Source organism: Streptomyces sp. NPDC051322, assembly GCF_040689485.1.
Lineage (GTDB): Bacteria > Actinomycetota > Actinomycetes > Streptomycetales > Streptomycetaceae > Streptomyces.
On sequence record NZ_JBFBAK010000007.1, the window covers coordinates 285,823 to 342,304 of the forward strand.

General features: G+C 69.7%; 55 protein-coding genes and 1 pseudogene (2 of these 56 running past the window's edge). 21 read left to right on the forward strand and 35 right to left on the reverse strand.

Annotated elements, in window-relative coordinates; translation table 11 throughout:
* Both AB0436_RS18670 and AB0436_RS18675 read right to left on the reverse strand, forming a co-directional pair.
* Positions 1–1,455, reverse strand: the 5' portion of a protein-coding gene (locus AB0436_RS18670; RefSeq protein ID WP_366468981.1) for a bifunctional salicylyl-CoA 5-hydroxylase/oxidoreductase. 846 nt of this gene lie to the left of the window's left edge; only the first 1,455 of its 2,301 coding nucleotides appear in the window; the start codon lies at positions 1,453–1,455; its stop codon lies beyond the left edge, outside the window.
* Positions 1,440–2,267: an enoyl-CoA hydratase family protein gene (locus AB0436_RS18675; RefSeq protein ID WP_366468982.1), complete on the reverse strand. Its 828-nt coding sequence runs from the start codon at positions 2,265–2,267 to the stop codon at positions 1,440–1,442. The genes AB0436_RS18670 and AB0436_RS18675 overlap by 16 nt, the downstream gene beginning before the upstream one ends.
* A 328-nt stretch (positions 2,268–2,595) precedes the next feature.
* Here AB0436_RS18675 and AB0436_RS18680 point away from each other — a divergent pair, with 328 nt between their 5' ends.
* Positions 2,596–3,030, forward strand: a complete 435-nt coding sequence (locus tag AB0436_RS18680) for an ATP-binding protein (protein ID WP_366468983.1) — start codon at positions 2,596–2,598, stop codon at positions 3,028–3,030.
* Here the strand turns inward: AB0436_RS18680 and AB0436_RS18685 are convergent.
* The 12 genes from AB0436_RS18685 to AB0436_RS18740 all read right to left on the reverse strand — a co-directional run bounded on the left by AB0436_RS18685 (position 3,002) and on the right by AB0436_RS18740 (position 16,622).
* A complete protein-coding gene (locus AB0436_RS18685) occupies positions 3,002–4,429 on the reverse strand; it encodes an amino acid permease (protein WP_366468984.1) in 1,428 nt (475 codons plus the stop codon). The genes AB0436_RS18680 and AB0436_RS18685 overlap by 29 nt on opposite strands.
* Before the next feature lie 154 nt (positions 4,430–4,583).
* The gene (gene argF / locus AB0436_RS18690) at positions 4,584–5,591 is read right to left on the reverse strand and encodes an ornithine carbamoyltransferase (RefSeq protein ID WP_366468985.1); all 1,008 of its coding nucleotides are present in this window, start codon (positions 5,589–5,591) and stop codon (positions 4,584–4,586) included.
* Positions 5,592–5,711: 120 nt separating this feature from the next.
* On the reverse strand, positions 5,712–6,938 hold the full coding sequence (locus tag AB0436_RS18695) for an arginine deiminase (protein ID WP_366468986.1): 1,227 nt from the start codon (positions 6,936–6,938) through the stop codon (positions 5,712–5,714).
* Positions 6,939–6,987: 49 nt separating this feature from the next.
* Entirely contained in the window at positions 6,988–9,585 is a 2,598-nt protein-coding gene (locus tag AB0436_RS18700; protein WP_366469116.1) for a polynucleotide kinase-phosphatase, read from the reverse strand.
* Between the two features lie 11 nt (positions 9,586–9,596).
* Entirely contained in the window at positions 9,597–11,099 is a 1,503-nt protein-coding gene (locus tag AB0436_RS18705; RefSeq protein ID WP_366468987.1) for a 3' terminal RNA ribose 2'-O-methyltransferase Hen1, read from the reverse strand.
* A gap of 88 nt (positions 11,100–11,187) precedes the next feature.
* On the reverse strand, positions 11,188–12,090 hold the full coding sequence (mmuM, locus tag AB0436_RS18710) for a homocysteine S-methyltransferase (RefSeq protein ID WP_366468988.1): 903 nt from the start codon (positions 12,088–12,090) through the stop codon (positions 11,188–11,190).
* Between the two features lie 28 nt (positions 12,091–12,118).
* On the reverse strand, positions 12,119–13,039 hold the full coding sequence (locus AB0436_RS18715) for an LLM class F420-dependent oxidoreductase (protein ID WP_366468989.1): 921 nt from the start codon (positions 13,037–13,039) through the stop codon (positions 12,119–12,121).
* 80 nt (positions 13,040–13,119) lie between these two features.
* A complete protein-coding gene (locus tag AB0436_RS18720; RefSeq protein WP_366468990.1) occupies positions 13,120–13,581 on the reverse strand; it encodes a DUF6099 family protein in 462 nt (153 codons plus the stop codon).
* Positions 13,582–13,703: 122 nt separating this feature from the next.
* Positions 13,704–14,054, reverse strand: a complete 351-nt coding sequence (locus tag AB0436_RS18725; protein ID WP_366468991.1) for a nucleotide pyrophosphohydrolase — start codon at positions 14,052–14,054, stop codon at positions 13,704–13,706.
* On the reverse strand, positions 14,051–15,175 hold the full coding sequence (locus AB0436_RS18730; protein WP_366468992.1) for an ATP-binding protein: 1,125 nt from the start codon (positions 15,173–15,175) through the stop codon (positions 14,051–14,053). Before AB0436_RS18730 ends, AB0436_RS18725 begins: the two co-directional genes overlap by 4 nt.
* Positions 15,176–15,230: 55 nt before the next feature.
* Positions 15,231–15,629 carry a cell division protein SepF gene (locus AB0436_RS18735; RefSeq protein ID WP_365851281.1) on the reverse strand — a complete coding sequence of 133 codons (399 nt, stop codon included), beginning with the start codon at positions 15,627–15,629 and terminating at the stop codon, positions 15,231–15,233.
* A gap of 111 nt (positions 15,630–15,740) precedes the next feature.
* Positions 15,741–16,622, reverse strand: a complete 882-nt coding sequence (locus tag AB0436_RS18740) for an ABC transporter substrate-binding protein (RefSeq protein WP_366468993.1) — start codon at positions 16,620–16,622, stop codon at positions 15,741–15,743.
* Positions 16,623–16,876: 254 nt separating this feature from the next.
* Between AB0436_RS18740 and AB0436_RS18745 the strand changes: the two genes are divergently transcribed.
* A complete protein-coding gene (locus tag AB0436_RS18745; RefSeq protein WP_366468994.1) occupies positions 16,877–17,212 on the forward strand; it encodes a hypothetical protein in 336 nt (111 codons plus the stop codon).
* Positions 17,213–17,269: 57 nt separating this feature from the next.
* Positions 17,270–17,602 carry a cupin domain-containing protein gene (locus tag AB0436_RS18750; protein WP_365851283.1) on the forward strand — a complete coding sequence of 111 codons (333 nt, stop codon included), beginning with the start codon at positions 17,270–17,272 and terminating at the stop codon, positions 17,600–17,602.
* A 26-nt stretch (positions 17,603–17,628) separates the two neighbouring features.
* Here the strand turns inward: AB0436_RS18750 and AB0436_RS18755 are convergent, their stop codons facing one another.
* Together AB0436_RS18755 and AB0436_RS18760 are read right to left on the reverse strand one after the other, a co-directional pair.
* Positions 17,629–18,471, reverse strand: coding sequence for a DUF1206 domain-containing protein (locus AB0436_RS18755; RefSeq protein WP_366468995.1), 843 nt, complete (start codon positions 18,469–18,471; stop codon positions 17,629–17,631).
* An 85-nt stretch (positions 18,472–18,556) separates the two neighbouring features.
* On the reverse strand, positions 18,557–19,888 hold the full coding sequence (locus AB0436_RS18760) for an ROK family transcriptional regulator (protein WP_366468996.1): 1,332 nt from the start codon (positions 19,886–19,888) through the stop codon (positions 18,557–18,559).
* Positions 19,889–20,030: 142 nt separating this feature from the next.
* Here AB0436_RS18760 and AB0436_RS18765 point away from each other — a divergent pair, with 142 nt between their 5' ends.
* The 4 genes from AB0436_RS18765 to AB0436_RS18780 all read left to right on the forward strand — a co-directional run bounded on the left by AB0436_RS18765 (position 20,031) and on the right by AB0436_RS18780 (position 24,655).
* Positions 20,031–21,350 carry a sugar ABC transporter substrate-binding protein gene (locus tag AB0436_RS18765; protein WP_366468997.1) on the forward strand — a complete coding sequence of 440 codons (1,320 nt, stop codon included), beginning with the start codon at positions 20,031–20,033 and terminating at the stop codon, positions 21,348–21,350.
* An 11-nt stretch (positions 21,351–21,361) separates the two neighbouring features.
* Entirely contained in the window at positions 21,362–22,369 is a 1,008-nt protein-coding gene (locus tag AB0436_RS18770; protein ID WP_366468998.1) for a sugar ABC transporter permease, read from the forward strand.
* Positions 22,362–23,234: a carbohydrate ABC transporter permease gene (locus AB0436_RS18775; RefSeq protein ID WP_366468999.1), complete on the forward strand. Its 873-nt coding sequence runs from the start codon at positions 22,362–22,364 to the stop codon at positions 23,232–23,234. The genes AB0436_RS18770 and AB0436_RS18775 overlap by 8 nt, the downstream gene beginning before the upstream one ends.
* A 65-nt stretch (positions 23,235–23,299) precedes the next feature.
* Positions 23,300–24,655, forward strand: coding sequence for a GH1 family beta-glucosidase (locus AB0436_RS18780; protein WP_366469000.1), 1,356 nt, complete (start codon positions 23,300–23,302; stop codon positions 24,653–24,655).
* Between the two features lie 120 nt (positions 24,656–24,775).
* Here the strand turns inward: AB0436_RS18780 and AB0436_RS18785 are convergent, their stop codons facing one another.
* Positions 24,776–25,696, reverse strand: coding sequence for an NADP-dependent oxidoreductase (locus AB0436_RS18785; RefSeq protein WP_366469002.1), 921 nt, complete (start codon positions 25,694–25,696; stop codon positions 24,776–24,778).
* A gap of 127 nt (positions 25,697–25,823) precedes the next feature.
* On the opposite strand from AB0436_RS18785, the gene AB0436_RS18790 reads away from it, so the two are divergent.
* Positions 25,824–26,384: a DUF488 domain-containing protein gene (locus AB0436_RS18790; protein ID WP_366469003.1), complete on the forward strand. Its 561-nt coding sequence runs from the start codon at positions 25,824–25,826 to the stop codon at positions 26,382–26,384.
* A 21-nt stretch (positions 26,385–26,405) separates the two neighbouring features.
* Here AB0436_RS18790 and AB0436_RS18795 read toward each other — a convergent pair whose 3' ends face one another.
* Positions 26,406–26,615, reverse strand: a complete 210-nt coding sequence (locus AB0436_RS18795; protein WP_366469004.1) for a hypothetical protein — start codon at positions 26,613–26,615, stop codon at positions 26,406–26,408.
* A gap of 58 nt (positions 26,616–26,673) precedes the next feature.
* Positions 26,674–27,633, reverse strand: coding sequence for a 2-hydroxyacid dehydrogenase (locus AB0436_RS18800; RefSeq protein WP_366469005.1), 960 nt, complete (start codon positions 27,631–27,633; stop codon positions 26,674–26,676).
* Between the two features lie 179 nt (positions 27,634–27,812).
* On the opposite strand from AB0436_RS18800, the gene AB0436_RS18805 reads away from it, so the two are divergent.
* Together AB0436_RS18805 and AB0436_RS18810 are read left to right on the forward strand one after the other, a co-directional pair.
* Entirely contained in the window at positions 27,813–29,198 is a 1,386-nt protein-coding gene (locus tag AB0436_RS18805; protein WP_366469006.1) for an MFS transporter, read from the forward strand.
* A 72-nt stretch (positions 29,199–29,270) separates the two neighbouring features.
* Positions 29,271–30,032 (forward strand): IclR family transcriptional regulator, encoded by a 762-nt coding sequence (locus AB0436_RS18810; protein WP_366469007.1) that lies wholly within the window; start codon positions 29,271–29,273, stop codon positions 30,030–30,032.
* Between the two features lie 39 nt (positions 30,033–30,071).
* Here AB0436_RS18810 and AB0436_RS18815 read toward each other — a convergent pair whose 3' ends face one another.
* From AB0436_RS18815 to AB0436_RS18850, 8 genes are all read right to left on the reverse strand, one after another.
* The gene (locus AB0436_RS18815) at positions 30,072–30,440 is read right to left on the reverse strand and encodes a nuclear transport factor 2 family protein (RefSeq protein WP_366469008.1); all 369 of its coding nucleotides are present in this window, start codon (positions 30,438–30,440) and stop codon (positions 30,072–30,074) included.
* Between the two features lie 48 nt (positions 30,441–30,488).
* Positions 30,489–31,271, reverse strand: a complete 783-nt coding sequence (locus tag AB0436_RS18820) for an enoyl-CoA hydratase/isomerase family protein (RefSeq protein ID WP_366469009.1) — start codon at positions 31,269–31,271, stop codon at positions 30,489–30,491.
* The gene (locus tag AB0436_RS18825; RefSeq protein WP_366469117.1) at positions 31,268–32,398 is read right to left on the reverse strand and encodes a cytochrome P450; all 1,131 of its coding nucleotides are present in this window, start codon (positions 32,396–32,398) and stop codon (positions 31,268–31,270) included. Before AB0436_RS18825 ends, AB0436_RS18820 begins: the two co-directional genes overlap by 4 nt.
* 302 nt (positions 32,399–32,700) lie before the next feature.
* Entirely contained in the window at positions 32,701–34,092 is a 1,392-nt protein-coding gene (locus AB0436_RS18830; RefSeq protein WP_366469010.1) for a cytochrome P450, read from the reverse strand.
* Between the two features lie 67 nt (positions 34,093–34,159).
* The gene (locus tag AB0436_RS18835) at positions 34,160–34,765 is read right to left on the reverse strand and encodes an ATP/GTP-binding protein (protein ID WP_366469011.1); all 606 of its coding nucleotides are present in this window, start codon (positions 34,763–34,765) and stop codon (positions 34,160–34,162) included.
* Positions 34,740–35,114, reverse strand: a complete 375-nt coding sequence (locus AB0436_RS18840) for a DUF742 domain-containing protein (protein ID WP_366469012.1) — start codon at positions 35,112–35,114, stop codon at positions 34,740–34,742. The genes AB0436_RS18835 and AB0436_RS18840 overlap by 26 nt, the downstream gene beginning before the upstream one ends.
* Positions 35,111–35,515, reverse strand: coding sequence for a roadblock/LC7 domain-containing protein (locus AB0436_RS18845; protein ID WP_365851303.1), 405 nt, complete (start codon positions 35,513–35,515; stop codon positions 35,111–35,113). The genes AB0436_RS18840 and AB0436_RS18845 overlap by 4 nt, the downstream gene beginning before the upstream one ends.
* The gene (locus AB0436_RS18850) at positions 35,512–36,738 is read right to left on the reverse strand and encodes an ATP-binding protein (RefSeq protein ID WP_366469014.1); all 1,227 of its coding nucleotides are present in this window, start codon (positions 36,736–36,738) and stop codon (positions 35,512–35,514) included. Before AB0436_RS18850 ends, AB0436_RS18845 begins: the two co-directional genes overlap by 4 nt.
* A 454-nt stretch (positions 36,739–37,192) precedes the next feature.
* On the opposite strand from AB0436_RS18850, the gene AB0436_RS18855 reads away from it, so the two are divergent.
* The 3 genes from AB0436_RS18855 (at position 37,193) to AB0436_RS18865 (ending at position 39,917) form a co-directional block, all read left to right on the forward strand.
* Complete coding sequence (locus AB0436_RS18855) at positions 37,193–37,525, forward strand: hypothetical protein (RefSeq protein ID WP_366469016.1); 333 nt, start codon at positions 37,193–37,195, stop codon at positions 37,523–37,525.
* Between the two features lie 223 nt (positions 37,526–37,748).
* Positions 37,749–39,212, forward strand: a complete 1,464-nt coding sequence (locus AB0436_RS18860; RefSeq protein ID WP_366469118.1) for an MFS transporter — start codon at positions 37,749–37,751, stop codon at positions 39,210–39,212.
* A 177-nt stretch (positions 39,213–39,389) separates the two neighbouring features.
* Positions 39,390–39,917: a DoxX family membrane protein gene (locus tag AB0436_RS18865; RefSeq protein ID WP_366469119.1), complete on the forward strand. Its 528-nt coding sequence runs from the start codon at positions 39,390–39,392 to the stop codon at positions 39,915–39,917.
* Between the two features lie 158 nt (positions 39,918–40,075).
* Here AB0436_RS18865 and AB0436_RS18870 read toward each other — a convergent pair whose 3' ends face one another.
* Positions 40,076–41,266, reverse strand: a complete 1,191-nt coding sequence (locus AB0436_RS18870) for an MFS transporter (protein WP_366469017.1) — start codon at positions 41,264–41,266, stop codon at positions 40,076–40,078.
* A gap of 336 nt (positions 41,267–41,602) precedes the next feature.
* Between AB0436_RS18870 and AB0436_RS18875 the strand changes: the two genes are divergently transcribed.
* Entirely contained in the window at positions 41,603–42,262 is a 660-nt protein-coding gene (locus AB0436_RS18875; protein WP_366469018.1) for a YceI family protein, read from the forward strand.
* Positions 42,263–42,283: 21 nt separating this feature from the next.
* On the opposite strand, the gene AB0436_RS18880 is transcribed toward AB0436_RS18875, so the two are convergent.
* The gene (locus AB0436_RS18880) at positions 42,284–42,493 is read right to left on the reverse strand and encodes a DUF397 domain-containing protein (protein WP_366469020.1); all 210 of its coding nucleotides are present in this window, start codon (positions 42,491–42,493) and stop codon (positions 42,284–42,286) included.
* Positions 42,494–42,801: 308 nt separating this feature from the next.
* Here AB0436_RS18880 and AB0436_RS18885 point away from each other — a divergent pair, with 308 nt between their 5' ends.
* The 3 genes from AB0436_RS18885 (at position 42,802) to AB0436_RS18895 (ending at position 48,794) form a co-directional block, all read left to right on the forward strand.
* Positions 42,802–43,356 carry a MarR family winged helix-turn-helix transcriptional regulator gene (locus AB0436_RS18885; protein ID WP_366469021.1) on the forward strand — a complete coding sequence of 185 codons (555 nt, stop codon included), beginning with the start codon at positions 42,802–42,804 and terminating at the stop codon, positions 43,354–43,356.
* A complete protein-coding gene (locus AB0436_RS18890; RefSeq protein WP_366469022.1) occupies positions 43,349–45,913 on the forward strand; it encodes an MFS transporter in 2,565 nt (854 codons plus the stop codon). Before AB0436_RS18885 ends, AB0436_RS18890 begins: the two co-directional genes overlap by 8 nt.
* A gap of 181 nt (positions 45,914–46,094) precedes the next feature.
* On the forward strand, positions 46,095–48,794 hold the full coding sequence (locus AB0436_RS18895; RefSeq protein ID WP_366469023.1) for a SpoIIE family protein phosphatase: 2,700 nt from the start codon (positions 46,095–46,097) through the stop codon (positions 48,792–48,794).
* Positions 48,795–49,068: 274 nt separating this feature from the next.
* Here the strand turns inward: AB0436_RS18895 and AB0436_RS18900 are convergent, their stop codons facing one another.
* The 3 genes and pseudogenes from AB0436_RS18900 to AB0436_RS18910 form a co-directional block, all read right to left on the reverse strand.
* Positions 49,069–50,526, reverse strand: a complete 1,458-nt coding sequence (locus AB0436_RS18900) for a glyceraldehyde-3-phosphate dehydrogenase (protein ID WP_366469024.1) — start codon at positions 50,524–50,526, stop codon at positions 49,069–49,071.
* 276 nt (positions 50,527–50,802) lie between these two features.
* Positions 50,803–51,009: pseudogene (locus tag AB0436_RS18905) on the reverse strand (hypothetical protein); the annotation flags it as partial.
* 10 nt (positions 51,010–51,019) lie between these two features.
* The gene (locus AB0436_RS18910) at positions 51,020–51,703 is read right to left on the reverse strand and encodes a DUF6215 domain-containing protein (RefSeq protein WP_366469025.1); all 684 of its coding nucleotides are present in this window, start codon (positions 51,701–51,703) and stop codon (positions 51,020–51,022) included.
* Positions 51,704–51,962: 259 nt separating this feature from the next.
* Between AB0436_RS18910 and AB0436_RS18915 the strand changes: the two genes are divergently transcribed.
* The 3 genes from AB0436_RS18915 (at position 51,963) to AB0436_RS18925 (ending at position 54,476) form a co-directional block, all read left to right on the forward strand.
* Positions 51,963–52,772, forward strand: a complete 810-nt coding sequence (locus AB0436_RS18915) for an SAM-dependent methyltransferase (protein WP_366469026.1) — start codon at positions 51,963–51,965, stop codon at positions 52,770–52,772.
* A gap of 116 nt (positions 52,773–52,888) precedes the next feature.
* Positions 52,889–53,857, forward strand: coding sequence for a GlxA family transcriptional regulator (locus AB0436_RS18920; RefSeq protein ID WP_366469027.1), 969 nt, complete (start codon positions 52,889–52,891; stop codon positions 53,855–53,857).
* A gap of 16 nt (positions 53,858–53,873) precedes the next feature.
* Complete coding sequence (locus tag AB0436_RS18925; protein WP_366469028.1) at positions 53,874–54,476, forward strand: DJ-1/PfpI family protein; 603 nt, start codon at positions 53,874–53,876, stop codon at positions 54,474–54,476.
* Positions 54,477–54,799: 323 nt separating this feature from the next.
* On the opposite strand, the gene AB0436_RS18930 is transcribed toward AB0436_RS18925, so the two are convergent.
* Positions 54,800–55,024, reverse strand: coding sequence for a hypothetical protein (locus AB0436_RS18930; RefSeq protein WP_366469029.1), 225 nt, complete (start codon positions 55,022–55,024; stop codon positions 54,800–54,802).
* 36 nt (positions 55,025–55,060) lie between these two features.
* On the opposite strand from AB0436_RS18930, the gene AB0436_RS18935 reads away from it, so the two are divergent.
* Positions 55,061–55,702, forward strand: a complete 642-nt coding sequence (locus tag AB0436_RS18935; protein WP_366469030.1) for a LysR family substrate-binding domain-containing protein — start codon at positions 55,061–55,063, stop codon at positions 55,700–55,702.
* A gap of 261 nt (positions 55,703–55,963) precedes the next feature.
* On the opposite strand, the gene AB0436_RS18940 is transcribed toward AB0436_RS18935, so the two are convergent.
* Both AB0436_RS18940 and AB0436_RS18945 read right to left on the reverse strand, forming a co-directional pair.
* Positions 55,964–56,275: an SCO5918 family protein gene (locus tag AB0436_RS18940; RefSeq protein ID WP_366469031.1), complete on the reverse strand. Its 312-nt coding sequence runs from the start codon at positions 56,273–56,275 to the stop codon at positions 55,964–55,966.
* A gap of 56 nt (positions 56,276–56,331) precedes the next feature.
* Positions 56,332–56,482, reverse strand: partial view of a CBS domain-containing protein gene (locus tag AB0436_RS18945; protein WP_366469032.1) — the 3' portion only. The gene runs 254 nt beyond the window's last position; the window shows 151 of its 405 coding nt (coding positions 255–405); its start codon lies beyond the right edge, outside the window; the stop codon is at positions 56,332–56,334.

A 56,482-nucleotide genomic window follows, 5' to 3' on the forward strand; every position in this document is an offset into this window, starting at 1 on the left:
CGCGCCGGGTGACTGCTGGTGGACGAATCCGGTGATCCGCTGCCAGGCGGTGGCCTGTTCGGCGGTGTAGAGACCGGTACACCCGGGGGTGATGCGGCCCTTCGCGCTGACACAGACCATCTCGGTCATCACCAGTCCGGCCCCACCGAGTGCCCGGGCGCCCAGGTGGACGAGGTGGAAGTCGCCGGGGACCCCGTCCTCCGCCGAGTACATGTCCATCGGTGAGACCACGATGCGGTTGCGCAGTTCGAGGCCGCGCAGCCTGAAGGGGGTGAACATCGGAGGCCGGTCCGGCAGGCAGCCGAAGTCGCGTTCCACCGCGTCGGTGAAGGCGGCGTCACGCAGCCGCAGATTGTCGTGGGTGACGCGGCGGCTACGGGTGAGCAGATTGAAGGCGAACTGGCGCGGCGGCTGGTCGAGATACGTCTCCAGCTGCTCGAACCACTCCAGACTGGCGCCGGCCGCCCGTTGGGTCGAGGCGACGACGGGCCGGCGCTCGGCCTCATAGGCGGCGAGGGCAGCCGGCAGATCGGGCTGCTCCTCGATGTTCGCGGCCAGCGCCAGAGCATCCTCGACGGCGAGCTTGGTGCCGGAGCCGATGGAGAAATGGGCGGTGTGCGCGGCGTCGCCGATCAGCACCGTGTTGCCGTGCGACCAGCGGTCGTTGACGACGGTACGGAAGGCGGTCCACGCCGAGTTGTTGCCGACCAGGGGCCTGCCGCCGAGCGCGTCGGCGAAGATCTTGGCACATCGCTCGGTGGATTCCCGCTCGTCGCAGCGGTCGAGTCCGGCGGCCCGCCAGACCTCCTCGCGCATCTCGACGATGACGGTGGAGGCATCGTCCCGGTAGGGATAGCCGTGCAGTTGCATCACGCCGTGTTCGGTTTCGGCGATCTCGAAGCGGAAGGCGGCGAAGGCGAAGGGTGCGGAGAGCCAGATGTAGCGGCACCGGTGGGTGGTGATCCGCGGTGCGAAGACGTCCGCGTATGCCTCGCGGGTGGCGCTGTGCACCCCGTCGGCGGCTATCACCAGGTCGTGTGTGACTGCCAGTTCCCCGGCGGGCGGCGCCGTCTCGCGGAAGCGCAGCCGCACGCCCAGCGAGGTGCAGCGCTCGTGCAGGATCTCCAGCAGGCGGCGCCTGCCGAGCGCCGCGAAACCGTGGCCGCCCGAGGTGAGCACGGTGCCGCGGTGCACGATGTCGATGTCGTCCCACCGTACGAATTCGGCCTGCAGCGCACGGTGCACGACCGGATCGGCGTGCTCGATACCGCCGAGCGTCTCGTCCGAGAGGACCACGCCGAATCCGAAGGTGTCGTCCGGGCCATTGCGCTCCCAGACGGTGACGGAGCGCGCCGGGTCGAGGCGTTTGAGCAGCGCGGCCGCGTAGAGACCGCCCGGGCCGCCGCCGACGACTGCGACCCGTAGGGCCGGTGGCACGGCTACCTGCCCTGCCACTTGGCCGGCCGCTTCTCCGTGAAGGAGGCGTGGAACTCCGCGTAGTCCGCACCGTTCATCAGGAGGGCCTGCGTCGCGGCGTCCAGCTCGACGGCGGCGCCGAGCGGCATGTCGAGCTCCGCGGTGAGCAGCGCCTTGGTCTGTGCGTACGCGAGGGCGGGACCTTCCGCGAGGTGGCGGGCCAGGGCGGCGGCCCGCTCGTCGGTCCGGCCCTCATCCACCAGCTCGCTGATCAGACCGATGCGCTCGGCCTCCGGGGCGCGGACGGGCTCGCCCAGCATCAGCAGCCGGGTGGCGTGGCCGAGCCCGACGACCCGGGGCAGCAGGTAGGCGGCTCCCATGTCGCCTCCGGACAGCCCCACCTTGGTGAAGAGGAAGGCGAACCGGGCGGACGGGTCGGCGATCCGGAAATCGGCGGCCAGCGCCAGCACAGCTCCGGCGCCCGCGGCTACCCCGTGCACGGCCGCGATCACCGGGAAGGGGCACTCCCGCAGCGCCCTCACCACCTGCCCGGTCATCCGGTTGAAGTCCAGCAGCTGGGCGGTGTCCATGGCGAGCGTGGCACCGATGATCTCGTCGACATCGCCGCCCGAGCAGAAACCGCGGCCCTCCCCGGCGAGAACCAACGCCCGCACCGATCGCTCACGAGAGAGCTCGGCGAGCAGGTCACGGAGATCCGCGTAGCCTCCGAAGGTGAGCGCGTTGAGCTTCTCGGCGCGCGCCAGGGTGACCGTGGCCACTCCGTCCTGCCTGGTCAGACGGAGGTGGCGCCACTGCTCCGTGCGGCTGGACGAACCGGAAAAGGGGCTCATGAAAATGCGGCCTCCTACGATCGGAGAACCCAAAATATCACTTCTTCGTGACTACCGTCACGGGTACGCAATAAAGAAGTAGTAGGTCGGCTCATGTCGGAAGCCCCGGCCGGATGTGTCGCATATCCCTTTTCCTGTTGGCCGCCGTCCCTTCTCGCACGGGCCCCCCGTTCGTAAGGTTGAAAGCAGGACATTCCCCTTCACCGAACGCCCCACGACTCGTGCGCCTCCTACGAACCATGCGCCGCGTACGGTCCATGCACCTGGCACGACCCGTGCGCCTTGTACGCCCGAAGGACACCGAACGAGACCGATCGGAACTCCAGCTGTGCCCGACCTCCATCACCCCGCCGCCTGGCGTCTGGCGCTGCCGCACAGCGCGGCTGCCGTCCCCATCGCGCGTGCGCTGATCCGGACGGTACTTGCCGACATCGAGGGCGAGGCCACCTCGGCAGACCGTGACACGGCCGAGTTGCTCACCGCCGAACTGGTGGGCAACGCCGTGGAGCACACCGTCGGTGACGGGCCCATCGAGCTGGTCATCGAGTTGCTGCCCGCGGGCTGCCAGGTCGAAGTGCACGACCGCGATCCGGTGCCGCCGGGCGATCTCGTCCGCCCGCCGCCCGCCGGAGTGCCCGACCCCTGGCAGGAACACGGCCGCGGTCTGCTGCTCATCCGTACGCTCAGCTCGGACTACGGCCACCGCCCCACCGAACACGGCAAGGCGATCTGGTTCACACTGCCGCCGGCTCCGTCCGGCTGAGCCGGGAGTTACGGCGGCCGTACCCGGCGTAGACGAGCAGGCCGACGACGAGGAACGCCGCGAACTGCGCCCAGGCCTGCCGGCCCGTCCCGTACATCAGGTACACGCAGAAGCCCACACCGGCGATCGGACTCAGCGGGAAGAGCGGTGCCCGGAAGGAGCGCGGCAGCGCGGGGTGGCTGCGACGCAGCACGATCACGGCGACATTCACCGCGACCATGGTCGCCAGCGCACCGATGGTCGTCAGATTCACCACCACGTCGAGCGAGGCGAAGGCGGCCGGCGCCGCGAAGACGGCCGCCACGATCCAGGTGTTGGCCACGGGCGTCGAGGTCCTCGTCGAGACCTTCTCGAACACGCGGGGAACCAGCCCGTCGCGGGACATCGACATCAGAATGCGGGTCTGTCCGTACATCACGGCCAGCACCACCGAGGCGATGGCCACGACCGCGCCGAAGGCGATGATGCCGCCGCCGATCGTCGAATCGGTGACCTGGTCGACGATCAAGGAGAGCGCGGCGGGCTTGCCCCCGACGGCATCCGCACCGAAGGCGCCGATGGCTGCCACCGCGACCGCGCAGTAGAGCACCGTCACGACCCCGATGCAGACCATGATCGCGACAGGGATGTTGCGCCGGGGGTTCTTGACCTCTTCGCCTGCCGTGGTGATCGCGTCGAAGCCGATGTAGGAGAAGAAGGCGACCGACGCGCCGGAGGTGATGCCGCCGACACCGGCCGTCGCGAACGGCACGAGATGACCGGCCCGGAACGCGGTGAAGGCGATGGCGCAGAAGAAGAGCAGGATTCCGATCTTGAGTACCGCCATCGCCGTGGTGGCCCGTGCGCTCTCCCGGACTCCGCGAACCAGGAGCACGGCGGCCAGCGCGATCACGATGACGGCAGGCAGATTGATGACGCCCCCGTCACCGGGTCCGCTGGAGAGCACGGCGGGCAACTGCACTCCGAGGATGCTGTTCAGCAACTCGTTCAGGTACTGGCTCCAGCCGACGGCGACGGCGCTGACCGAGACGCCGTACTCCAGCAGCAGGCACCAGCCGACCAGAAAAGCGGCGCGCTCACCGAGTGTGGCGTAGGCGAAGGAGTAGGAACTCCCGGACACCGGGATGGCACCGCCCAGCTCGGCGAAGGAGAAGGCGGTGAAGACGCAGGTGATGGCCGCCAGCACGAACGAGACGATGACGGCGGGGCCGGCCTCGGCGACGGTGTCGGAGAGGCCGACGAAAATGCCGGTCCCGACGATGGCGCCGACACCGAAGCACACCAGCTGGAAGAGCCCCATGGTGCGCTGCAGACCGTGCCCCTCCAGGTCCGCGCCGGATTCGGCGATCAGGGTTTCCGGGGGCTTGATACGCAGTCCGGACGGACGCAGCGGACTCATCAGGTGGTTCTCTCTCTGGACGTACAGCTCACCGCGTGGTCGGCCGGGCCGGCAGCGAACGCAGCGAAGTGGGGTTCGAGCGTGCGAGCCCGAACCCCACCGATCGGCGACACACTAACCGCCGCTTCCCATATTCACCCACTTGGCGGAATGTCTATGCTTTGCCCGCCAGCGTGGCGACCATGATCGCCTTGATGGTGTGCATCCGGTTCTCGGCCTGGTCGAAGACGATCGAGTGCTCCGACTCGAAGACCTCGTCGGTGACCTCCAGCTCACTCAGCCCGTACTGCTCATGGATCTCCCGCCCGACCGCGGTGCCCAGGTCGTGGAAGGCGGGCAGACAGTGCAGGAACTTCACCTTCGGGTTGCCGGTGGCCCTGAGCACATCCATCGTCACCGCGTACGGCGCGAGGTCGGCGATGCGTTCCGCCCAGATGTCCTTGGGCTCCCCCATCGAGACCCAGACGTCGGTGATGACGAAGTCGCAGCCACGGACGCCCGTCGCGGTGTCCGCGGTGAGGGTGACGGTCGCACCACTGGCCGCGGCGAGCTTGTTGGCCCGGGCGATCACGTCCTCGGCGGGCCAGTAGGCCTCAGGCGCGACGATCCGTACGTCCAGACCCAGCAGCGCACCGGTGATCAGGTACGAATTGCCCATATTGAAGCGCGCGTCACCGAGATAGGCGAACGAGATCTCTTCCAGCGGCTTGTCGCTGTGCTCGGTCATGGTCAGGACGTCGGCCAGCATCTGGGTGGGGTGCCAGTCGTCGGTGAGGCCGTTGTAGACGGGCACCCCGGCGTACGCGGCGAGCACCTCGACATCGGGCTGGCTGTCGCCGCGGTATTCGATGGCGTCGAACATCCGGCCCAGCACCCGGGCGGTGTCCTTGAAGGACTCCTTGTGCCCGATCTGGGAGCCGGAGGGATCCAGATACGTCGTCGACGCACCCTGGTCGGCGGCCGCCACCTCGAAGGCGCAGCGGGTGCGGGTGGAGGTCTTCTCGAAGATCAGGGCGACGTTCCTGCCGCGCAGCCGCTGCACTTCGGTGCCGGATTTCTTGGCCGCTTTGAGTTCGGCGGCCAACTCGATCAGGCTGCCGAACTCCTCCGCGGTGAAGTCCAGCTCCTTGAGGAAGTGGCGGCCTGCGAGGTCTATCGCCATGATGACTGCTCCTGGGTCGCGAACGCACGAATAACGGAAGTATATGCGATGGAGCGCATCACTATACGACACCCTCGTCACGCCGACTCTTCCCGCCGCCCCGGCCGCTCCGCGCGGCGGCTACGCGGCACCCCGTTCGACGGGGCAGCTCATGCAGCGGGGACCGCCCCTGCCCCGGCCCAGCTCGCTGCCGGGGATCTCTATGACCTCGATCCCCTCCTTGCGCAGATGCGTGTTGGTGGTGACATTGCGCTCGTAGGCGACGACCACCCCCGGCTCGACGGCCAGCACATTGCAGCCGTCGTCCCACTGCTCGCGCTCCGCGGAGTGCACGTCCTGCGTCGCGGTCAGTACCCGGATGTCCTTCATACCCAGCGCTGCCGCGATGGCGCGGTGCATCTCTTCGGGAGCGTGGTCGGTGACCGTCAGCTCGCTCTCGCCGTCGCCCGGCTCGATCGTGTAGGAGCGGAGCATGCCGAGCCCGGCGTACTGGGTGAAGGTGTCGGCGTCGACCATGGTCATCACCGTGTCGAGATGCATGAATGCCCGGCGCTTCGGCATGTCGAGCGCCACGATGGTGTGCGCGGAACCAGCAGCGAAGAGTCCCCTGGCCAGCATCTCCACCGCCTGCGGGGTGGTGCGCTCGCTCATGCCGATCAGCACCGCGCCGTTGCCGATGACCAGGACATCGCCGCCCTCGATGGTCGACGGATAGTCGACCTGCCCCTGCGACCAGTGGTGGAAGGCGCCCGAGCCGGTGAAGAGCGGGTGGTGGCGGTAGATCGCCTCGAAGTGGACGGTCTCGCGCTGCCGGGCCGGCCAGCGCATCGCGTTGATGGAGACGCCGTCGTAGATCCAGGCGGAGGTGTCCCGGGTGAAGATGTGGTTCGGCAGTGGCCGGAGCAGGAAGTCGTCCAGGTCCATCACATGGAAGCGCACCGAGGTCGGCTCGTGGTGCCGCTCCAGGAACTCGCGCTTGGTCATCCCGCCGACCAGGGCCTCGACGAGTTCGGCGACCGACAGGTCGTCGAACGCGGTGCGCAGATGGTGGGTGGCGAGCGGCCCGTACTCCTTCTCGTCGAAGACCCGGTCCAGCACCAGGGTGCGGGCCTCGGGAACCTCCAGCGTCTCGCGCAGCAGGTCGCCGAAGAGGTGCACCTGCACCCCCTGGTCCCGGAGCACGTCCGCGAAACCGTCGTGCTCCTGGCGGGCGCGCCGCACCCAGAGCACATCGTCGAAGAGCAGCGCGTCCTTGTTGCTCGGGGTGAGCCGCTTCAGCTCTAGATCGGGCCGGTGAAGAATGACGCGGCGCAGCGGCCCGGTCTCGGAGTCGACATGGAATCCCATGCCTCCATCCTGTCCCCCGGCCGCTGCGCTCACCCCCCGAACGCTCCGTTCAGAGCCGCGGGTCGACCGGTTCCGACTCCAGGGCCAGCACCGCGAAGACGGCCTCATGGACCCGCCACAACGGTTCGCCGTCCGCCAGCCGGTCCAGCGCCTCCAGGCCGAGCGCGTACTCGCGCAGGGCGAGCGAGCGCTTGTGGCCGAGGAAACGCCCGCGCAGCCGGGCCAGGTTGTCGGGCCGGGTGTACTCGGGGCCGTAGATGATCCGCAGGTACTCCCGGCCGCGCACCTTGATGCCCGGCTGGACCAGCCGGCCCTTTCCGTCCCGGGCGAGGGCCTGCAGCGGCTTGACGACCATGCCTTCTCCGCCGCGTCCGGTCATCTCCAGCCACCAGTCGGTACCCGACCGCACGGACTCCGCGTCGCCGGTGTCGACGATCAGCCGCCGGGTGGTCTGCAGCAGACCGCTCTGGTCGTGCTCGACGAGACGGTCGAGCCAGCTCAGCTGCTCGTCGTGCGGTACGGCCGCGAGCGAGCGGCCCTGTACCGCCAGGAACTGGAACGGCGCGATCCGCACCCCCTTCAGGCCATCGGTGGTCCAGCAGTACCGGCGGTAGGCCTCGGTGAACGCGATGGCGTCCTCGGCCCGTTGGCGCTGCCTCGTGAGCAGCCCGGCCACCTCGACACCACGGGCGGCCGCCGCTTCGAGGGCCCCGGTGACAGCGGGGAACACGGCGCGCGATGCGGCGCCGACCGCGGCGTACTGCTTGCGCAGCAGACCGGTGGCCTTGAGGGACCAGGGCATCAACTCGGCGTCGAGCAGCACCCAGTCGGTGGCCAGCTCGTCCCAGAGGCCGGCCTCGGTGACGGCGGTGCGCAGCCTGCCCAGGATCTCCTCGGTGACCGAGGGGCCCGCGGCGGAACCGCTGACGGGCTCCGTGAAGAACGGGCGCCCGGTACGGGTGTGCAGCGACCCGGTGACCCCGCCGTCCGTACCGAACCGTTCGCGCGCCACATCGGCGTCCCGGCAGACCAGGGCCACCGCCCGCGAGCCCATGTGCTTTTCCTCGCACACGACCTTCGCCACCCCGTCCGACCGGTACTGGGCGAAGGCCTCAGCCGGATGTTCCAGGTAGCCCTCGGCGTGCGAGGTCCCGGTGGGCGACATGGTCGGCGGGAGGTAGGCGAGCAGCCGCGGGTCGACGGCGAAACGGCTCATGACCTCCAGCGCGGCCGCCGCGTTCTCCTCGCGGACCGCGATCCGGCCGGAGTGCCGGGTTTCCACCGCCCGGCGGCCCTGCACATCCGCGAGGTCCAGCGGACGCCCGTCATGGCCGCCGGGCGCCTCGGTGGTCAGCGGCCTGGCCGGCTCGTACCAGACCTGCTCGGCCGGTACGTCGACGAGCTCGCGCTCGGGCCAGCGCAGGGCCGTCATCCGACCGCCGAAGACCGCGCCGGTGTCCAGGCAGATGGTGTTGTTGATCCAGCTCGTGCTGGGCACCGGCGTGTGACCGTAGACGACGGCGGCGCTGCCGCGGTAGTCCTCGGCCCACGGGTAGCGCACGGGCAGGCCGAACTCGTCGGTCTCGCCGGTCGTCTCCCCGTACAGCGCGTGCGAGCGTACCCGGCCCGAGGTGCGGCCGTGGTACTTCTCCGGCAGGCCGGCGTGGCAGACCACCAGCTTGCCACCGTCCAGGACGTAGTGGCTGACGAGCCCGTCGATGAACTCCCGCACCTGCTCGCGGAAGGTGTCGTCCTCCTTCTCCAGCTGTTCGATGGTCTCGGCGAGGCCGTGGCTGCGCTGAACCTTGCGTCCCTTGAGGTAACGGCCGAGCTTGTTCTCGTGGTTCCCGGGCACGCAGAGCGCGTTGCCCTCGGCCACCATCGACATGACCCGGCGCAGCACGCCGGGACTGTCCGGGCCGCGGTCGACGAGGTCGCCGACGAAGACGGCGGTGCGTCCCTCGGGGTGGGCACCGTCCACGTAGCCGAGTTCGGTGAGCAGGGTGTCGAGTTCGGAGCGGCAACCGTGGATGTCGCCGATGATGTCGAACGGACCGGTGAGGTGGGTGAGGTCGTTGTAGCGCTTCTCCAGGACGACTTCCGCGGCTTCGGCCTCCGCCGCGCTGCGCAGGATGTGCACCTTCCGGAAGCCCTCACGTTCCAGACCGCGCAGCGAACGCCGGAGTTCGCGGCGGTGGCGCTGGATGACATGGCGGGGCATCCCGGCACGGTCGGGCCGCGCCGCGTTGCGCTCGGCGCAGACCTCCTCGGGCAGGTCCAGGACGATCGCGATGGGCAGCACGTCGTGTTCGCGGGCCAGCCGGACCAGCTGCTTACGGCTCTCCGCCTGCACGTTGGTCGCGTCGACCACGGTCAGCCGCCCGGCGGCCAGCCGTTTCCCGGCAATGTAGTGGAGCACGTCGAAGGCATCGCCGCTGGCGCTCTGGTCGTTCTCGTCGTCGGTGACCAGGCCGCGGCAGAAGTCCGAGGAGATGATCTCGGTTGGCTTGAAGTGCCGGTGCGCGAAGGTGGATTTGCCGGATCCGGTGGCGCCGACGAGGACCACCAGGGAGAGGTCCGTCACCGGCAGAGTGCGCGCGCCGGTCGTGGCGGATCCGCCGGGTGCGCCGGTCGGGTCCGGTGTCATCGGTGTGCCGTTCATGCCGCCTTCGCCTCCTTCGTGGTCGCGTCCTTGACGGTCGCGGCCTTGGCGACCCTGCGGAACACGGCCAGCTGGGTCGGCGGTCCGACCTCGGGGTCGTCCGGCCCCACCGGGACGAACTCCGTCTCGTAGCCGTGTCGCTCTGCGACCTTCCGCGCCCAGCCGCGGAACTCCTCGCGGGTCCACTCGAAACGGTGGTCACCGTGGCGTTTCTCCCCGGCCGGAAGGCTCTCCCAGCGGACGTTGTACTCCACATTGGGGGTGGTCACCAGGACGGTCTGCGGCCGGGCCGCACCGAACACCGCGTACTCCAGGGCGGGCAGCCGCTCCGGGTCGACATGCTCCACGACCTCGCTGAGCACCGCGGCGTCATAGCGCTTCAGTCGTTTGTCGGTGTACGCGAGAGAGCCCTGCATCAGCTTCACCCGCCCGGACTGGCGCTCACCCATCTGCTCGAGGCGCAGTCGGCGCGCTGCCACCGCGAGCGCGCGCATGGACACGTCCACGCCGACGATCTCGGTGAAGCGCACGTCCTTCAGCAGTTCGCGCACCAGCTGGCCCTGTCCGCACCCGAGGTCGAGCACCCGGCTCGCGCCGCTGTTACGCAGCTCCTCCAGAATCGCCTCGCGGCGCTGCACCGCCAGAGAGGCCGGCTTCTCCTCCTCGGCTTCCGACTCCGCCGTCGTCGCTGCGACCGCGTTGTCGATCTCCTCGATCTCGGTGTCGTCGGCCTCGGCGAGCCTGACCAGTTCCAGCGCCTCCATCGCCTGCCGGGTCAGTCCCCAGCGGCGTGACAGGTAACGGCTGGTGATCAGCTTCTGCTCCGGGTGGTCGGCCAGCCAGCCCTCCCCCGCGCGCAGCAGTTTGTCGACCTCGTCGGGCGCGACCCAGTAGTGCTTGGCGTCATCGAGCACCGGCAGCAGGACGTAGAGCTGCCGCAGCGCGTCGGCGAGCCGCAGCTCGCCCTCGAGCAGCAGCTTCACGTAACGCGATTCGCCCCACTCCGGGAACTTTTCGTCCAGCGCGACGGGTTCGGACTTCACCCGCTGCCAACCGAGCGGGCCGAACAGCTTGTGCACCAGTTCCGGTCCGCCGCGTGCGGACAGTGCGGGCACTTCGATCCGCAGCGGCATCGGAGCCGCCGCCCGCTCGGGCAGAGCCTTGCACACCCCGCGCAGGGCGCTCTTGAAAACGGTGGTCATGGCGACGGACAGCAACGAGGAGGCGGCGTACGGGCGGTCGTTGACGTACTGCGCCAGCGCCGAATCGGGAGCACCACCGCGGCCTTTGCCCTTGCCCCGTCGTACCAGCGCCACCGGGTCCACCTCCAGCAGTAGCGCCGCCGTGCAGCGCTCGGGGGTGGCCTCGGGATAGAGCACATGGGCCGTGCCGTGGGAGGTGGAGAACGTCTGCGCCTTGTCGGGATGCTTGTGCAGCAAGAAGCCGAGGTCCGTGGCGGGACGGTCGGGGGTGCCGGTGGTACTGATCGTCAGGAACACCCGTACGAGTATCGTCCGCTTCCCCCGTCCTGACCAGAGGGTTTCCTCTCTTCGCGGCGTTGTGGATGCCCCGTGCCGGGTAGTCCCGTCACCCCATCGCCATCAGCTCCGCAAGCTCGGCGATCTCCGCGAGGCCGACCCGGCAGCAGCCGCCCACCAGCCGGGCGCCGGCCGCCTCCCACTGCCGCACCCGTTCCGGAGCGAAGGTGGCCCCGCCGCGCCAGCTGCGGCTTCGGGCGTCCCACTGCTCGCCGCTGTTGGGATAGACCACCACCGGCTTCCCGGTGGCTGCGGCAAGCCCCACCGCCCGCTCCGTGTCCTCGGGCTCGCAGCAGTTCACCCCTACGGCGATCACCTGGTCATGATCCACGGCGAGCGCGAAGGCTTCGGCCAGCGGCTGCCCGGCCCGGGTCCGGTCTCCCGCAATGCTGTACGAGAGCCAGGCCGGGACCCCGCACCCCTCGGCCGCACGCAGCAGTGCCTCCGCCTCGTCGGTGTCGGGGACGGTCTCCAGGGCAAGCACATCGGGGACCGCTGCCGCCAGTGCCTCGATACGCGGCCGGTGGAAAAGCTCCAGCTCCCGCACCGAGAGCCCGTACCGCCCGCGGTATTCGCTGCCGTCCGCGAGCATCGCGCCGTACGGCCCGACGGAGGCGGCGATCCAGACCTCCCGGTCCACCGACCCGCCGGCCGCGCGGGCCAGCTCGACGCTACGGGCCATCAGGGCCGCTGCTGGGCCGCCGGGGATTCCGCGTCGCTCGAAACCTTCGAACGTCGCCTGATAGCTCGCCGTGATCAGCACCTGCGCACCCGCCCGGAGGTAGGCCCGGTGGGCCGCCGCGATCTGCTGCGGATCGTCGGCGAGCAACCGGGCCGACCAGAGCGCGTCGGACAGATCGCAGCCCTGCGCGCTCAGCTGGTTGGACAGGCCCCCGTCCAGCAGGACGGTGCGCTCGGCGAGCGCGGCGGCGAGTGGACGGACGGGCTGCACAGGTGTTTCCTCCGCCTCCTTCGGCCGTCTACTTCAGCTGGGAAAGGACCTGCGAGGAGATCAGCTCCAGATGGTCGAGGTCATCGAGATCGAGGACCTGGAGGTAGATCCGGGATGCCCCGATGGCCCCGTAACGGCCGATCTTGTCGACGACCTCGGCGGGTGAGCCCGCAAGGCCGTTCGCCTTGAGTTCGGCCGGTTCCCGTCCGATGACGCCCGCCCGACGCGCCACCTCCGCGTCGTCCTTGCCGACACAGACGACCAGGGCGTTGGAGTACACCAGATCGCTGGTCCGGCCGGCTGCCTCGGCCGCCAGCTTCACCCGTCCGAACTGTCGCTCGCTGTCCTCGATGGAGGCGAACGGGATGTTGAACTCATCGGCGTACTGCGCGGCCAGCCGAGGGGTACGGGTCGCGCCGTGTCCGCCGATCAGTACCGGCACCCTCGACTGCGCGGGCTTGGGCAGTGCCGGGGAATCGGCAAGCTGGTAGTAGGTGCCGTCATAGCTGAACGTCTCACCGATCTCGGTGCCCCACAGCCCGGTGATGATCGCCAGCTGCTCCTCGAGCCGGCCGAACTTCTCCTTCGGGAAGGGGATTCCGTACGCCCGGTGCTCGTCCTCGAACCAGCCGGCGCCCAGGCCCAGTTCGACCCGGCCACCCGACATCTGGTCCACCTGCGCCACCTGGATGGCCAGCACACCCGGCAGCCGGAAGGTGCCGGCGGTCATCAGGGTGCCGAGACGGATCCGCTTGGTCTCCCGAGCGAGTCCGGCCAGAGTGATCCAGGCATCGGTCGGGCCGGGGAGCCCGTCCCCCGGCCCCATGTGCAGATAGTGGTCGGAGCGGTAGAAGGCATCAAAGCCGAGGTCCTCGGTGGCCTTGGCGACGGTCAGCAGAGTGTCATAGCTCGCCCCTTGCTGGGGCTCAGTGAAGATTCGAAGATCCATGCATCCATCCTGCACCTTCACCTGCGACCCGACGGCCCTCGCATCGCCTGCCGCGTCCCGGCGTGGCCATCAGCGCCGCGTCAGCCCCGCGACCTCTCCTCGTCCCGTGCCTCCAGTCTGCGCAGCATTCCCCGCACTCTGTCGCCCGACTCGTCAGCTGCGTCCATGGCCTCGATGCACTGCCAGTAGACCCCCTCGTCGTCCGTGCCGCACGCGACGCCGACCAGGGCAATGCCCACTTCTCCCAGCAACACTCCGAGCTCGGTCAACACGGCGTGAACGTCGGCGACCTCGGTCAGCTGGGCGGCGCGTATCCGCCCGCCATGCGGCATCGGAAGTTCGAAGGCCCCGCAGCCCCTGCCCCCCGCCTCACCCAGCGCCCGGGCCTCCGCCCGCAGCTCCGGCGGACCTCTCAGCGCCAGATGCCCGCCCACGGCCTGAGCGAGCGCCTGAGCCTGCCAGGCCTCCACCATGGTGCCCAGCTCCGGCAGACTGCGCGCCAGCGCGTCCCGGCTGATCGCGACGAGCCGCACCCCGTCCATCCCTGCCCCCGTTCACAGGACTTTCCGTCTCTCTTTCCATTACCCAGAGTGAGGTCCGGAAGTCCCAAAAGCCAGGGGATTTCGCAAATCTGTGGACTCGAAGCCGGTTGTTGATAACTCACTCACTCCGGAGAGTGACAATCGTCGGCCCCTTTCACCGGAAAACGCTTCTCATTGCGGTCTATTTTGGACGAAAGCGCCCCAAGTACATCGATCTCCAGCACCTCGCAGAACTGCAGCAGATAGGCCAGCACATCAGCGACTTCGTCCCGCACCCGGTGTGCGGTTCCGGGATCGTCCATCACCCGCGCGGACTGCTCGGGGGTCAGCCACTGAAAGATCTCGAGCAGCTCCGCTGCCTCGACGCTCAGCGCCGCCACCAGATTCTTCGGCGTGTGGTACTGCTCCCAGTCCCGTGCCGCGGCGAACTCGGCCAGCCGACGCTGCAGTCGCGCCACATCCAGTTCTGTCACGCGCTCAGGTCTACCACCGTGGCGCCCGCCACCTCGCGGGCGGACGAGTTGTGCGCCGCCGTCCCCACCACGCGGATATGGCCCTGGCCGCAGATCGCCGCCGCCAGCGCCACCAGTTCCCGCGTCTGCCGTCCGTCCAGCGAGCGGTCGAAACCGTCGGCAAGGACCGTGAGTGACTGCATCGCCGGGGGCACCTCGCCGGCCGGATCCACCGCCAGCACGCCGGGCCCGGTGAGCAGCACCAGCGCCAGGGCCAGATAGCGCAGCTCACCCTCACCGAGTCGGCCGACCGGGGTCGCCGACCGGTCGCCGCGGCCGAGCACCGCCCGTACGGTCCCGTTCAGCAGTTCCTCGGCCTGCACCGCGTCCACCGGCCCCGAGCATCCAGCACGGGCGGCAGCGACCAACTGCTTGTGCCGGATGGCGCATTCGGACTGGGTCCGGTAGAGCACCTCGGCGAGGTTGTCACAGCCGCGCCGCAGCCGCCCCTCCCCTACCGTCGCCGGACGGCGCATCCGTTGCGGCTGCGGGTCACAGGCGAACACCGACCGCAACGCCACCACCACCTGCTCGGCGGCGGCCAGCACCTGCCGCTGACCCTCGGTCCGGCCCGCGACCCGCAGCGGGAGCAGTGCGGTACCGAGCCGGTCGTCGGGCAGCGGCGCGCGGGTGACCGGGACATTGCCCGCGGTGTGCCAGGCGGCCTGCACCGTCGGGCGCGCCGGATCACGCAGCGCCGTGGAAAGCAGCAGCTTGCCGCCCGCCGTCAGGCGTTCGCCGACGATGCGCAGTTCGGGCTCCGCCTGGACGGCGAGATCGAGTTCCACCGGACCTGCCGGGCCGTCGACGGTGCAGCCGATCCTGAATCCCCGGCGCCCCTGAGCGTCCGCGCCCGCCTGTTCCGGAATGCAGCCGGCCGGATCGTCGAAGACGTCACCGAGTTCGTCCCCCGCGCCGAGCCGCGCCAGCGCCTCGTACACCTCCAGGACACTCGACTTGCCGCTCCCGCTCGCTCCCGCGAAAAGGGTCAGTGGAGCGAGCGGGAAAGCGGCGCGCCGGTGCGACTTGAAGGCGGAGAGCCGCAGTTGGGTGACGGTCGGACGTGCTGGGGATGCATCCATGCTCCGGACCGTATGCGGGCACCGGAGTGACGAACCGTTCCGCCTTCCGACCTTCCTACGATCGGGGGACGGCCGCCGCCGCGATGCCCTCCACTTCGGTGCCCACCGGAGCCAGCAGAAAGACGTTCTTGTCCACTCGGTGCATCCCGCTGCCCAGGCCGAAGACCACGCCGCTGCTGAAGTCCAGGATGCGCTTGGCTACTTCGGTCTCCGCTCCGGTCAGGTCCAGCAGCACCGGGACCTGCGCGATGAGGTACTGCGCGACTTCACGGGCGTCCGCGAAGACCTGCACGCGCAGCACGACGAAGCGGCGCTGCTCGCTCTCCGCGTAGTCGTTGGGGATCGTCTCGTGGTCGACTCTCGACGGCCATTCATTGCGGCCACGCAACGGAACGACCTGGGCGAGCCCCTCCCACTGTTCGTCGGTGACGTCGTACCTGTCGTACCTGCTCACCGGACCACCTCGGTTGGGCTCTCTATCTGCATCAGCCAATTCTGACGCCACTCACCCGTTCAGCCCAACACCGACACGGTCGATACCTTGATCAGCTCTGTTACCGGGGATTCACCGGGCGCCCACGCGCGCCATCGCCTCCGCTACCGAGGTGAGAAATCGGGCATGAGCTCGATCGGTGCAGGGGGCTTCCGGGTTCCACGGCACCACTTCCGCACCGCTCTCGATGGCCCGCCAGCCCGGATTCGGGCCGAGCTCGGCGAGCGGTGTGGCATTGGACCGGACGTCGACGAGCACGACCTCGGGCCGCAGCGCCGCGGCCCGGTCCCAGCTGACGGTGGCCCAGTTCGCTCCGGCCCCCTCGGGGGGCTGCACCGTGTTGACGCCGCGCTCCGTGAGATCGGCCAACTGCGGCCAACCGCCGGGACGGGCGAGATGCACCTGGTCGGGCCCGGCGGGCGAAAGGGCCAGAACCGTCGGCCGTGCGGGAGCGGCAGCGCTCAGTTGCTGCTGCGCGCCGGCCAGCAGCCGGCCCGCCTCCGGATCCTCGTCATCCTCGTCGGCGCCGAGCGAGCGCGCCAGCGCGCCGAACCGTGCGTTGATTCCGCTCATGGTGCGCGACCGGCCGATATCGATGACCACCACGGGAACATGTTCCTCGAGGTGTTTGGCGGTGTCCGGATCCAGCCCGTAGACCTGTCCCCCGCCGTAACTCACGGCCACCACCAGTTCGGTCCCTCCGCGCAGCAGAGTCTCCAGGTCCAGATCACCGCCGGCCCCCAGGTAACCGGTTCGGTCCGGCCGCAGTGAGCCCGCCTTCGCCGGGTCGGGCAGCGCGCCGTCGTGCAGCGAGCCGAAGACCGCCACCGGCGCCCTGCCGAGCTCCCGGAGCGTCGCTCCGGCCTGTATGTAGGCGACCAGACGGGTGGGCGGCCGGCCCGCCGCCGACAACTGACCGCGGTCGTCGGTGAACTGCCAGGCGATCTCTTGCATGGCGTGATGCACCCCCTCCAGGTGTGCACCGTCCGTCGGTCCGCACGGTGCACAGCTGTACCTGCCCAGCTCCGTACGGGACCATTCGGGCGCTGCTGCCGTCCGGCCGCGAACCGGTGACCGGTACTCGGCACGGGATGAGTAGTCGTACTCACGCGCTCTCCGGCCGCCCGTAGCAGCCTGGAGGAAGTCGACGACCGTGGAACCACCGAACACAGCGACCGGTCACAGCGAGCGAACACAGCGGAGGAACGATGAGCGCCAGGAACGTCGTGCGGCAGGTCTGCCGGACCGTGGCGGGCGACTGGGTGTCCCGCGCCTACCTCGCGATCGCCGCCGGTCTGCTGATCTGGGTAGCGGTGGACACCGCATTCGTCCCGCACCAGGATGCCTCGTTCGCCGGGGTCTGGCCGATCATGTTCACCGCGCCGACCGGCCTGCTCTTCCTGATACCCGGGATCGAGGGCCCGGGCGTCTTCGTGCTGCTCACCCTCGCGGCGGTGGTCAACTCGACGGTCATCAGCCTGGTCGTCCGCAAGGCCGGCGGCCATCGGACCGGGCGGTCGGCAGGTCCGGTCCCGGCACGCTGAGAGGATTCAGGCGGTCCTTCCACGTGGTTCAGGGGGGTCGTGGGCGAGACTGGTGTCATGCAACGATTTTCGCTCGATGCCCTGGCCCGCCAGCAGATGGAACTGGCCGCTGCCGCCGGGGGCGGCCACACCGCGGACACCGTCTACGGCGGTCATGAGAAGGTGCTGCGCCAGACGGTGATCGGAATGACCAGAGGTTCCCGGCTCGCCGAGCACGAGAATCCCGGCGAGGCGACCGTGCAGGTCCTGCAGGGGCGGGTACGGCTGACGGCGGGCGAACTGTCGTGGGAGGGCCGGCAGGGAGACCTGATCATCGTGCCCGACAGCCGGCACGGCCTGGAGGCGCTGGAGGATTCCGCGGTTCTGCTGACGGTCGCCAAGCTGCTCTGACGCCGATCGGGACCGAGCCCGCCGGCTCAGACTGTGCGCCAGCGGGCGCTCGCCCAGGAGAACACGCCGAACGCCGCCAGCCCCAGTGCGATCAGCCCCAGCAGCCAGGGGCCAGCCGGTGTTTCGCAGAAGGAGCGCAGCGTATCGTCCATGCCCTTGGCCTTGCCCGGCTCCCGCTGCACCGCTGCGGCGATGGCGAAACCCCCTGCGGTGGCGAAGACAATGCCTCGGGCGGCGCCCCCGAAGACTCCCAAGCAGTCGACGGCCCGACGGGTGCTCGGGGACATCTCCGCCATTTTCAGACGCTTGCGATATTTGTGCATCAGGGCGCGCGCGGCAATCCACAGCCCGCCACCCACCACGGCGGCTCCGGCCGCCCCGACGATCCACTGACCGGCCGGCCAGCCCAGCACTTCAGCCGTCACATCATTGGAGCGGTGGTCGCTCGACCCGCTGCCGCTGTTCTTGTCCCCGGCCGCGTACGACAGCACGGAGTACGACACGAAAGCGTAGAAGACAGCGCGCCCGGCGGCCGTGGCACGCTTGCGCGCCTTGCCGCCGTCCTGTCCCGACTGCCCGAAGAACGCCTCGGAGAGCCGCCAGAGCGCCATGCCTGCCAGAGCCGCCCCGAGCATCCACAACAGGACGCTCCCGAACGGCCTGTGGGCTATCTCAGCGATCGCGCCACCGCGGTCCGCCTGTTGTCCTCCGCCGTCGGAGAGCGCGATACGCAGCGCCAGCACGCCGACCAGTACGTAGATCAGGCCGCGAGCGACGAAGCCGGCACGCGCCCCCGTTTCCACCACCGGACCGTTGGCCGTGCGTCTGGCCCGGCTCTTGCCGCTGAGTGCCACTGAACGGGTTGTCATAGCTCTTCGGTTGCCCTGTTCAGCCGCAGGAACACGTGATTCCCGGACAGGAACACCCTGTCGACACCCTGTCGCCCCATGCCGTTCAGCCGGGCCTCCGATCGATCACGACCGGCCGCCAGCTCCGCCCGTCCGGCTTGGCCGCGAGACCACCCACCGGGTCCGGCTCCTCCTGGCGGCGGCGTCCGCCGCCACGGGCGAAGAAGTCGGCCAGTGGCAGTGTGGCTGCGCCCCGGGTGACCGCGTCGGCGCCGAGCCGGCCCAGCTCGATGGTGACGCGCTCGGCCGGATGACGCATCGCGTACTGCGTCGCATAGCGGCGCACGGCCGGCAACAGCGCGGGCCCCAGCAGCAGCCCGGCCCAACCGCCGATCAGGATGCGTTCGGGGCGGAAGAGATTGACCAGATCGGCGATGCCGGCGCCGAGGTATTCGGCGGTCTCGTCGAGGAGCCGCGCGGCAGCATCGTCGGCGGGCGGCCCGCCTTCGGCAGGGACCGCGGCGGACAGCAGGGTGGCCAGCGCCGTCTCCTCGTCGGTCGATCCGGCGGGCGGCCTGCCGGTCTCCAGCCAGCGCTCGCGGATGGCCTCGGCGCCGACGTACGCCTCCAGACAGCCCGGCGATCCGCAGCGGCAGCGGCGTCCACCCACCCGCACGGTGGTGTGCCCCCATTCGAGGGCGCGGCTCTCGGCGCCTCCGTAGAGCATGCCGTCGACCACCACGCACGCGCTGACACCGGATCCGAACAACACGACCACGGCGTCGCTGACGCCGCGTCCGCCCCCGAACCACATTTCGGCCTGGCCCAGCGTCTTGGCGCCGTTGTCGATGAAGAACGGCACATCGGAAGGGAGTTCGGCGCAGTCCCGCAGCATGGCCTCCAGCGGTACGGCGTCCCAGCCGACCGTCTGGCCGTGCACCACGACACCGTCGGGGTCGCTCCGGTCGATGATCCCGGGCACCCCGACCCCCACGCCCACCAGCCGCTCCGTCTCGATGTCCGCCTCCCGCAGCACATCGGCGACGGCGTCCCTGATGTGGGCGACGATCCAGCCCACGTCGTAACCGTGGTGAATCAACGGCCGGTCGGTACGGGCGAGTTCGGTCAGGGCCAGATCGAAGAGCTCGACTCGCACCCGGGTTTCGCCGACGTCGATGCCGATGAGGTAGCCGCTGCCGGGCGCGACCCGGAGCAGGGTGCGCGGGCGTCCGCCTTCCGAATCAACGATTCCGGCTTCCTCGAGGAGGCCCTCGGTGGCGAGTTCCGCAACGACATTGCTGATGGATCCCGAGCTCAGCCCGGTGATGACGCCGAGCTCCTGCCGACTGAGCGGGCCCTCGAAATACAAACGTTGCAGAACCTCGGCGCGGTTGCCCCGCCGCAGGTCACGCACGGTTCGCCTGCTCTGTTCAGCCATGTGGCTCCTTCCTCGGTTGCAACATACCCTCGCCGAAGGCCTTGACGCGACCTTCCCTTACTACTTAACTCACGCTCTGTATTAAGCCATGAAGGCCGTTCGGGAACTGAACGCAGCCCTCCCCGGGAAGGGGCCAACGAACATGCGCAGAATCAGAGCCGCAGCAGCAGTGGTCGTCACCGTCTCCACCCTCGCCGGAGCCACCGCGTGCGGCGGAGGCAGCGAAGCCGGCGGTAGCAACGAGTCCCCGAAGACGCTCACGTACTGGGCGTCCAACCAGGGACCGAACATCCCGGCGGACAAGAAGATCCTCACCCCCGAGCTGCAGAAGTTCGAGAAGCGGACCGGTATCAAGGTCAAGCTGGAGGTGGTGCCGTGGGCCGACCTGCTCAAGCGCATTCTGGCGGCCACCACCTCCGGTGAGGGACCGGACGTGCTCAACATCGGCAATACCTGGTCGGCCTCGTTGCAGGCCACTGGCGCGCTGCTGCCCTGGGACAAGAAGAACTTCGACGCGATCGGCGGCCGTGACAGGTTCGTCGACGCCGCCGTGGCGTCCGCGGGCGCCGAAGGCAAGGACCCGTCCGCCGTCCCGCTCTACTCGCTGTCCTATGCGCTCTACTACAACAAGAAGATGTTCGCCGACGCGGGCATAGCGAAGCCCCCGGCCACCTGGGACGAGTTGGTCGCGGACGGCCGGAGGATCTCCAAGAACGGCACCAGCGGCAAGTGGGGTCTGGGCGCCGAGGGCGGCAACCTGTCCAACAACATCCACCAGGCCTTCGTGCTCGCCAAACAGCACGGTGCCGACTTCTTCGACGCCTCCGGCAAGCCGACCTTCACCTCCCCCGGGGCCGTCGCCGCGGTGAAGCAGTACGTCGACTTCATGGGTAAGGACAAGATCATCGCGCCCGGCAACGCCGAGTACGCCCAGAACCAGTCGCTCAGCGACTTCTCCAAGGGCAAGACCGCGATGGTGCTGTGGCAGGCCGCCGCTTCCACCTTCGCCTCGCAGGGCATGAAACCCGAGGACTGGGGGGCAGCACCCGTCCCGGTCCAGTCCGGCGCCCCCGGTGAGGACACGCAGGTCAACTCGATGGTGGCCGGCATCAACATGGCCGTCTTCAAGAACACCAAGAACACCAAGGGTGCGCTGAATTTCGTCAAGTTCATGACCAGCACCGACGAGCAGAAGATCCTCAACAAGGCCTACGGATCGGTTCCGCCGGTCACGGCCGCGCAGTCGGACCCGGCCTTCAACGCCCCCGGTGTGAAGGTCCTCAAGGACACCCTCACCGACAGCGCGGCGCCGCTGCCGCAGGTGCCGTCGGAGTCGCAGTTCGAGACGACCGTCGGCACCGCCGTCAAGGAGCTGTGGGCGGACGCCGCAGCCGGTAAGGCCATCACGACCGAGTCCGTCAAGGCCAAGCTCACCAAGGCCCAGCAGCAGATGACGCAGTGAGGCACTGACCCATGACGGCCACCGATACCACCTCACAGGTACCGCACCGGGCCGGCAGCGACGTTCTGAAGCCCGGGGGTAGGCGGGGGCGTCTGCCCCGCGTCCCGGACCGGATCCGCCGGGGCGGCCTGCCCTATCTGCTGCTGCTTCCCGCGCTCGTGCTGGAACTCCTCATCCACATCCTGCCGATGGCCATCGGCATCGTGATGAGCTTCCGCGGGCTCACCCAGTTCTTCATCCGCAACTGGAGCGATGCTCCGTGGACCGGGCTGCACAACTTCAAGGTCGCCATCGATTTCAACGCCCCGATCGGCAAGGCCCTGCTGCACTCCTTCTACGTCACTGTGGGGTTCACCCTGCTCTCCGTCGGCCTCTCCTGGCTGATCGGTACCGGCGCGGCGATCCTCATGCAGGAGGACTTCCGCGGCCGGGGCTTCCTGCGGACGGTCTTCCTCGTCCCGTACGCCCTGCCGGCCTATGCCGCCATCATCACCTGGGCGTTCATGTTCCAGCACGACAACGGCCTGGTGAACCACGTCCTGCACGACCAGCTGGGCATCACCGACAAACCGTCGTTCTGGCTGATCGGCGACAACAGCTTCTACGCACTGGTCATCGTCGCCATCTGGAAGTCCTGGCCCTTCGCCTTCCTGATGGTGATGGCCGCCCTGCAGAACATCCCGCGCGAGCTGTACGAGGCAGCGTCGATCGACGGCGCCGGACTGTGGCAGCAGCTGCGCAGGATCACCATGCCGTCGCTGCGCCCGGTCAATCAGGTCCTGGTCCTGGTCCTCTTCCTGTGGACCTTCAACGACTTCAACACGCCGTACGTGCTGTTCGGCAAGTCGGCGCCGGAGGCCGCGGACCTGATCTCCATCCACATCTACCAGTCCTCTTTCGACACCTGGAACTTCGGCAGCGGCTCCGCCATGTCCGTCCTCCTGCTGCTGTTCCTGCTCGTCGTGACGGCCGCCTACTTGATCTTCACCTCGCGCGGAAGGAAACCTTCCGATGTCTAGCCACGCCCACGTCCGCCGGTCGCCCACCGCGCCGCCGCAGTCCTTCCTCTGGACCCGGCGCATCGTGCTCGCGCTGATCACGCTCTTCACACTCGTTCCGGTCTACGTGATGCTCAGCAGCTCGCTGAAGCCGCTGTCCGACGTCTCGGGCAGGTTCAGCTGGATTCCGCACGGGTTCTCCATCCGCCCGTACATCGACATCTGGAGCACCATCCCGCTCGCCCGGTACTTCCTCAACTCGCTGATCGTGGCGGGGGCGGCGAGCATCTGCTCGGTGGTCGTGGCGATCTTCGCGGCATACGCGGTGAGCCGGTACCGTTTCCGCGGCAAGCGGGTCTTCACGGTCACTGTGCTCTCCACCCAGATGTTCCCCGGCATCCTCTTCCTGCTCCCGCTGTTCCTGATCTTCGTCAACATCGGTAATGCGACCGGCATCGACCTCTACGGCTCGCGCGGTGGCCTGATCCTCACCTACCTGACCTTCTCGCTCCCGTTCTCGATCTGGATGCTGATCGGCTACTTCGACTCGATTCCCAAGGATCTGGACGAGGCGGCGATGGTGGACGGCTGCGGGCCGATCGGTGCGCTGTTCAGAGTCGTCGTTCCGGCGGCAACCCCCGGCATCGTCGCCGTCACTCTGTACGCGTTCATGACCGCGTGGGGCGAAGTCCTCTTCGCCTCGGTCATGACCAACGACAACACCAGGACACTCGCCGTGGGACTCCAGGGCTACTCGACGCAGAACGACGTGTACTGGAACCAGATCATGGCCGCCTCCCTCGTCGTCAGCGTGCCGGTGGTCGCCGGCTTCCTGCTCCTCCAGCGGTACCTCGTCGCCGGGCTCACCGCAGGCGCCGTCAAGTGACCGTGGCGTCACCGGCGCCACACAGGGCGCCGCATCGAACAGCGCATCAGAAAGGCAGTCCGTCCGTGAACGACTTCCACTCCCTTCCCGCCGACTTCACCTGGGGCGTAGCCACCGCCGCTTACCAGATCGAGGGAGCCGTGGCCGAGGACGGCCGGTCGCCCTCCATCTGGGACACGTTCTCGCACACCCCCGGCAGGATCGACAACGACGACAACGGTGATGTGGCCTGCGACCACTACCACCGCCGGAGCGAGGACATCGAGCTGATGAAGCAGCTCGGGGTCGATGCCTACCGGTTCTCCGTCGCCTGGCCGCGCGTGGTGCCCGGCGGTGATGGACCGGTCAACGACAAGGGCCTCGCCTTCTACGACGAGTTGGTCGACGGCTTGCTCGAAGCGGGCATCACACCCTTCCCGACCCTCTACCACTGGGATCTGCCACAGGTTCTGCAGGACCGCGGCGGCTGGCCGGCCCGCGAGACCGCCGAGCACTTCGCCGCGTACGCGGCCGTGGTCGCCGAGCGGCTCGGCGACCGGGTGAAGGACTGGACGACGCTCAACGAGCCGCTCTGCTCGTCGTGGATCGGCCACCTCGAAGGCCGGATGGCGCCCGGCCTCACCGACATCACGGCGGCCGTCCGCACCTCCTACCACCTGCATCTGGGCCACGGTCTTGCCACTCAGGCGATACGCGCGGCGGTGCCCGGGGCCCGGGTCGGTATCGTCAACAACATCACCACCTGCGAGCCGGCCACCGAGCGTGCGGAGGACGTGGCCGCGGCGCTCCGCGCCGACGGGCACACCAACCGCTGGTGGCTCGACCCGATCCACGGCCGCGGCTACCCGCAGGACATGGTCGACCTCTACGGCGTCGACCTGCCGATCCGGTCCGGGGACCTGGACACCATCGCCGCTCCGCTCGACTGGCTCGGCGTGAACTACTACTTCCGCAATGTCGTCGCGGACGACCCGACGGGTCCGCTGCCGCAGGCCAAGCAGGTCTACCTGCCGGGAGCGCGGCACACGGCGATGGACTGGGAGGTCAACGCGGACGGCCTGGAGAACATCCTGCTGCGGCTCACCGAGGACTACCGCCCGGAAAGGATCTACGTCACGGAGAACGGCTCCGCCTACCCCGACGTGGTCCGCGCCGACCACTCGGTCGACGACCCGGAGCGCACCCAGTACCTCGATGAGCACCTGGCCGCCTGCGTCCGTGCGGTCCGCCGCGGTGTGCCGCTCGCCGGGTACTTCGCCTGGTCGCTGCTCGACAACTTCGAGTGGGCGTACGGGTACGAGAAGCGCTTCGGTCTGGTGCACGTCGATTACCCGACCCAGCGGCGCACCATCAAGACCAGCGGTCACCACTACGCGGACATCGTCCGCTCCGCACGCGGGCGCGGCCGCCGGGCGGCCTGAACCCGCCCGGATCGCCGCGCCGGGGACCCCGGGCAGACCGGTGACCGGTTTGCCCGGGGCGCCTCGCGGCCGGGCCCGCCCGTTCGGGGGCTCGGCGTTCCACGTCCGTGCGACAACGCCTCAGTCGGCGACCTCGATCACGATCTTGCCGCGGGTGTGCCCGCTCTCCACCGCACGCAGCGCTTCGCCCGCCCTGTCCAGCGGGAAGGTCCGGGTGACATACGTCCGCAGGGCGCCGCTGACCGCGAGCCGCGCCACCTCGTCGAGGACGGCGGCGTTGCGGGCCCGTTCGACGGCCGCGCCGCCGAGCTCCACCGCCAGCGGCTTCCCGCCGGCGCTGATCAGCCTCGTCCGGTCGGTGAGCAGTTCGGCCACCGCCCTGAGGGGCTCGCCGCCCACCAGGTCGAAGACCGCGTCGATGCCTTCGGGCGCGGCGGCCCGTACCCCCTGGACGACGTCGGGACCGGACGCGACATGCACCGCGCCGAGCGACTCGACGAAATCCCTCTTGTCGGCGCTCGCGGTGCCGATGACGCGTACGCCGAAATGCCGCGCGATCTGGGTGGCAGCCACTCCGACGCCACCACCGGCCCCATTGATCAGCAGCGTCGAACCGGGAGCCGGATCGAGCTGGCGCACACCGTCGTACGCGGTGGCTGCCGCAACCGGCAGAACGGCCGCGTCGGCGAACGACAGGGCGTCCGGCTTGTGCGCGGCGACCGCCACCGGCAGCAGGGTGTACTCGGCGTAACCACCGGTCAGCGGATTGCCGAAGACGGCCTGCCCGCGTTCGAACCCGGTGACACCCGGTCCGACCCGCTCGACGACCCCGGCGGCCTCGCTGCCGAACACGGCGGGAAACTCCGGCTCCGCGCTGCCCGGTCTGCGGTATCCCGAACGCAGCTTCCAGTCGACCGGGTTCACCCCTGCCGCCCGGACGGCGACGAGCAGTTCTCCGGGGCCGGGGACCGGCGCCTCCTGCTCGACGAAGGCCTCTGCCTCCGGTCCGCCGTTGCGGGTGAATACGTACGCCTTGGGCATGAGCTCTCTCACTCCGATCGGTGCGGTGACTGCCGATGTTCGCGCAGTCGCGGCACAAGGTCGAATACCGGGGCTCGGGACGGCCTTCCCCCGTGCGTTCCCGGCACCGGTCGGTCACCCTGGGAATGTGTCGCCTCCCCCTCTGATCACCGTCGGTCACGGCACCGCGGACCGCGAACAGCTGGCCGGCCTGCTGCGCGGCGCGCAGGTCGCCGCGGTGGTCGATGTGCGCACCGCACCGGGCAGCCGGCACAACCCCGACGTGGGCCGGGAACGACTCCGGGAATGGCTGCCCGAGTACGGGATCGACTACCGGTGGGAGAAGGACCTGGGCGGCTTCCGTAAGACCGCGCCCGACTCCCCCGACGTCGTATGGCGCAACGATTCCTTCCGGGGCTATGCCGGCCACACCCGTGACCCGCACTTCCTCGCCGCCATGGACCGGCTGCTGGCGGAGGCAGCCGACAGGAGGACCGCGGTGATGTGCGGGGAGACCGTCTGGTGGCGCTGCCACCGGCGGATCATTGCCGACTTCGCCGTCCTGGCCCGCGGCGTGCCGACCCTGCACCTGATGCACGACGGCAGGCTCACCCCGCACCGGCCGACGCCCGGCGCACGGCTGCGCGACGACGGCCTGCTCGTCTATGACGACGAAGCGGCTGCGGCGGCCGCCGCGTCCGGTGCGTAGGCCGACCGGTCGCGCGGCACCTCACACGTAGTCCTTACCGGTCTTCTTGCCTTCCTCTTCGACCTCGTCGGGCAGGTCTTCCGCGGCCTGCTCCCGTAGCGCGGTACCACTCGGAGACTCCGCTTCGATGAGCCGCCAGTGCGCCCGCCGCCGCTCGGCCTCCAGCTCCTCCGCGGCCTCCGCGGGTGCCTCGGAACCCGTCGGGCGGCGATCTCCGGCCTTGTCGTTCATGGCTGCCTCCTTCGTTCATGCCAGTGGCGCGGGTTTCCCGCTCCACCGCGCTTACACATCACCCCGTGAAACGGTTCCCCAGCGGCTTCCCGCCCGCGAACCGCCGTACCTGGTCGGCCACCAGACGCTCCGCACGCGGCCGGAAAGACGCCGAGCCCCCTGCCACGTGGGGGGTGATCAACACGCCGGGTGCGGTGCGCAGCGGGTGGTCGGCCGGGAGCGGTTCGGGATCGGTCACGTCGAGTGCGGCGCGCAGGCGGCCGGTGGCGACCTCGGGGAGCAGGGCCTCGGTGGCGAGTGTCCGGCCGCGGCCGACGTTGACCACGAGCGCGTCGTCCGGCAGCGCGGCGAGTTCGGCGGCGCCGAACATCCCCACGGTGAAGGCGTTTTCCGGCAGCGTCAGGACGACGATGTCCACGTCGGTCAGCAGCTCCGTCAGCTCGCTCACCGGCCGCACGTCCTCTGCCGGGCGGGCTCGCCGGGCGACCCGGACCACTTCGGCCTCGCAGGCCAGCAGCCGGCGCTCCACCGCCCGGCCGATCGAGCCGTAACCGACGACGGCGACGCGGCAGTCCGCGAGTGAACGCGTGAAGTGCGGGTCCCATCGCCCGGCAGCCTGGTCGGCGAGCCAGCGTGGCAGCTCGCGCTGGGCGGCGAGGATCAGGCCGAGGGCGTGTTCGGCCGTACTGGCGTCGTGCAGGGAGCGGCCGTTGTACACGGAGACACCCTCGGGTACCAGCGGCACCAGCTTCTCGACGCCCGCGCTCAGCGACTGCACGGCACGCAGGGCGGGCAGCCGCGGCAGCAGGACCTCGCAGCCGGGCACCGCGTACGGCATCACCCACAGGCCGACCCGGCGCAGGGCCTCGTCCGGCAGATCGTCCGCAGGGGTCAGCCCGTCCCAGACGTGCACGCGGACGCCGGCGGGCCAGGAGCCGTGCCGGTGATCCAGGTCCGGCCAGGGCAGCAGGACGTCAACGGCGGGCTCTGCGGCGGTGCTGGGGGTGGCGTCGGTCATGGCTGCTCACCTTCGTGCGGGGGCCTGGGGGGTGCGGGGCGGCGGTTCGCCGCCCCGGGCGTAGGACATTCGCGGGCGTCGCCTCGTCCGAAACCATTGACCGGGTCCGGCCCCGCCTCGTAACGTCCTTCCCGCCAAGTGAAACACTTTCCATCACACGGAAAAGAGAGGGTGTGGCGATGACGACGATGTCACCCACCCAGCCCGGAAGCGGCTTCTGGTCCTCGTCCCGGGCCCGCCATCTGATGCCGGTCGCGTTCGTGACGTACTCGCTGGCCTACCTGGACAAATCGAACTACTCGATCGCCTCCGCCGGTGGCATGGCCGACACCTTGCACCTGTCGGCCGGGCTCGACTCGCTCATCGCCGCGTCGTTCTTCCTCGGCTACTTCCTTTTCCAGATTCCCGGCACCATCTACGCCGAGCAGCGCAGCGCCCGGCGTCTGGTCGCTTGCTGCACCGTCGTGTGGGGTTTGCTCGCCCTCCTGCAGGGCTTGCTGAGCAGCCCCGGCCAGCTGATCGCGGTGCGCTTCGCGCTCGGCATGGTGGAGGGAGCCGTGCTGCCATCGATGGTGATGCTGCTCGGCCGCTGGTTCAGCAAGCGTGAGCGGGGCCGGGCGAACACCCTGCTCATCCTCGGCAACCCGATCACCGTCATGTGGTTGTCAGCCTTTTCCGGCTGGCTGATCTCGGTGTCCGACTGGCGGCTGATGTTCGTCCTGGAAGGCGTGCCCTCCGTCATCTGGGGCCTGCTCTGTCTGCGGCTGATCAAGGACCGGCCTGCGGACGCCCAGTGGCTGGCCCCGGAAGAGCGCACCACGCTGGAGACCGCGCTCGCGGCCGAACAGCGCCCGTCCGACCAGCGCCCGTCCGGGGCTGCGCCGCGAACGGCCGCAACCACAGCGGACGAGTACCGCAAGGTGCTGCGCGCACGTCCGGTACTGGTACTGGCCGCGCAGTACTTCTTCTGGTCCTTCGGCATGTACGGCTTCATCTTCTGGCTGCCGGCCATCGTGAAGGACGGCTCCGGTGCGGGCATCGGCGCCACCGGCCTGCTGACCGCCGTGCCCTACGCGTTCGCCGCCGTGGCCATGCTGCTCAACTCCCGCCTCTCCGACCGCAGCGGCCGCCGCCGCATCGCCGTCTGGCCGTGGCTCGCCGCGGGTGCGGTGGCGCTGGGGTGCAGTTACGCGGCGGGCTCGAACTTCCCGCTCGCTTTCACGCTCCTGATCGTCGCCGGGCTCTGCATGTACGCGCCGTACGGTCCGTATTTCGCGCTGGTCTCCGAGCTGGCTCCGGCCGGGGTCTCCGGCGCGGCGGTCGCCCTGGTCAACTCGCTCGGTGCGCTCGGCTCGTTCGCCGGCACCTACCTGGTGGGCTGGGTCCGCGGCACCTCACTCGGCGATGCGGGGGCATTCGCCTTCATGGCCGTGTGCACCCTGGTCTCCGCCGCGCTCATGCTCACCGTGCGCGAACCGCGCCTGCCGGACGCCGACGCCCTCGCTGCCGCTAAGGTGGGGCGATTCACGTCGAATCGGGCCCCGGCCGGCGGCGCCCATGGCTGACCGTGCCCCGCGGCGCGACGGAGTGGACCGCGACAGGTCGGATCGTGAGCACGAGAGAGAAGGCGGCGCGCGGTGAGCACCCCACCCGGTGACGACATGCTCGGCCGAGGACTGCGGCTGCTGACGGTGCTGGCCGATCTGCCGGCCGGCGCGGGTGTCAGCGCGATCGCCCGTCAGGCGCAGCTCCCGGTCAGCAGTGCGCACCGACTGCTGGGCCGACTGGCCGCCGAGGGGTTCGTGGCGTACGACGAGGACGCCCGGCGTTACGCCCTCGGCGTGCGGGTCCTCGAACTGGCCCGGGGCTTCCAGCGCACCGAGGCGGGCTGGGCCGGCGCGTCGGCCCCGCTGCGCCGGCTCGCCTCGCGTACCGGGCTGCCCGCGATCGCCGGCGTGCTGGACGACAACGAGGTACTGCTCGTCCTCACCGCCGAGGGAACCCAGCACCTCCAGCTGCGCAGCGCCGAGGGGACCCGTAACCTCTGGCACGCCACCTCGCTCGGCAAGGCCCTCGCCGCCGCACTCCCCGACGAGGATCGCGAGAAGCTGCTCGCCGAGGGGCTGTCGGCCGCCACGCCCCGGACCTGCGTCGACGCCGCGGAACTGCGCGAACAGCTGGTGCAGGTGCGGGCGCGCGGCTGGGCGGAGGTGGACGAGGAGAACGAGATAGGAGTCCGCTCGGTCGCCGTGAACGTCCCGGACATGGGCCGGGGCGGCCGCCCCCGGCTGGCGGTCTCACTGGGCGCCGTCGTCGCGCTCACCTCGCAGCAGGAACTCCGGGCGCATGTGCCCGCCCTGCACGCCTGCGCTTCGGACATCGCCGCCCGGCTGGGGTGACGCCCGGCCGGGGTGACGCCCGGCCGGGGTGACGCCGCTTCAGCTGCCGGGGGTCACGAACTCCGGCTGATCAAGCAACCGCAGCCACGTGCCGTCCGGCTGCCTGCGTACCACCTGCGCCCGGGCGCCGGCACGGTCCTTCGGCGGGGTCGAGGTGAGCGCGATGTCCCCGCTGATCAGCGTCGGCAGCGGGGGTTCCGGCTCGAAGCGCACCTGCTGCCCGGACAGTGCCTTCGCCCAGAAGGCCCGAATCGCCTCACGGCCCACCGTCTGGCTCCCGGGCGGGTACGCCATGACGGCGTTCTCCTCGTACAGCGCGGCGATGCCGTCCGCGTCGCCCGCGTTGGCGCGTTCGACGAAAAGCCGGGTGAGGTCTTCCGGTTTCCGGGCCTTCTCGTTCTGCGACACGCTGTGTCCTTCGCTTCCGACGGCGGACGGGACCAACACGCTAAGCCATCAGGTCCTTCGGGTCGCGGCCGCGACACAGGCCATCAGCTCGGCGTCCAGCAGGGAGGGGTCACCGAGCCGGGTCGGGGCGGCGTAGGAGTTGAGCACCGCCTTGGTGACGCGCAGGGCGGCCTCCGGGCGGCGGACGATCGGTCGGGTCCAGGCGGCGACCGCCTCGTCGAGATCGCCTGGGGGCACGACACGCTGCAGGACCGACAGCTCGCAGGCTTCGGCTGCGTCGAAGGCCCGGCCGGTCAGGATGAGTTCGCGGGCGCGGGCCGCGCCGACCTCATGGATCAGGCGCGGGAGGACACCGCCCCAGGCGGTGGGCAGTCCGAGTGCCAGCTCCGGCAGCCGGAAGGCGGCGGTATCGGCGCCGACCCGCAGGTCACAGGCGAGAGCCAGGGCCAGCCCCGCGCCGATGACTTTGCCGTGCACGGCAGCGACGGTCACGGCGTGGTTGCCGGAGATGGCCTCGCACACCCGGCGGGCCTTGTCGCCCGAGATGCGGATGCCGCGCCCGGTGGGGTCCTCGTCGAGCCAGTCGGCGAACTCGGTCCGGTCGCCGCCCAGACAGAAGTCGTCTCCGGCAGCGCTCAGTACCAGTACCCGGACATCGGGATCCGGCACGGTCAGGATCTCCAGCAGGTCGTTCAGCATGGCGTCGGTGACCGCGTTGCCGTTCGCCGGGTCGTTCAGTTCCACCCGCAGGACGGCGCCCTCCCGCGTGCAGCGCACTGTGCCGGCCCTTCGGCCCTGCGGGTGCAGGTAACCGGGGAGCGAGACCTTCATATGGTCACGCTCAGCGAGGTGACTCGCCTGAAGACCATGCGAGCGGCGTATGCGGGGCGCGAAACGGCGCGCAGCGTGGGGAAGCGGCGCAGGAGTTGGGTGAGCATGGTGCGGGTCTCCAGACGAGCGAGGGCTGCGCCCAGGCAGTAGTGCGCGCCGCCTCCGAAGGTGAGGTGGTTTCCGGCGCGGAGGATGTCGAAGCTGTGCGGGTCCGGGTTGCGCCGTGGATCGTGGTTCGCCGCCCCGTACATGACGTGGACCATGGCGTCTTTGGCGATCTGGACACCCGCCAGTTCGGTGTCGGCGGCCGCGACCCGGGTGTTGATGTGTATGGGCGGATCATATCGAAGAGCCTCTTCGATGGCGGCTTCGATGTGCTCGGGCCGCTCCCGCAGCCAGTTCCACCGGCCGGGCTCCTTCAGTAACTGCCAGACCACCGCCGACAGCAGGGTCGCGGTGGTCTCCAGTGAGGCGATGGTGACGAACATCGTGAGCCGGTACAGGGTTTCGTCCGCTGCTTCGCGGTCCGGCTCGAGTGCGTCCCAGGTACGTATCCAGCCGCTCAGTACGTCGTCCCCCGGCGCGGCCCGGCGTCTCCGTATCAGGTCGGTGAAATACGTCCGCAGCAGGACGGTCGCCTCGGCGGAGACGCCGAGTTGACTCTTGGTCGGCAGCAACTCCTGGGCGTAGACCTGGTTGTGGGTGATCGCCAGGATGCCGGGATAGTCGTCGGACGGGATTCCGAGCCACGATCCGACGGTGCTGATGGGGAGCTGTTCACTGACGACTTCGGCGAAATCGGCGCTTCCGCCGCGTAGTTCGCCGGCCAGCTCGTCGAGGAGCCGGCTGACGTCCCGCTCGACGTGCGGGGTCAGCCGCTGAATGGTCGAGCGGTCGAAGAGGGTACCCAGGCTGCGCCGTTGGCGGGTGTGCTCGGGAGCGTTGAGACGGGAGAGCGTTTTGGTCATCTCGCGGGTGGCCGGCGCTTCCCAGCGCTCCGTATGCGCCTGCCGCTCCTGCCAGGCGAAGTCCGGAGCCAGCCAGTCGCGGCCGCGGAGCACCTGGCTGCAGGCATCGAAGCCGGTGACGAAGTACGCACCCCAGGGCGCCGGGACGACGTCGCCCATGGCCCTCAGCTCGGCGAGGAGCGGATACGGATCGGCCTGCCCTGCCGGTGAGTTCAGACGCCGGAGCAGGGAGACGAGGGCGCGGCGATCGACGGGCGTTCGGTCAAGGTCACACAGAGTACTCACGCAGAGTTCCTTGCCCTGGGCTCCTGGTTATCGCCCAGAACCTACCCCTCCGCATATCTGTGGCATGCGCGGATCCCTGTTGCCCATGTCACAGAAGAGATGCTCGATACGGGGGTTGCGGATGGTGCCGTTGTTACGGACGTGGCCACCGCGGCGGCGCCGCGGTGGCTGCCCTGTCACCCGCGGAACACGTCCAGGAAGGAACTCCACCAGCCCTTGGTCTTCTTCTGCGGCTCCTCCGGAGCGGCCTGCGCCGCGGAAGACGCACCGGGGGCGGCGGCCGGCAGCGACGACGGGGACTGCGGAGCCGCCGCGGAGCGCCGCGCGGCGCTCGGGGTGAAGTGGACCGGCAGGGAGACCAGCGCGCGGTGGAAGGGGCCGGGCCGCCACTCCGCTTCCGCGGCGGGCCGGGCAAGGGTGACGTCCGGCAGTACATTCAGAATCTTCTCGATCGCGGTGAGGGCGATGAGCTGGGCGGGTGACTTCGCCGGGCAGACATGGGGGCCCGCACCCCAGGCGAGGTGGGCGCCCTTGCTCAGAGTCCGGCGTGCGTCGGTGAGAGCGGGATCGCTGTTCGCGGCCGCGAAACTGATGAGTACCGGGCTGCCCGCCCGGAGCACCATGCCGCCCAGTTCGACATCCCGGACCGGGTAGTGCGTCGCGTAGTTGGCGATGGGGGCGTTGTCCCACAGCACTTCGTTGAGGGCGTCCTCGACCAGCATCCCCGGGCCGCCGCGGATCGATCCCGGCTCGTCGCCGGACAGCATGAGGAGCAGCGCGTTGGCGATGAGATTGCGCTCCGGCTCGACGCCCGCGCCCATCAGCATGACCAGCTGATCCTTGAGTTCCTCGTCGCGCAGGCCCGCGGGGTGCTGGATGAGCCAGGACGTGATGTCTTCCCCGGGCTGCCGCCGCTTCAGCGCGACGAGCTCCATCAGGCAGGCCGTGAGCTCGGCGTTGGCCCGCAGCACGTCCTCGCCGTCGAAGATCGCGGACATGTGGCGGGTCAGCCGGTCACCGATATCGCTGGGGCAGCCGAAGAGCTGGTTGAAGAGCAGCAGCGGCAGGAGCTTGGCGTAGTCGTTGAGCAGGTCGGCGCTGCCGCGTTCGATGAACTGGTCGATCAGGTAGTCGCCGATGCGCTCGACGTCCCGGCTCAGCCGGCTGGAGTTGAGCCGGGCGAGACTCTCGGTGACGGCCTTGCGCAGGCGCAGATGCTCGGTGCCGTCGGTGAACAGGCAGTTGGGACGGTAGGCCATCATCGGCAGCACCGGGCTGTCGAGCGGTACCTTTCCCTCCTGCAGGGCGTTCCACCGCCGGGAGTCGCGCGCGAAGAGGGCCGGATTCTGCAGGACGCGAAGTGCGGCTTCGTGCTGCACCACCAGCGTGGCGGCCACCCCCGGCGCCAGTTCGATCGGCGCGGCGGGACCGTGCGCCCTGAACTCGTCGTAGACGCGGTGCGGATCGGATGCGAACTCCGCCCCGTAGAGCGAGGTCTGCTGCCGCTCCTGGTGCATCGGACACCCAGTGGGGGCGTTGTATGGAGTGGCTCTCGGCTGAGAGTCCATGTGTGCTTCCTCTGTGTGATCGCGGTCCGTGCGGGCCACGGGCGGTGGACGGCGGAAGGGAACGGGGTCAGGCCACCCGGGCGAGAAGGTGCCTGACCAGGGTGATCAGTGTCTGTGCGGACGAATTCCGGTCCCGGGCGTCGCAGTACACGACGGGGGTGTCCGGCAGCAGGTCGAGGGCCTCACGCAGTTCCTCCTCCGCGTGCCGGGTGTGCGGGTCGAAACTGTTGACCGCGACGGCGTATTCGAGGCCGTACTTCTCGACCAGGTCGATGACCGGGAAGGTGTCCGCGAGACGGGCCGGGTCGACGAGGAGCAGCGCGCCGAGCGAACCGCGCGCCATGTCCTCCCAGAGCTCGACGAAGCGCTGCTGGCCGGGTGTGCCGAAGAGGTACAGCACCAGCTCTTCGCTCAGTGTCAGACGGCCGAAGTCCAGTGCGACCGTGGTGGTTTCCTTGCCCGGAGCTCCCCGGAGGTCGTCGATGTCGGCGGCGGCCTGCGTCATCCGCTCCTCGGTGCGCAGCGGAGTGATCTCGGAGAGGGTGCCGATCAGCGTCGTCTTGCCCACGGCGAAGTGTCCGACGACGAGGATCTTCACCGCGCGCTGCACCGCGTCCGGTACATAGATGCTTTCGATCGGACGGGCCTCAGCCGAACCGGGCATGGAGTCCATGCAACACCTCCTCGAGGATCTTCCTGTCAACCAGCTGGGCGGGGGGCGGGACCTTGCGGCGCATTAAGTGGCCCTGGTCGGCCAGATCCTGCAGCAGGAGCCGCACCACGCCGACGGGGAGTTCGAGTCGGCCGGCGACTTCGGCCACCGACAGATAGCCGCCGGAACACAGGTCCCAGATCGCCTGGATCTCGGGGCTCGGGTTCCGGTAGGGCTGCCGGTCGGGTGCGATGGTGACCAGCGTGACGAGGGTGAGGTCGTCCGCGTCCGGCAGGCCGCGGCCGCCGGTGATCACGTACGACCGGACGAACCCGCTGTTGACCGGCCGCTCCTCCCCCGACGCCGTCACGTGCTGCTTCCCGCACTCTGGCGCGGAGGTGTGGTCATCGCCTTTCCGAGGGCGCTGACCAGCTGCTGCATCCGGAAGGACATGGCCTCCATGTCCACCTCGGCCGCCGCGGCGGCCGCGAGGTAGGCGCCGCTGCCGGCCGCGATCAGGAAGATCCAGCCGCCCTCGTACTCGAGGAGCGTCTGCCGCCACCGTCCGGGGGTCTGCTTGCCCACGAAGGGGGCGACGGCCCGGCTCAGTGACTGCATCGAGCTCATGGCGGCGGCGACGGTCTCCGCGTCGTCCCTGCCGATGTCGTCGGAGCTGGCCAGCAGGAGGCCGTCGGCGGAGACGAGGATCGCGTGTTGCGCGCCGGGTACCTGGAGTACGTCGTTGAGCACCCAGGACAGATCGGGGTTCACTGGCTCTCAGGTCCTTCCATGGTCGTCATGTCACGCCCCGACCGGGTGCCGCGCTGGAAGGCACCCAATCGGGAAGCGGTCGCCTCGTTGCTCGGCACCGGCTCGGAATCGGCTGACGGCACCACCGACACGGGGCTCTGGCGACGACGTTTCGGCAGGCCGCCGGCGGTGGTGTCGTGCACCACGGGCTGCGGGGCCGGGGCGGCCGGCTGTGCGGCGGGGGGAAACAGCGGAGTGGGGGCCGGGGCGGCCGGCTGCGGCTGCGGCGCGGCGGCCTCGTAGGTGTTGCCGGCTGCGGGCGACGGGGGCACGTCGCCGGTCAGAAGCTCATCGGGCAGGAGAACCACCGCGCGCACGCCTCCATAGGGGGATACCGAGTCGACCGAAACCTTGAACCCGTAACGGGCTGCCAGCACGCCGGAGACGGCGAATCCGAAGCGTGGCGGAATACCCAGGCTGGAGACGCTGATGGCGGCCTGCGGGGCGAGCAGTTCCGCCGCGCGGTCCTTCTCCTCCTGGGCCATGCCGAGGCCGGCGTCGTCGACGATGAGGCAGACGCCCTTGGGGACCGCCTGGATGTTGATCTCCACCGGGGTCCCGGGAGCGGAGTAGTTGGTCGCGTTGGCCAACAGCTCGGCGAGAACCACCGCCACGGGTTCCACGGCTCGGCTGACGACCGAGAAGTTCACCTGCCCGTTGATCCGTACCCGGTCGAACTGCCGGATACGGCCCTGAGCACTGCGGGCCACATCGAAGGCCGATGCCACGGTCTCCCGGCGTCCGAGCCAGCCACCGCAGAGCACCGCGATACCTTGCGCACGCCGCCCGAACTGGCTGTTGGTGTGATCGATGGCCATCAGGTCGGCGAGGATCCGCGGGTCGTCGCCGTACTTGGTCTGCGCCTTCTCGATGACCACTTGCTGCTCGTCCGCGAGGCCCTGCAGGGTGCGCACCGCGGCCTTCAGGACTGCCTTGGTCTCCTCCTCGGCGTCCTTGCGGACTTCGGCCAGTTCAAAGGACTGACGCTTCGTCAGGTCAGAGTTGACGGCATGGAGTTCGTCCCGGTGCCGCAGCAGCGTCTCGCGCTCCCGCTGCAGTTGGTCATTCTGCCTGCGCAGCCCGGCGTTGGTCGTGCGAGCCCGCAGAACGGCGCCCACTGCGGCCAGTGCGATCAGCGCAACGACAACCAGCGCCCAGGCGACGAGGCTGTGGGGAAATGTCATGAGACTCACTTCAAGTGCCATGGCTATGGATACGGCTCGGTACCCGCTCGGCCTGCCGCACGTACCGTGGCTGGAAGTGCCGCGGTGCGGGCATGGCCGGGAGGGCCACTCCAGGAGTGGAACTGCGGAATGCATCCCTCCGGAATGCCCCCGCACGCCGTCAGCCCAACTGGAAGTCAGATGATCTTACCATTGGGTGGAAGGCCAATCCCCGTTCCCTACTGGCCGGTTACACCGAATTGGGAGCCCACGGCCCCATCCACACAATGTGAAGATATGGTGGTGGTCGCGACCCCTGCCGTACACATAACGGCGCCGGGCGCCGCGGACGGAGACAGCTGCAGCAGGATGGCGGTGTTGGGGCGCGGAAGAGAGAGGGTGAGCTGTCCTTCGACGGGATCCCACGTCGCGGTGGCGCCCGCGGAACGTACGGATAGAGCACCGAGGGACGCAGGTGCGCGCCGCGCAGATGGGAGAGGACAAGGTGCGGCTGCCGTTGTCGCCTCCCGTCGCGCCGGCCTCGGCCTCCCGTCTCCAGACGGTGAGATACGACGAGGTCGAAGCGGTCCTCACTCATCCGGTCGAGGAACCCGGACGCGGCCTCCGGCGCCACGGGCGCCGGCGCGCCGGCCCTGACGGCGGGCGACACCGCCGTCTTCGACGTATACGCCCCACCGACGGCTACTACACCGTCCACACCGACTACTCATCCACCGGCGCCGGCACCCTCGCTCTGGACGGCGCAACCGCCGTCGCGGCCGGCAACGCGGGCGCACACCGAGGCTGAGCCATCGTCTCCGCGCCGGTCCACCGGGCCGGCGCGGTGCGCGTCCCTCGCCCGTGCGGCCGTCCGGCGTATCGAGGCATGTCTCGATGACCAGCGGGTACACAGCGCCGGAGCATGACATCCCTGAGCGCCGCACGGCCGAGCGGAGGAGGTACGCGTGGGCCCCTCGTCCCGGGAGCCGTCCGAGTCGCCCACCGGTTCCACCGGCCCGACCGACCCCTCGGTGGCTCGCGGCCCCGGAGGAGGCCGGGGCCGCGACGACCCGGAGCCCGACCCGCACCGTTGGCAGGCGCTCGCCGTCTGTCTCATGGCGGGTTTCATGACGCTGCTCGACGTCTCCATCGTCAACGTCGCCCTGCCGTCGATCCGCGAAGGGCTCGGCGCCCGCGAAGCCCAGTTGCAGTGGGTGCTGTCCGGTTACGCCCTCGCCTTCGGTCTGTTGCTGATTCCGGCGGGGCGGATGGGCGACGCCCGGGGCAGACGCGCGGTCTTCATGACGGGGCTGGCCCTGTTCACGCTGGCTTCGGCGGCCTGCGGCGCGGCCCAGTCGAGTACCTGGCTGGTGGTGGCGCGGGTGGCACAGGGACTGGCCGGCGGCCTCGTCTCACCGCAGATCTCCGCGCTGATCCAACAGATGTTCTCCGGCGCTGAGCGCGGTCGCGCGTTCGGGATGTTCGGCACCGTGGTAGGCATCTCGACCGCCGTCGGTCCCGTGCTGGGCGGCCTGCTCATCCAGGTCGGCGGGGCGCAGGAGGGCTGGCGATGGGTCTTCTACGTGAACCTGCCGCTGGGCGTCGTCTGTCTGTACCTGGCCCGTCGGCTCCTGCCGGACACCCCCTCGGCCGGCCGGGTGACGCTGCGCAAGCTCGATCCGGTGGGGGTTCTCCTGCTCGGCTTCGGGGTGCTCGCCCTCCTGCTGCCCTTCGTGCAGGCGCAGCAGTGGCGCGGCAGTCTCAAGTGGCTGCTGCTACTGCTCGCGGCGGTCCTGCTCGGGGCGTTCGTCGCGTGGGAGCACCGCTGGGGGGCGCGCGGCCGGGATCCCGTACTCCACCTCTCGCTCTTCCGGGTGCGGAGCTATTCGGCCGGCTGCCTGCTGATTCTGCTGTACTTCGCCGGTTTCACCTCGATCTTCTTCATCAGCACCCTCTACCTGCAGAGCGGCCTGCACTACAGCGCCTTGCTGGCCGGCCTCTCCGTCACCCCCTTCGCCCTGGGTTCCGGCTTCGCGGCGGCGGTCGGCGGCCGGCTCGTGGCGCGGTTCGGGCGTCCGCTGGTGGCCGCCGGGCTGACCATGGTCGCCGTCGGACTCGGCGGGACCGCGCTGGCCGTTCACCTGGTGCCGGGCAAGGGGGCCGGCTGGGCGATGGCCCTGCCGTTGCTCTTCGCCGGCCTGGGCAGCGGCCTGGTCATCGCCCCCAACCAGACCCTGACCCTCTCCCGGGTGCCCGTGGCGTCGGCCGGAAGTGCCGGCGGGACCCTGCAGACGGGACAGCGGGTGGGGTCCGCCATCGGCATCGCCGCCGTCGGGTCGGTGTTCTTCGCGCAGGTTGCCGGGGCGGGCTGGGCCGTCGCGTACGACCACGGCCTCATCGTGTCCATCGCCTTCGTGGTCGCCGCCCTGCTGGTCGCCCTCGTCGACGTCCGCGTCCGGCACCACACGGATCCGGCCGGCAGCCCTCTCGGCTGAAGCGCCGGGCCGAACACCGGTTGGCGCACAGACGGTTCACAGTCGAGCTTGAAAGTTGAAGCACATCGCTCGAGCGGTTAGTTTGAACTTTCAAGTTCAGCGGACGGACGCCGCTCAGCGCAGCGTGGCACCGGCCGCCCCCACGCGAGGAGACCCCACGTGACCTCAGGAACGATCCTGTCCCGCCCGGCCGCCACCCCCGGCACGCAGGCAGCATCCCCCCGCGCGCACGACGCAGGGCTGCTGGTGCTGCGCCTGGCGCTCGGCCTCACCATGGCCGCCCACGGCGCCCAGAAGCTCTTCGGCTGGTTCGGCGGTGGCGGCATCGACGGAACCGGACAGTTCTTCGCCGCCTCCGGCTACCCCTCCCCGCACGCGTTCGCGGTCGTCGCCGGACTGACCGAGACGCTCGGTGGGCTCGGCCTCGCCCTCGGCCTGCTCACCCCGCTCGCCGGTGCGGGGCTGCTCGGCACCCTTGTCAACGCGATCGCGGTGAAGTGGGGCGGCGGCTTCTTCGCCCCGGCCGGCATCGAGTACGAGCTGTTCCTCGCCCTGGCTGCGCTGGCCGTCACCCTCACCGGCCCGGGCGCGTTCGCGGCGGACCGGCTGCTGCCGGGCCTGCGCGCGCACCGCTTCTCCTACGGCGTCGCCGCGGCCGCCCTCGGCGTGGTCGTGGCCGGCGCCACCTTGTCGCTGCGCAACTGATACCGGCGCCTGCGGCCGGCCCGCACCAGCCCGACGCGGGCCGGCCGTCATGTGAGGAGGTCGGCCGGTGCCGGCCGTGAAAAGGTCATCGCCGGGGCGCCCTCGGTCGGGGCCCTGTGCTGTCTCCCGGTTCCCGCGCAACCGACTGGAGAGCCTCGCTACGCAGTCACCCGCACCGGCCGCCGGAGCAGATACGCGGCCGCGGCCGAGACCAGGACGGCCATGCAGGCGATGAACACCAGACCCGCTCCCTCCAGACCGATCGGGCCCGTCAGCACCCCCACACCGATCACCGGTACCGAGATCCCCACGTACGCCACCACGAACAGCGCCGAGATCACCGCCGCGCGCCGGTCCGCGGGCGACGCCGCGGCCACCGCGGAAAGCGCCCCACGGAACGCGAGGCCCTGTCCGACCCCGCCGGCCAGCGCGCTGAGCACGATCAGGGGCAACAGGTCCCACCACAAGGCGCCCGCGAGCAGCGCGAGGCCGGCGAAGAGCCCGGCGCAGCCGAGTGGCAGGGACCGCGCCACCCCGACCCGGCCGGCCACCAGTTGCCCGGCGATCGAGGCGAAGAAGGCCAGCGCGACGACCAGTCCGCTCAGGGCTCGGTTGTCCACGTGCAGGGACTGCGCCAGGAACGCCGGACTGACCGCGGTGAAGACGCCGAACAGTGCGAACCCGACGAACGCGGCGGTCGCCGCGGGCACGAACACCGCGCGCACCTCGGTGGGCAGAGCGGTCCCCTGTGGCCGCACGGAAACCAGCGGCCGCCGCTCCCGTACGGTCTCCGGAAGCCACAGCAGCACGCCCACCGAGCCGGCCACCAGGGCGAGGTGCACGGCGAACGGCAGGTACAGCGGCCACGCCGCATACTGCGCGAGCAGGCCGGCGAGCAGCGGGCCGCAGCCCAGCCCGCCCATGTTGGCGGCCGTCGCCACGAACGTGGCCCTCGAACTGCCGCCGGGCGGCGCCAGTTCCATCACGTACGCCGTGGCGGCCCCGGTGAACAGGCCGGCGGACAGGCCCGACAGCAGACGCCCGACATACAGCCACCCCAGCCCGTCGGCGCCCAGGAAACAGCCGGCGCTCGCCGCCGCGAATCCCAGGCCCCACAGCAGTACCGGCCGCCTGCCCACTGCGTCCGATGCATTGCCCACAGCCAGCAGCACGCCGATGACCGCGAAGGCGTACACGGCGTACACGACGGTCACCGTCAGCTCGGAGAACCCGAACTTCTCCTGGTACAGGCTGTAGAGCGGGGTCGGCAGCGTGGTGCCGGCCATGCACACGGCGAACACCGCCCCGATCAGAAAGCAGCGGCGCCACCCTCGGCGATCTCCATCCATGCCCCGACGCTATCCCTGCCCGCTCCCCGTGCCGGACAGCGCACTGCTCATGTGACGGCCTGCGGCCCGGTGTCTCCGGGGAGAACGCGGCACACTCCGATTTGCTTGGTCGACGGGCGCGCCCCAAGGGAACGGTTCGAAGCTCTCCAACAACTGGACCGTCACCATGACCCGCTACCGACATGGTCCATGACGGCCCCGTCCACCGGGCGGGACGTCCACGTCCACCCGCACCGTGAGCCGGCATCTCCAAACTGTGCAGATCCACTCCGGGGATGGCGGGTTTCCTGACCACGCCTTGCGTGGACCACCCGAGCTGAAATAGCTAATTGCTGCATGAACCTTTTCAGCCGCAACCCCTCAGCCCGACGCGTGGCGGCATCCACCGCTTCCGCAGCCGCCCAGGGTGTTGCTGCGCCCCATGGTGCCGCCCTGCCGGACCCCGCCATGGCGGCGCTCACCGGAGAGTGGATCGTCGACCCGGCACACAGCAGGATCGGATTCTCCGTACGACACGCCATGGTGACGACGGTGCGCGGTGCTTTCACCGAGTACGAGAGCCGCCTCTACTTCGACGGCCACAACCCAGCTCGCTCCCAGGCCAGGCTCGCTCTGTCCACCGCCAGTGTCGACACGGGCGTGGAGCAACGAGACGCCCATCTGATCGGCCGTGACTTCCTCAACGCCGCGAAATACCCCCGGCTGACCTTCAACAGCACCGCCGTGCAGATCGCGGAGCCGGACGTCTTCCGCATGATCGGCGATCTCACCATCAGGGACACCACCCGCTCCGTCGTACTGGAACTCACCTACATCGGTCACGTCACCGACCCGTTCGGGTACGAGCGTGTCGGCTTCGACGGCACGACCACCATCAACCGTTCCGACTGGGGGCTGACGTACAACGCCCGGCTGGCCGAGGGCGGAGCCATGGTGAGCGAGAAGGTGCGCCTTCAGTTCGACATCGCCGCCATCCGCACCGCCGGCGCCGAGTGATCAACCCCTCCCGGGCGCGCCTCAGGAGTTCAGGTCGCCGTCCTTCACGGCGGACACGAACGACGACCAGCCGTCCGTCGTGAAGGTCAGCACGGGTCCGTACGGATTCTTGCTGTCCCGCACGGGGACGACGGTGACCAGGTCGTCGGAGACCTCGATGCATTCACCGCCGTCCGAGTTGCTGTACGAGCTTTTGCGCCAGGAAGCTGCGCTCAGGTCGAGGGATCGCACCGTACTTACGTGAAGCGTCACGTTCTCCCGCTCGCCAAGCTCCGCCAGGTAGTCCAACTGCCGCCGCCAGCTCCGCCCGCTCGGTGGGCCGTGAGTGGGATGCGGATCCCGCCCGCGTACGGCCGATCTGCCCGGCCGAGTTACCGAGCGCCCGCGTCGCCGAGACCAACGCCCGCAGCCGCACCGGCCTCGGGCTCGGCGGTGTGCGGGAGCCACCACGATCCCGGACCTGAGACAGCACGAGCCGACCGGGGTCGTATAATAACTTGCTAGGTACAAGCAATAATGTGAACGTGGAGGCGGGAGACATGGGCAAGGGGACGGTCCATGACCGCGCGGCGGCGGCGTTCCCGGTCACCGGCAGCGCCAGTGCCGAGGAGGCCGCGGCCGGGCTCGGGAGCCAGATCGTGCGGTTCTCCCGGCTGCTCACAACCCGCAGACGCCGGGCCAAGCTCGAGCAGGGCGCCGGCGAGCGAGTGCTGCTGGCCCGGCTGGTGCTCGACGGCGAGCAGCGAGCCACCGACCTGGCGGCGGACACCTTCCTGGACCTCTCGACCGTCAGCCGTCAGGTGCGGTTGATGGTGGAGCGCGGTCTGGTCGAGCGCCGCCCGGATCCGGAGGACCGGCGTGGTGCCTTGCTGCGCGCGACCGAGGCCGGAAAAACTGCGTTCGGGGCCTACCGGCGGCAGCGCGACGCGGAGCTGGCGGAACTCCTCAGGCCATGGCCCCCGGAGGACCGGTACCAGCTCATCCGGCTGATGGCCCGCCTCAACGACGACCTGGCAGAGCATGAACACGCGCGTCACTGCTCGGGGAACCCCTCCGAAGCGGTGGCGAAGCAGGGAGCAAGCAAGAATGAGTGAGGCCGTGTCCGCACCACGCGGAGACACCGAGACACAAGCAATACCCACCAGCCCGGGGGGCCTGAGCCACCGGCAGATCCTGACCATCCTGAGCGGCCTCATGCTGGGCATGTTCCTGGCCGCGCTCGACCAGACGATCGTCTCCACCTCGATCCGCACCATCGCGGACGATCTGCATGGCCTGAGCCAGCAGGCGTGGGCGACGACGGCCTATCTGATCACGTCGACGATCGCCACGCCGCTGTACGGCAAGCTGTCCGACCTGCACGGACGCAAGCCGTACTTCCTGGCCGCGATCAGCGTATTCATCGTCGGCTCGGTGTTGTGCACCTTCTCGACCTCGATGACCGAACTGGCCTCCTTCCGCGCCCTGCAGGGCATCGGCGCAGGCGGCCTGATGTCGCTGGCCCTGGCGATCATCGGCGACATCGTGCCGCCCCGCGAGCGAGCCCGTTATCAGGGCTACATGCTGGCCACCTTCGCCACCTCCAGCGTCGCGGGACCGTTGATCGGCGGCTTCCTGGCCGGACAGACCAGCATTCTGGGCGTCACCGGCTGGCGCTGGGTCTTCCTGGTCAACGTCCCGATCGGCATCATCGCGCTGTTCGTCGTGGCCAAGGTCCTCAATATCCCGCACACCCGCCGCGACCGCCGTATCGACTGGTGGGGCGCGCTCACCATCGCGATCGGCGTGGTGCCGCTGCTGCTCGTCGCCGAGCAGGGCCGCGAATGGGGCTGGGGCTCGACGCAGTCGCTGACCTGCTACGGCGTCGGGGTGCTGGGCATCCTCGCCTGGATCCTGGTGGAACGCCGGACGGGCGACGACGCGCTGATCCCGATGCGCCTGTTCCGCAACTCGATCTTCAGCAAGACCAGTCTGCTGTCCGTGCTCATCGGTGCGGGCATGTTCGGCGGGATGCTCATGATCCCGCAGTACCTGCAGATCGTGAAGGGCGCCAGTCCCACCCGGTCCGGCCTCGAAATGCTGCCGCTGATGCTCGGCATGATCATTGCTTCGGTGGTGACCGGTCAGCTGACCGCGAAGACCGGCCGCTACAAGATCTTCCCGACCATCGGCACCGCCCTGATGGTCGTGGCGCTGCTGCTGTTCCACTACAAGGTCCAGTGGGACACGCCCCTGTGGGAAACCATGGCCTTCATGCTCGTCTTCGGGCTGGGGCTGGGCGGTTGCATGCAGACGCTGGTCCTCGCCGTGCAGAACGCCGTGCCGCCCCAGGACATGGGCGTGGCGACCGCATCGTCCACGTTCTTCCGCCAGATGGGTGCCACGGCCGGTACCGCGATCTTCCTCTCCGTGCTGTTCAGCGATGTCGGGGACAAGATCGCTTCGGCGTTCAGGTCGGCTACGCAGACCACGCAGTTCCAAGCCGCACTGCACGATCCCAACGTCCTGTCGAACCCGGCCAACAAGCCGGTACTCGACATGCTGCACCACCCCGGCGGGAGCGGCGGGCCGAGCGTGCTGAGCGACTCCTCGTTCATCCAGCAGCTGGACCCGCGCTTGGCGGAGCCCTTCAAGCAGGGCTTCGCCGACTCCATGCACCTGGTGTTCCTGATCGCCGCGGGAGTGGTCGCGCTCGCCTTCCTGATGGTCCTGTGGACCAAGGAGGTCCCGCTGCGCAACCTGTCGGGCCTGCAGGCCCGCGCCGCCGAGGAGGAAGGCGCATCGAGCGCCGACGCCGCGGCAGCCCCCGAACCCGTCCCGGCCACCGCGTCCGAGCACCCGACGGCGCCCCCTTACGACACGGCCGCGACAGCCGGGACCACCACGGTGGACGCCTCGGTCGCGGGCGTCGGGGGATACATCCGCGACGGCGACGGCTCGCCCGTCCCCCAGGCCGTGGTCACCCTGATCGACCTGCGCGGGCGACAGCTCGGCCGCACGACGACAGGGCCGGACGGCCGGTACTTCGTCGCGGCGCCCGCCGACGGGACGTATGTCCTGATCGGCTCCGGGGGCACGCGGCAGCCGCAGGCGACGACGGTGACGGTCGGTGACGGCCCCATCGAGTTCGACCTGATGCTCAGCGGCGCCGTGGGGCTCGCCGGCACGGTCCTGGCGACGCCCGGCGACCGGCCGGTGCCGGGTGCCCTCGTCATCGCGACCGACGTGCGCGGTGAGGTCGTCGCCTCCGGCACTGCCGACGAGGCCGGCGACTTCGGCTTCGACGACCTGGTGCCCGGCAGCTACACCCTGGCGGTGAGCGCCGCCGGGCACCGGCCGACGGCCATGCCGGTGGAGGTCGTCAGCGGCTCCACCAACCGCTACGAGGCACGGCTCCACCCCGGCGCCCGGATCCACGGCACCATCCGCGACAGCGCGGGCCGGCCACTGGACGACGCCCGGGTCACGCTGCTCGACGCCGCCGGCAACACCGTCGGGTCGACCGTCACGGTCGCGGACGGTGTGTACACGTTCAACGACCTCGACACCGGCCCCTACACGGTGGTGGCCAGCGGTTATGCACCCATCGCCATTCCGCTGGTGGTGGACCGCGAGGGCGGGCACGACGTCGACCTGGACCTGAGCCACTGAGGCGTCCCGGGAGGCCGTGGTGTGAGACACAGGTGTCGCACCACGGCCTCCCGTGCGTCTGCCGCGTCGGGAGGCGAAGGGTGTACCGGCCTCACCCGGTTGGCGAAGCAGGCAGCGCGCCGACCAGCAAGTACGGGGCGAGCAGAGCGCGCGCGACGGCCGTCCGAAGGACACTGTGGGCATGGACGACCTCAACCCGCCGGGAGCACCATCCCACCGGTTTCCCGCACGGCCGGAGAGTGTGGCACTGGCTCGGCGGTTCGTGCGGGCCGCTCTGGACGGTGTCGCGCCAGAGGTGGTGGACACGGCTCAGCTTCTGGTCAGCGAGCTGGTGACCAATGCGGTGTTGCATGCGTGCACTGAGGTTGAGGTGTCGGCTTGGTCCCTTGACGGCAGGGTTTGTGTGCGGGTCACTGATCACCAGCCGGGCCGCGGATTGAGGCCGCAGCAGAACCATCCGTACTCCGGTACGGGATACGGCTTGGACCTGGTCGAGCAGTTGTCATCCCGCCACGGGGTCGATACCGGCGAAGAGTGCAAGACGGTGTGGTTCGAAATATGGCCCGCCGGACCTGTATCACCGCCATCCGGATGGGAGACCGCCATGTCGCCCTCCGGCCCCACCGGCACCGTGGTGCTGATCGACCTGCCGCGCGCGCTTTACTCGACATCCCAGCAGCACTGGCACACGCTGCTGCGCGAGCTCACGCTTGCCGCATCCGCCGGACACCGGTTCGGTGTGCCGCCGGAGGATCTTGTCACCGCTCACGCCGTGAACCATGTGATCAGCGCTTCTGTGACGGCCGCGCTGGAGAAGCAGCCTTCCGACGCTGATTCGCGCTCCCTGCTCCTACCGGTGACGGCGGATGCCACGCTGGCCGTGCTCACCTTGCGCCGAGTGCTCGATCTGGCCGAAGATGCGGCCCGGGATGAGCGTCTTCTCACCCGGCCGGCTCTTCCACAGAGCCGCGCCTTCCGCCAATGGCTGTTCGACCAGATCGTCAGCCAACTCGCCGGAGGACCCATCACTGCGTGGACGATGGCCCCCCGCGAGTCGGTCTCCAGCTCCTCGGAGCTGGAGCCGTGGGACCCCACCCACGTGCAGGCCAGCCGGGTCCCGACCGTCGCCGCCGACGACGGGAACCGGATCGTCGCAGCCAACAGGGCGGCGGCAGAGATGCTCGGCTGGCAGGCAGACGATCTCGTCGGTCGGCGGCTCACCACACTCATCCCGGAGCATTTGCGGAAACGGCATATGGCGGCGTTCGACTCCCTGCTGCTCACCGGCCAGCACCGCATCCTGGGCCACTCGGTGCCGCTTCCGGCGCTGCACCGTGACGGCCGAGTGGTGCCCGTCCGCCTGTTCATCGAGACCCAGGAGACGACCGACGGCCGTACCGTGTTCGTCGCCCAGCTGACCCCCCGGACGACTGCATCCGCCTCCTCTCCACCCACTCCCGGAAGAGGCTTGCACGGGGGGCTGCAGAAGCCGATCGGACTGTCTCCGCCGGCCGCTCCGCAACGCGACAAAAGGACAAGCGGTGCCGAAGTGGGCGGCATGTCGGCACTTGAGCGGCTCTCCCTGCTGGCCGACACCGCAGACGTACTGAGCAGCGCCCCGGACCTGGATGAGGCGCTGCAGCGAGTGGGCCGGGCCCTGACTCAACGGCTGGCCGACTGGTGCGCGGTGGATCTGCTCGATGAGCACGGCCAGCTGGACCGGGTCTGCGTCGTCCCCCGCGATCCCATGGGGCTGATTCCCGCATCCTACGAGGGCAGGCTCCCCCCGGTATCCGAGGCCGCGCGCGGGCCGTTGGCCCGGGTGCTGCGCGGTGCGGGCCCACTGCTGCTCACTGAGCCCGCACCGCCAAGCCAGGCCGAGAGCCCACTGGACGCCCGCCACCTGGAACTGTTCGAGCAACTGGGTGGAAGCAGCGCAGTAGTCGCCCCGCTGAGGGCCCGCCGAAAACTCTTCGGTGCCCTGACCGTGACCCGCATCAGCGGTGGGCTGCCGTTCACCGAAGAGGATCTGTCGCTGGTCGACGGCCTGGTCCGCAGCATCGCCATGGGAGTGGACAGCGCCCGCCTGTACCACGAGACCCGGAACATCGCCGAACGCCTCCAGCACACCCTGCTGCCCGTGCTGCCGGACATCGAACACCTGCAGCTGGCCGCCCGCTACGTGCCCTCATCCACCACCGCAGAGGTCGGCGGCGACTGGTACGACTGTTTCAGCCTGCCCAGCGGCGAAACCGCACTGGTCATCGGTGACGTCACCGGGCATGACCTCGATGCGGCCGTCACCATGAGTCAGCTGCGAAGTATGCTGCGCGGCATCGCCATCGACCGCCAAGAGCCTCCCGGAGAGGTGCTGCGCCGCCTGGATATGGCCAACCACAGCTTGTTCCGAGAGGCCACCGCCACCTGCATCTATGCCGTCATCAAGAACCCCCGGGCTGGCTCCTGGAAGCTGGAACACTCCTCCGCCGGGCATCTGCCACCGCTACTGACCACCGAGGAAGGCGACACCCACTACCTCGAGGAAGGCGCGGGCCTACTGCTCGGCATGGACCCCGAACTGCCGCGCCCCGAGGCCAGAGATCGACTCCCGGCCGGCTCGACCGTGCTGTTGTACACCGACGGCCTCATCGAACACCGCGGCGAATCTCTCGACCACGGCATGGCCCTGCTCCGCCGTCACACCGCCGCTCTGGCACGCGAACCCCTCAACGTGTTCTGCGACGAACTCCTCATCAGACTGGGCGCCGACAACGCCGACGACATCGCCATCCTCGCCGTCCGTCCTACGCCGCCTTCCCCGGCAACAGCGGGGCCTGTCTGCCGGGACGCCCAGGGGGTCAGTCGGCGTGGCGGCACCTGACGAACGAGAGGGCCTGGCCCTGTTGGCCGTTGGTCCCGGTGTCGGTCCGGTGGGCCTGCGCGAGGAGCTTTCTGCAGGTGTCCTGGGCCGCCGCGCCGGGGCAGTCGTTCTCGAGTCGCTGCTCGCACACGGCTTGCGGGTCGGCGTGCTCGGCCGGCTGCGGCGGGCTGGATGACAGTGCGGCCCCCTGCCCAGGTGTGAGCAGGGGGCCGCAACGGCCTGCAGGAAAGACGGAGTTACTCTCGCCTGCCGAGTGACTGCCAAGCGTCGGTGCTCAGATCGCCGGGGCCGGGTAGGTCGGGTACTCCACGCCGGAGACGTACTGGACGACGCGGATGACCTGGCAGGAGTAGCCGAACTCGTTGTCGTACCAGAGGTAGAGGATCGCGTTGTCGCCCTCGACCTTGGTGGCGCCGGCGTCGACGATCGAGGCATGCCGCGAGCCGATGAAGTCGCTCGAGACGGCGTCCGGGGCGCTGGTGAAGTCGATCTGACGCTTGAGCGGCGAGGACAGCGACACCTTGCGGAGGTAGTCGAGGACCTCTTCGCGGGTCGCCTCGCGCCCGAGCCGCAGGCTCAGGATCGCGATGGAGACGTCCGGCACCGGGACCCGGATCGAGCTGCCGGTGATCCTCGCGTCGAGGTCGGGCAGCGCCTTGGCGACCGCGGAGGCGGCGCCGGTCTCGGTGATGACCATGTTGAGCGGCGCCGAGCGGCCGCGGCGGTCGCCCACGTGGTAGTTGTCCAGCAGGTTCTGGTCGTTGGTGAACGAATGGATGGTCTCCACGTGACCGCGCAGGACACCGTACTCGTCCGCCATGGCCTTCAGCGGCGGGACGATCGCGTTGGTGGTGCAGGAAGCGCAGGACAGGATCTGCTCGTCCGGCTTGATCATGTCGTGATTGACGCCATGGACGACGTTGGGGACGTCACCCTTGCCCGGAGCGGTCAGGACGACCTTGTCGATGCCCGGGCGGAGGTGCTGCGAGAGGCCCTCGCGGTCGCGCCACTTGCCCGTGTTGTCGATGAGGATGGCGTTCTTGATGCCGTACGCCGTGTAGTCCACCGAGGTCGGGGCGTCGGAGTAGATCACCTTGATCTCGTTGCCGTTGGCGATGATGGTGCTGTTCGCCTCGTCGACGGTGATGGTGCCCTGGAACTGGCCGTGTATGGAGTCGCGGCGCAGCAGCGAGGCGCGCTTGACGATGTCCGAGCCGTCCTTGGCCGCGCCACCCCGGCGGACGACGATGGCGCGCAGCCTCAGGCCGTTGCCGGAGCCGGCCTTCTCGATGAGCAGGCGGGCGACGAGGCGGCCGATGCGGCCGAAGCCGTAGAGGACGACGTCGCGAGGTTCGCGCCGCTCGATCTTGTCGGCGCCGGTGGCGCCCGCGACGGCCTCGGCGGTGAAGTCCTCCACCGACAGACCGCGGTCGTCGGTCTTGTACGTCGCGGCGAGCATGCCGAGGTCGATCTGCGAAGGGCCGAGATCGAGGGTGGTGAGGGCGTGCAGGAACGGCAGCGTCTCGGTGACGGAAAGCTCCTCACCGGCGATCTGCCGGGCGAACCGGTGCGTCTTGAGGATGCTGACCACCGACTTGTTCACCAGGGAGCGGCTGTGCAGCAGGACTGTGACGTCCCGCTCCCGGTGCAGCTTCCCGATGATGGGGATCATCGACTCCGCGATTTCCTCGCGGGTCTTCCAATTGGTGAACGAGTCGTCCTTGACAGTCACAGGATTATCTTTCGAGCTAGGCGGTGCTCATATGCTATCGGGCACCTCCCCAGGCCCTTCCGGCAGGCCCGCACGGCAGCCGGCCCGGCCGCCGTCCAGGCCCTCTTCCGAACCTGGACGGCGCCGTACACACCCTCACTACGTACGCCGTCGACCTGACCGTGATGTTGGAACCGCAGGCCCAACTGATCTGCGAGGCGGTAGCCCGGATGGCAGCAAGCGGCGTGCATGGCCCAGCCCCCGTCCAACCTGCGAACGCCGCTCGCCGGACGCCCGTCAGGCGGTGACCTGGGGTTGTGCGGGGTTCAGATAGTGCACGCCGGTCTGCTCGGCGCGGAGGGAGAGCAGCCCCTGCAGTTCCTTCGCAGCGGTCTCGAGGAAGTGCCCGTCGCGGGTGGCGTGGAGGGTTTAGAGGGTGCAGACCACGTGTGTGGAGTCCTCGGTGACGCGGGTGCGGTGGGCGTCGCGGTGGTTCCAACCGCGACACCGGCCGTCACCCGCCGGCGGCCCACCCCGGGACCGTCGGCAGCACCTTTTCAGCGACGCGGAGCAGTACCGCGTCGTCCGGCACCCGGCCGTCCGTACGCCACAGCGTCACATCAAAGGAGCCGCCGCTGTCCTTTGCATCCTGAGCCACGGCAAGGGCGCTGGCCGGGACACCGGGCCTGCTGTCGCTGTCGCCGCCGTCGAAGCGGAAGGTGATCTTCGTGGTGCGGTCGGGGTAGAGGACCGCCGGGCGGCCCAGAACCTTCTGCTGCCGCGCGCCGTACCCCAGAAGTGCGGCTGACCCGTCCACCGGAAGACGGTCGTAGGTGGCCGACAGCGTCACCGTGTAGGTCCCGAACTCGACCCGCGCAGAGGGAGTAGCGATCTCCTGGTCACCGAATGTGAGGGACCCGCCGCTGCCGTCGGCGATCTTCGCGATCTCCCCCGGTGTGCCCAGCAGTTCAGCAAGGTCGGGACGGTTCAGCGCCTCGCACAGCTGAGCCCCGGAGACCCCTCGATCCGCTTTCTCCGCCTCCCCGCCCGAGCACGTGGCCGGCGACGGGTCACCGTCCGAGGACGACGTGCCCCCGAGAGCCCATGTACCGACTCCGAGCGCGCCTACCAGAGCCACGGCCGCGACGGCCTGCCTCCACGCGCCCGCCTTCGTGAGCACGTCTGTTTCGTCGGCCATGTCCCCCACCTGCTGCGATCCCCCCATACGTGCCCGGGTACCTTAACCCGCGATCAGGCTGTGCTCCGTGCCGTCGTCCGCTCTCCGCCCACCGCCCTCCGCCCGAGGGGGAACCCATCGCCTCCCCGCGGGACTTCGACCGCACACGAGGAAGAGCCGGGGGCGACCAGGCCGGCGACATGCCAAGATGATGTTCTGCCCATCACTCACCACGGCTCGTCCGGCGGCGAGATGCGGATCCAGGACGGAGCCAGGCATCATGACCTCCCCCAGCAGCGGCGCCCACCCTTTCGCGATCGACACGAGCAAGCCCCACCCGGCCCGGATGTACGACTACTTCCTCGGCGGGAAGGACAACTACCCGGTCGACCAGGAGGCCGCCGAGCAGTTCATGAAGGTGGCCCCGGAGGTGCGCGCGGGCGTCCGCGCCAACCGGCACTTCATGCACCGCGCTGTCCGGCACGTCGTCGCCGAGGGCGGCATCCGGCAGATACTCGACGTGGGCACCGGCCTGCCCACCGAGCCCAACGTCCACCAGATCGCGCACGCCATCGCCCCCGAGACCCGCATCGCCTACGTCGACAACGATCCGATCGTCAGCGCCCACTCGATGGCCCTCCTGGACGGCACCGGCACCTCCGTCGTCCTCGCCGACCTGAGCGACCCGCGCGCCGTCCTCGACCACCCCGACGTCCGTAGGGTCATCGACTTCGACCAGCCGGTGGCACTGCTGCTGGTGGCCGTCATGCACTTCATCCCCGACGACCGGGACCCGGACGGCATCGTCGCCGCCCTCCGCGACGCGCTGCCCACCGGCTCCTACCTGGTCCTGTCCCACGCGACCGGTGACATCCACGAGGACCACCGCGAGGACGCGGCCGCCGTCTACAACAGCGCCACCGCCACCCTGAACCTCCGCCCGCACGCCCGGGTACGGGATTTCTTCGGTGACTTCTCCCTGATCGAACCCGGCCTCGTCCAGGTCCCCGACTGGCACCCCGACGAGCCCACGCAGCGCGACGCCGCGCCGATCGGCATCTACGGCGGAGTGGCCCGTAAGGACGGCTGACGGGCCGCTTCGCGATGCCCGCGGATCCTGGCCGACCTGCGAATAAGGAGCGGATGGCGCGATCTGTGGGGCGTGTGTCGTTGACGCCACATGTTCTCCCCGCGCACCGTTGAGGGGTGACTCAGCCTTCCCGCATCGCCTTCGTGATCTTCGACGGCTTCCAGCCACTCGACCTGGTCGGCCCGTACGAGGTGTTCCAGTACGCCACCGGTCTCGGGGGCGCCTACCTCTGCGAAGTCGTGGCGCCCCGCTCCGGAGGCGTGCGGTCGAACAGCGGGCTGCTCGTGCACGCCGACCGCTCGGTGACCGACCCGGCCCCGGACGGTGTGGACACGCTCGTCGTGGCCGGCGGCAAAGGCGTGGACCAGGCCCGCGGCGACGCGACGCTGGTCGGGTGGATCGCCGAAGCGGCGGCCGGCGCCCGGCGGGTGGCCTCGGTCTGCAGCGGTGTCTTCCTGCTGGCGGCCGCCGGGTTGCTGGACGGGCGCCGCGTCACGACCCACTGGGCCCGGGAACGCCAACTGACCGAGGAACACCCGGAGATACACGCTGACTGCGCTCCGATCTTCATCCGCGACGGGCACGTCTGGACCTCCGCCGGGGTCACCGCCGGCATGGACCTGGCGCTGGCACTGGTGGAGGACGACCTGGGCCGGGACGTCGCGCACGCCGTCGCCCGTGAACTGGTCCTTTTCCTGCGCCGCCCGGGAAACCAGGCCCAGTTCAGCGTCGCCATGGCGGCACGTCAGCCGGCCAGCGACCCGGTCCGGGCCGCCGTCTCCGCCATCCACGCGGACCCCGGCGCCCGGCACACCATTACCGACCTCGCCACGCACGCCGCCCTCAGCCAACGCCACCTCCAACGCCGCTTCACCGCCGAACTCGGCGTCCCGCCGGCCGCGTACGTCGAACAGGTCCGCGTGGAGGCAGCGCAGCGCTCCCTCGCCGAGGGCGACGAACCGGTCGAATCGATCGCGCGGCGCCACGGCTTCGCCACCGCCGAGACGCTGCGCCGCACATTCCACCGAAGGCTCGGCGTAGCCCCATCCGACTACCGGGCCCGATTCCGCTCAACCAACTATTGACACAGAGGGAGTTCGCATGACCGTCTACGGACTGCTCGTCTTCGACGATGCCGAGGAACTGGACTTCGTAGGGCCGTGGGAGGTCTTCGGCGCATCCGCCCTGCTGCGCGACGGCGCCGACCGTGTGGTGCTCGTCGCCGAACGCTCCGGCCCCGTGCGCTGTGCCAAGGGCTTGCGCGTACTGCCCGACCACACCCTGGACGACCACCCTCCGCTGGACGTTCTGCTCGTGCCCGGCGGACGGGGCGCACGCGAGATCGAGGTGCACAATCCGCCGGTGACCGACTGGATCGCCAAGACCGCCGACCGTGCCGACTGGGTGCACGGCGTGTGCACCGGTGCCTTCCTGCTGCACGCCGCAGGCCCGGCCCGCGGACGCCGGGTCGCCACACACTGGCAGAACGAGGACGCCCTCGAGGAGCGCGGCGACGTCACCGTCGTACGCGATGCCCGCTACGTGGTCGACGGCAACCTCCTCACCAGCCAGGGGGTGTCGGCCGGCATCGACAGCGCGCTGTGGCTCGTCGGCCGCCTCCACGGCCGCGACCACGCACGCGCCGTCAGCCGCGCCATCCAGTACGACCCGGCTCCGCCGTACCTGGCCGACGAGCCGCTCTAGGCCCACTTGTACGGCCGTCGTACGGGCCGGTACCCGGCACCGGGTCGGACGGGGCGTCGTTGGCCGGGTTGACCAGGACTGTGCCAGACCAGGGGGCGACATGGGCAGGGCAGCGGAGCGCACGTGCCGGACGACCGGCCGACGTAAGCCGGAGAAGGACTCGACCGCGACCCGGCCCCCGGACACGTCAGCCGGGTCGTGGAGACCGGTGCGGCCGCTGCCCCGGACGGTTCCGAAGACGTCCCAGCCACGGCTCACTTACTCGGTGGCGAGACCGAGCCGGAGGGCGCGGAACGCCCCGACGATGAGAGCGGTCTTGGCGCTCATGCCTGGACCACCGGCTTCAGGACCTCTTCACACCATTCGCGGAAGGTTGTCGGGCTCGCAGTCCGAGAGGTGCGCTGTACGCCGACGTCGATGCCGAGGTCCTTGGAACGCATCATCTCGACGTAACCTTCAACGACCGCGTCGCTGAAGCCGTATCCGCTGAGTCCGGCGCGGAAGTCGTCGAGCGACTGCCGCTCGTAGCGGACCGGGCGCCCGAGCACGTCGGAAAGGATCTATTCGTCCGGACCACCCGCAGCGTGGAGCTGACCACCGCCGGGAAGCAGCTGTACGAGGAGGCGCAGGGGGTCCTCGCGACCGTCTCCGCAGCGGTGCGGCGCGTGCTCGACGTCGATCGGGGCGTCCAACGGCTCGTGGTCGCGTTCTCCCCCGGGCTGCATGTGTCGGACGCGATCCGGGCGTTCACGTCCCGCCACCCGGACGTCGAGACCGATGTCGTCCCGGCACCCTGGTGGGAGCAGGACGCACCACTCCGGAACGGCCGGGCTCAAGTCGGCTATCTGCGACGGCCGTTCGACGAATCGGGCTTGCACACCATCGCCATCGGCCACGAGCCACGGGTCGCCTGCATGCCCGCGGCGCACCCTCTCGCGTGCCGACAGGAACTCGTCTCCGCAGACCTCGACGGCGAGCGTCTCCTGGACGCACCGGAGCGGCGGACGTCTTCGCTCGAAGAAAAGCTGGAGCTCATCGCCCTCGGGCATGGCATCGCGCTCATCCCGCTGAGCGTCGCGCGGTCCTACTCCCGCCCCGACCTCGTCCACCTCCCCGTCACGGACGCCTCGGGGATCGAGACGTGCCTGGCGGCCCCCGCGGGTCGGCGCGAGAAGCTGCTGCGCGACTTCCTGGAGATCGCCACCGCGACGCTGCGGCACGCCTGAGCGGCGGCCGGGCCGGCGAGGCCACAGACGGCGGCACCGACCCGGGCCGCCGTGCCGTTCCCGGTCGTGAGTGACCTGTCAGGTCAGACGGGCACCTGCGAACTGGTCAATGCTGGATATCCCTGGCCTCTGCGCCTACGCGCCGGCGCTGCGGAGGTCAAGCTCGCCGGGAAGCTCCCGGTACGCGGCGATGGGTCCGACCGGCGCGTTCCGGTCGGACCTTCAGCATTGCTTTGACGGCGGCTAGCTCCTGCCTGTCGGTCAGACGTCTGCGGGGACGCCGAGCATCGCGGACGCCTGTTGCATCGGGCTGAGGATGCGTGTGGGCGCGGGGGCCTCGGGAAGGCCGCGGCAGGTGAAGCCGAGCCGGGTCATGGCTCGGATGACTTCGCCGGCGCTGAAATCGCGGCGGTTCTGGCGTGTGACGACCTGGCCGACCTGTTTGACGGGGTAGGTGCGGCGGCTAATGATCACGGACTCGCCGGAAGCCTGCTCGGGCTTGACGCCCTTCATCGCTTCCAGGACGCCGCTCTTGGTGAGGTCAAACGGGAAGCGGGCGATGACACAGCGCATGATGCCTCACAGGGAGAAGCGAAGGGGGGTCGTGGTTCTGCTGCGGTTGGGGCGGTTCAGCGGGCAAGCACGAGGACGCTCAAGGCGCTGCCGTGTTCGTCGACCACGGGCAGGGCGTCGAGCCGGCGGCAGCGCAGCGCGTGCTCGGCTTCGGCCATGGTGGTCACGGGCGAGGCGAACGGCCCCCGGTTACCGAGAATGTCGCGC

Excerpts from the sequence above, each read along its gene's own strand:
- AB0436_RS18675 (WP_366468982.1), bottom strand. The coding sequence starts at position 2,267 with ATGAGCCCCTTTTCCGGTTCGTCCAGCCGCACGGAGCAGTGGCGCCAC.
- AB0436_RS18685 (WP_366468984.1), bottom strand. The coding sequence starts at position 4,429 with ATGAGTCCGCTGCGTCCGTCCGGACTGCGTATCAAGCCCCCGGAAACC.
- argF (WP_366468985.1), bottom strand. The coding sequence starts at position 5,591 with ATGGCGATAGACCTCGCAGGCCGCCACTTCCTCAAGGAGCTGGACTTC.
- AB0436_RS18695 (WP_366468986.1), bottom strand. The coding sequence starts at position 6,938 with ATGGGATTCCATGTCGACTCCGAGACCGGGCCGCTGCGCCGCGTCATT.
- AB0436_RS18700 (WP_366469116.1), bottom strand. The coding sequence starts at position 9,585 with ATGACACCGGACCCGACCGGCGCACCCGGCGGATCCGCCACGACCGGC.
- AB0436_RS18715 (WP_366468989.1), bottom strand. The coding sequence starts at position 13,039 with ATGGATCTTCGAATCTTCACTGAGCCCCAGCAAGGGGCGAGCTATGAC.
- AB0436_RS18720 (WP_366468990.1), bottom strand. The coding sequence starts at position 13,581 with ATGGACGGGGTGCGGCTCGTCGCGATCAGCCGGGACGCGCTGGCGCGC.
- AB0436_RS18730 (WP_366468992.1), bottom strand. The coding sequence starts at position 15,175 with ATGGATGCATCCCCAGCACGTCCGACCGTCACCCAACTGCGGCTCTCC.
- AB0436_RS18740 (WP_366468993.1), bottom strand. The coding sequence starts at position 16,622 with ATGCAAGAGATCGCCTGGCAGTTCACCGACGACCGCGGTCAGTTGTCG.
- AB0436_RS18745 (WP_366468994.1), top strand. The coding sequence starts at position 16,877 with ATGAGCGCCAGGAACGTCGTGCGGCAGGTCTGCCGGACCGTGGCGGGC.
- AB0436_RS18750 (WP_365851283.1), top strand. The coding sequence starts at position 17,270 with ATGCAACGATTTTCGCTCGATGCCCTGGCCCGCCAGCAGATGGAACTG.
- AB0436_RS18755 (WP_366468995.1), bottom strand. The coding sequence starts at position 18,471 with ATGACAACCCGTTCAGTGGCACTCAGCGGCAAGAGCCGGGCCAGACGC.
- AB0436_RS18760 (WP_366468996.1), bottom strand. The coding sequence starts at position 19,888 with ATGGCTGAACAGAGCAGGCGAACCGTGCGTGACCTGCGGCGGGGCAAC.
- AB0436_RS18765 (WP_366468997.1), top strand. The coding sequence starts at position 20,031 with ATGCGCAGAATCAGAGCCGCAGCAGCAGTGGTCGTCACCGTCTCCACC.
- AB0436_RS18770 (WP_366468998.1), top strand. The coding sequence starts at position 21,362 with ATGACGGCCACCGATACCACCTCACAGGTACCGCACCGGGCCGGCAGC.
- AB0436_RS18775 (WP_366468999.1), top strand. The coding sequence starts at position 22,362 with ATGTCTAGCCACGCCCACGTCCGCCGGTCGCCCACCGCGCCGCCGCAG.
- AB0436_RS18785 (WP_366469002.1), bottom strand. The coding sequence starts at position 25,696 with ATGCCCAAGGCGTACGTATTCACCCGCAACGGCGGACCGGAGGCAGAG.
- AB0436_RS18795 (WP_366469004.1), bottom strand. The coding sequence starts at position 26,615 with ATGAACGACAAGGCCGGAGATCGCCGCCCGACGGGTTCCGAGGCACCC.
- AB0436_RS18800 (WP_366469005.1), bottom strand. The coding sequence starts at position 27,633 with ATGACCGACGCCACCCCCAGCACCGCCGCAGAGCCCGCCGTTGACGTC.
- AB0436_RS18805 (WP_366469006.1), top strand. The coding sequence starts at position 27,813 with ATGACGACGATGTCACCCACCCAGCCCGGAAGCGGCTTCTGGTCCTCG.
- AB0436_RS18820 (WP_366469009.1), bottom strand. The coding sequence starts at position 31,271 with ATGAAGGTCTCGCTCCCCGGTTACCTGCACCCGCAGGGCCGAAGGGCC.
- AB0436_RS18825 (WP_366469117.1), bottom strand. The coding sequence starts at position 32,398 with ATGGGCGACGTCGTCCCGGCGCCCTGGGGTGCGTACTTCGTCACCGGC.
- AB0436_RS18830 (WP_366469010.1), bottom strand. The coding sequence starts at position 34,092 with ATGGACTCTCAGCCGAGAGCCACTCCATACAACGCCCCCACTGGGTGT.
- AB0436_RS18835 (WP_366469011.1), bottom strand. The coding sequence starts at position 34,765 with ATGGACTCCATGCCCGGTTCGGCTGAGGCCCGTCCGATCGAAAGCATC.
- AB0436_RS18850 (WP_366469014.1), bottom strand. The coding sequence starts at position 36,738 with ATGACATTTCCCCACAGCCTCGTCGCCTGGGCGCTGGTTGTCGTTGCG.
- AB0436_RS18870 (WP_366469017.1), bottom strand. The coding sequence starts at position 41,266 with ATGGATGGAGATCGCCGAGGGTGGCGCCGCTGCTTTCTGATCGGGGCG.
- AB0436_RS18875 (WP_366469018.1), top strand. The coding sequence starts at position 41,603 with ATGAACCTTTTCAGCCGCAACCCCTCAGCCCGACGCGTGGCGGCATCC.
- AB0436_RS18885 (WP_366469021.1), top strand. The coding sequence starts at position 42,802 with ATGGGCAAGGGGACGGTCCATGACCGCGCGGCGGCGGCGTTCCCGGTC.
- AB0436_RS18890 (WP_366469022.1), top strand. The coding sequence starts at position 43,349 with ATGAGTGAGGCCGTGTCCGCACCACGCGGAGACACCGAGACACAAGCA.
- AB0436_RS18895 (WP_366469023.1), top strand. The coding sequence starts at position 46,095 with ATGGACGACCTCAACCCGCCGGGAGCACCATCCCACCGGTTTCCCGCA.
- AB0436_RS18910 (WP_366469025.1), bottom strand. The coding sequence starts at position 51,703 with ATGGCCGACGAAACAGACGTGCTCACGAAGGCGGGCGCGTGGAGGCAG.
- AB0436_RS18915 (WP_366469026.1), top strand. The coding sequence starts at position 51,963 with ATGACCTCCCCCAGCAGCGGCGCCCACCCTTTCGCGATCGACACGAGC.
- AB0436_RS18925 (WP_366469028.1), top strand. The coding sequence starts at position 53,874 with ATGACCGTCTACGGACTGCTCGTCTTCGACGATGCCGAGGAACTGGAC.
- AB0436_RS18940 (WP_366469031.1), bottom strand. The coding sequence starts at position 56,275 with ATGCGCTGTGTCATCGCCCGCTTCCCGTTTGACCTCACCAAGAGCGGC.